The organism is Paraglaciecola arctica BSs20135, from assembly GCF_000314995.1.
Classification (GTDB): domain Bacteria; phylum Pseudomonadota; class Gammaproteobacteria; order Enterobacterales; family Alteromonadaceae; genus Paraglaciecola; species Paraglaciecola arctica.
This window is the reverse complement of sequence record NZ_BAEO01000065.1, coordinates 1-57,671: the sequence shown is the minus strand read 5'-3', so window position 1 is coordinate 57,671 and position 57,671 is coordinate 1. Positions and strand designations below refer to the sequence as shown.

The following is a 57,671-nucleotide window of genomic DNA, read 5'->3' as shown; positions in this document are numbered from 1 at the left end:
GTCAATCTTTTTGGTAAACTTAATCCTATTGGTTATAAAGCGGTAGAAAGTGCAACCGTGTTTTGTAAACTCAGGGGAAACCCCTATGTAGAGTTGGTACATTGGTTCCAACAAATCTTGCAATTACAAGACTCTGACCTACATAAAATTATTAAGCATTTTAATATTGATCCTTCTATTTTAGCCAAAGACATGACCAATACATTAGATTCCTTGCCAAGAGGTGCGAGTTCTATTTCAGATTTATCCAGCCAAATCGAAGACTCTATCGAACGGGCGTGGGTTTATGGCAGTTTGGTCTATGGTGATACCAAAGTCAGAATGGGCTATGTAGTTTTGGGGATGTTGAAAACACGGGAATTAAAAAACTGTTTGCTCAACATGTCAGCAGAGTTTGGAAAAATTAAAATCGAGCAACTAGGTGACGAGTTGTTGGACATAGTCTCTGGTTCGTGCGAAGACAACACCAAAGCTACTGACGGTTCTCATATTGGTGGTGGTGAACCTGGTACCTCTAGTGATGCTATGTCTCCAGCGACTATGGGTAAACAAGAAGCCTTAAATCAATTTACCACTGATTTAACCGAACAAGCGGCTAAAGGGGAGTTAGACCCGATCATTGGCCGTGATGAAGAAATCAGACAACTTATTGATATTTTGATGCGCCGTAGGCAAAACAATCCCATTTTAACTGGGGAAGCCGGAGTCGGAAAAACAGCTGTTGTTGAAGGTTTTGCTCACCGTATCAATAAAGGTGATGTGCCCCCCGCACTTCAAGGCGTTAAGTTACTTTGTTTAGATATAGGTTTATTACAAGCCGGTGCAAGCATGAAAGGCGAGTTTGAAAATCGTCTAAAACAAGTTATAGAAGAAGTTAAATCTTCTACCACACCTATCATCATGTTTATCGATGAAACTCACACTCTTGTAGGAGCAGGTGGTGCAGCAGGAACAGGTGATGCGGCTAACTTATTAAAACCTGCTTTGGCTAGAGGCGAATTACGCACTATAGGGGCTACCACTTGGGCTGAGTACAAAAAACATATTGAAAAAGATCCTGCACTTACCCGCCGTTTCCAAGTAGTAAAAGTCGAAGAGCCAAGCGAAGAAAAAGCCATATTGATGTTACGGAATATCGCTGGCATGTTAGAGAAACATCATAAAGTTGAAATGTTAGACGCTGCTATTGAAGCCGCAGTTAAACTTTCTCATCGATACATTCCTGCGCGGCAGTTACCTGATAAAGCCGTGAGTTTGTTAGATACAGCAGCCGCTCGTGTAGCTGTTAGTCAATTTGCTACGCCAGCGGAATTAGAAGACTGCAAACAGCGTATCGAAAACCTCACTGTGGAACAAAATTTACTGGATAAAGAAGCCGCTATTGGTGTGGTTAATCAAAAGCGTATGGACTCTATAGTAGAATGTTTAATTGCCGAACGTGAAAAAGAACAAGCATTAACCGAAAAATGGCAATCAGAAAAAACCGTAGTAGATGGCGTTCTTGAGGCTAGAAAAACCTTACGTGATTTGATAACCGCGCAAAAATTATCTGAACAACAAGTGGCAGAAGAAGCTCAAAATGATGACGGTACACCGGTTGAAGCCATTGATAACTCAGTGGCTATAGCCGAGGCTAAAGCTGCACTTGAAGCGCAACATCAACAACTTGCCGAACTGCAAGGGGAGACTCCCTTAATACTACCAGCCTGTGATGAACAAGCCGTCGCCTCTGTGGTTGCCGACTGGACAGGTGTGCCAGTAGGTAAAATGGTTAATGACGAAGTCAAAACCGTGCTTAATTTAGCCAATGTCATGAAACAGCGCGTAATTGGTCAAGACCATGGTATGGAGATGATAGCCAAACGTATTCAAACGTCTCGTGCTGGATTAGACAATCCTAATAAACCCATAGGTGTGTTTATGTTATGTGGCCCATCGGGCACAGGTAAAACAGAAACTGCTTTAGCGCTAGCTGAAGCTTTGTATGGCGGTGAACAAAATGTTATCACCATCAATATGAGTGAATTCCAAGAGGCCCACACGGTTTCTACTCTTAAAGGTGCACCTCCAGGTTATGTGGGTTATGGCGAAGGCGGTATATTAACCGAAGCTGTGCGTCGTAAACCTTATTCAGTTGTATTATTAGATGAAGTAGAAAAAGCTCACTCAGATGTACATGAAATTTTCTTCCAAGTTTTCGATAAAGGCGTAATGGAAGATGGTGAAGGTCGCTCGATTGACTTCAAAAACACCTTGATCTTACTCACTTCAAATGTGGGCAGTGATTTGATCATGAACATGTGCAAAGACCCTGAGTTAATGCCAGAGCCAGATGGTATTGCTAAAGCCTTAAGAGAGCCACAATTAGGTGTATTCCCCGCTGCCTTACTCGGGCGCATCGTAACTATCCCTTACTATCCATTATCTGACGATATGATCAAATCAATCACCAAACTACAACTGGATAGAATTAAGCATCGAGTTGAAACAGGTCAGGGTATTGACTTTAATTATGACGATTCAGTGGTTGATTTAGTGGTCAGTCGTTGTACTGAACTGGAAAGTGGTGGACGAATGATCGATTCTATTCTCACCAATACTTTATTGCCGGAGATCAGTAATAAATTTTTAACCCATATGTTGGAAGGCTCCCCAATTAGTAAGGTAGAAGTGACAGCTAAAGATGGTGAGTTTGTTTATGAGTTGAGCCATTAGGCCAGTTAAAGCTCAACTTTAGAGGGCATAACAATGGCTTTTATTAGCTAATGTCCTCCTAAGGTCTGGCTCGCTGTGATTTTGGAATATATACAGGGAGCATGATTTCAGAATGCTCGACCACAGTGTTTGGGCAATAGCCTGTTAACACTTATACATATACGAGGGATGAATGATGGTAACACCGAATGTAAAAGCGGAATATGAGTCGCAATTAGCAGCAAAGGCACTAATAGGTATGCATCGAAGAAAAGCTTTCACGGATTGCTTTTCAGGGACAGATTTACGTAAAAAAGGCTCGTCAATTGCTAAAGATTCTTCCGGTCTAGCAGCAACGGGATTCGAATTTGCCGGTAAAGTTGCAGAAGCTGCGGGTGAGGCTTTGCCTGACGTGGTTGGCGCCATTCCAATTTTTGATGCCATTAATACAGTACTCAAAATTGTTGGCATAGAGCCGGGCGAACGACAAGATTTTGAGATGATGATGGCAGAGGAACTTGCTGTCCTTACGACTAAAGGGCTGTTAGGTATTGCCAGTTTATACACACCTTATATTTCTACTGTTATGGCGGGTAAGGACATGGTTAAGGAATGGGTAAAGGTGGCCACCGAAGGGCATAAAGCTTACACATTGAAACGCACAATAAAGTGCGACATTTTGCCTGGTGATCCACAGGCAGCAGGCAATGCTGTGAAGCAACTCATTGTCAGGAATAGAAACAATTCTGCTCGGCTCGCTACCATCAACACAGTTAAGTTTTCAGTCGATGTTGCCGCTACCGCTGGTGGTTTGGGTGCCGGTGGAGCTGCAGCTGGTCCCATAACTGGTGCCGCTTCAGCTGGGGCCCAGTTGGCTAACTCATTGTTTTTGTTAGGCAGAGATTATCACGAAATGAAACTTGCTAACGCAATGCTAAAAGCTGTAATCCTACCATCTGCTGAAGATTTGTTTGGCGCTTATCCTTTGTTGGGCTGCTATTTGATTGCCGGCGCTGATGATAGTGACCTTTTATATTTCTTTATGGGTGAAATGGGCAAAGCTGGATGGATGGATAAAGTTGAGCAGCAGAAGAAACGTACACTAGGGCCATTACAAAGTGAAGCACGGCAATCAATTGCGGAATCTCGCTTCGAATTGAACGGATTTCACGGTTCAAAAGTTAATATTATTATTCCAAAAAAGAAATCGAAACTGGTGCATATGAAGAGTTGGGCGCAGCGTGTTTTTTGGTAGATTAATAAGGACTACCAAGTGATCCGTAATCCAGTAACTATTGCACCCTTAGTCGAAGAAGATATCGTGGCAGTGCAAGCGTTGACGGTTAAACCATTCCAAGAGATTTTTGCTGGCCCGTCAGTTGATCTACTGGCTGGGCCAGAGGCTGGTTTCAGTGTACATGTGATAAAGAAACAAGGCACAGTTGTTGGTATGTTTCGTGTCGACACACGCTTTCACTTTGGCCTAGCTTTTGCGCTAGCTGACACCCCAGGTATTCGCTCTTTTATCATCGATAAGAATAAACAAGGCCAAGGTTTAGGCACAGAAGCATCTCGCATGATGCCGTCCTATCTGCGGGGCATCATTCCAATGGCACGAGGTGTTTATATGCTGGTGAATGTCAATAATCAAGGTGCCTATAAATCTTGCTTTAGTGGAGGCTGGGCTGATACCGGAGAGAAATATACCCTTGGGCATACTGGACCACAACATATCTTATGGATGCCACTGCGATAATAGAATATAGGGTGATTTGTAGCCTATAGTAAATTTATTAGATTACTTTTTTGGAGTATAAAATGTCAGCTCGACTCGATTTCGAATATGGATTTAGCAGTAATAATGCTCAGCCTATTGAGCCAGAAAACCCCATGAGAGTGTATTTTTTAGGGGGGTTTAGCGGTGCTCATGGGGCGATTGAAAACAACTCAGTCAACAAAATAGTAAAAATCGATATAGATAACTTTGATGATGTAATGACTAAGTTGTGTCCTTTTGTGTATTTACCTTCGGGACAGCTACTTACTTTTAACGAGCTTGAAGACTTTCATCCCGATAGTTTATTTGATGATCGTATTTTCAAAAATTTACGCCGCTTAAAAAAAGAGTTAGGCAATTCAGCTACAGCTGAGAAAGCCGCCCAAGAGATAATCACTAGTTTTCAGATAGGCGGGGAGTTAGAATCACAGCCACAAACAAGTGATGCTCAAAGCTCCGCTAAAACCGCTGATTCAGAAAACAGTGATGATATGTTTGAACGACTTTTAGGTCAAAAACAGTCATCGCCTATCCCAACAACTACCACTCAAACTAAAGGCAATATAGATAACTTTTTGGCTAACATCTTGAGCCCACATATCATTAAAGACACAAAACCTGAACATCAGAGTTTGATGGTGTTTATTGATAGTGCTTTAGAAGAGTTAATGAATTCAATAATACATGCTAAGGAATTTCAGGCCTTAGAGTCGGCTTGGCGATCTGTCAGGGATGTCATCTTTAATGAAGAGTACGATGATGAAAATCAACTCTTTTATATTATCAATACTGATAGTGAAGCACTTAAAAATGCAGTCGCAGGTGATCCCACTTTAGTGACTAAATTGGGTCAACATATAAAAGATAGCGATCTTGAAACTTATGACGTAATCATTGGTAATTATCAGTTTTCAGCTGACAACGAAGATATCACTGGGTTAAATTACCTAGCTAGTGTAGCCGAGTCACTTAAATGTCAGTTTGTCAGTGCAGCAGGTGATGGTCTTATTAATGCAGCTGAAGGATCCCTTTGGCAACAATTTCGTCAGACACCCCAAGCTAACCATGTGGCACTTACCTATCCCCGAATATTGCTGCGTATTCCTTATGGTGAAAAGCATGAAGAGGTCGATGCCTTTGCCTTTGAAGAGTTTCGACATGAACATCAACACCATCAATTGTTGTGGGGTAACTCGGCTTTTGCCTGTGCACGGCTATTAATTCGAAAGTATCATGGCAAAGTATCATTTGATGCCCATATCACTGAACTTCCCGCTTTTGTTTATACTGAAGGTGATGAACAAAAGTTACATGCTTGCGGCGAATATTTATTATCAGAACAACAGCTTATAGATATTCGAAAACAAGGGATAAGTCCCTTTGCCAGCTTTAGGAATAAAAACAGTATTCGTTTATTTGGTGATGAAATTAAGGCGGTAAATGCCTAATAAAAATGAGTCTTCAGTTTTGCCTAATCATCAGTGCCTTAATTGCAAAGAGGCACTAACTTATATTGAGCATGCTCGAAGCCTCTATTGTCAAAAACCTCTTTGTCAGCGTGCCAAGGTACAAGATTATTTAGTTGATAATAAAAAGCGCTTAACCGCCGAACTCATTATCGAACTTGAAGAATATATACAAAGTGCTCCTAATCAAAAATTACCTAAAGGATTAGGTAATGAATTAGATGAAACATCTCCAGTAGTGGCTTTGTTACCAGCAAATACCAAGCAACTAACAAACTTAAGTCAGAAAAGGCAACTCGAATTTCTGCGTCATCTCGGCCTTATATATAAGGATGTTGAAGCAAATAATCCAACTGCTAATAGAGTTTACTTAGAACACCTCAATCCACCTTTACAAGACGATGAAGCCCAACTGTTGGGAAATGCATGTGCTACCTGTATGGGCTCCTGCTGTAAGCATGGACAAACTCATGCTTTTGTCGATTACCCTTCGTTAAAACACTTGTTAGCATCTCAATTAACTGATCTGTCTGAACAAGAACTGCTAGACCTATATAGTGATTATTTTCCTAAGCAAAGTTATCAATACTCTTGCGTGTTTCACGGAGAAAAAGGCTGCGCCTTACCAAGGGAGCTTCGTTCTTTTACCTGTAATAATTTTCTATGTGATGGAGTGCTTAAATATCGCAATGAGGTTAAGTACGCAAATTCGTCACTTACTTTTGCGGCAGCTGTCGATAATGACAAAATTATGTTCACAAGTATTTACAATAATGCGAATTTCACTCGAGTAAAATAAAATTGTTAAGTAATTAACTATTGGATTACGCAAGAATGGTAACTACCCATATTTATTTATTACTATGTACTTTTACTTCGACTATATTCGATTTGATTTTTCCTATTTGCACTAGGACTTTGTAAGTTGCCTCTTCAATTGGCAAGTTTACATAATGAGTTAAGTTTGGATTAAAATAAGCTGAGAGTAATTGCCCTTCGAGATCCTGAGGCCGCAGTTCAGGCTCATCAAATGGCATGGGTTCTTCTGTACCCGCATCTTCATCGATCAGCTCCCCTCGATAAACCTGCTCAGTTTCGACATTCATGGCAAATAGTTGAATAATTGGATCTTTGCTCAGTTCAACCAAGCTTAATTGATAAAACCCACAAATAGGGATGACTGTAAAACTTCCGTCTTGAGCGGGCTCCGCTTCGTTGTACTCAACATCGGTTGGCGCATTAATGGCAATGCCAATAAAGTCAGAATGAGCACTAACATCTGGTGAACAAAGGTTTTGTGTATCTGAGTTCAGTTCAATATCTTTAAAATCTGCATTGTTAATTGCCACGATATGGCTCCTTGGTGTTGAATGTGCCTGACAAGAGGACAGTGCTGCTAAACTAATGAATATACATAGGCAATGAATAATAATGCGCATTTTTGTGAGTTTTTCTGTTAGCAACTTTGGGTTCATAATACTTACAGCGCCGACCAACCGGAATTGATATCTTGTTTTTTAGCGGCCACTGCACAATGTTCACAAAACGCTGAATGGCTATTGGTTGAGCCATACATCACACAATCAGACAGGGCTGCATCTGCTGATGCATCATAGCGAGCTTGACCTGTTGGGATACCATGATGACAGTGAGTACCCACATGGCCTTTACTGGAATCATAAAAAGTGTCTGTTTTGTCCGGAAGATTACCGGTTCCACCTGGCACCATACCAATTTTGTGACCCATCTCATGAATGATGACTTCGTTTTGTTGTGCAGAAGTTTTGTTTTTCCACCAAGCTTTAGTACAAACACATATAAGGTTGCTGCCACCAAAAGATAAACCAGCACGCATTCTGTCAACCCAAGCCACCTTTAGGGATATTTTTCCTGTGCCGCGGGGTAATTTGCTAACATCAATTTCCACCTGAGAGCTAGCGTCAGGATTAGCAGCATTAACCGGTATTGCAGTGCAATACTTTTCATCTATAACAGTTACCGCACCACTGCTAGTATCTTCAAACGTGCAGCTTTCAAACCAACTTTCACCAGTAACGATTTTCTGCCAAAGATACTTGGTTGTTATTGTTGGGTTAGTTTTACCCGGGCCAGCAATATTTATAATGATAGATGAACTCCCTGGACCTACAGCAACATTTACTTTCGATAATTGTCTACCACTGGTCTTTACTGCTAAGTGGCTTGTATAGCCAACAACTAGCGTAAATGGTTCTTTCTTTTTACCGTCTGAACTTTGGTAGGCGGTCTTTACTGCACTTTTATAACTTGCAGAATCATTGGCGCCAATATTTTCCATTTCGGGCATGGTTTCTGCGGATAATGTCTCAACAATAAAGCCCTGTTTTTTGTATTCTTTTTCAACTGTACTGATAGAGCTTGCTGCAGATTTTCCAGCATCACCGGTCATTTTTACTTCTTGTACAAAAAATTTACGCAAGGTCTTGAGTTTTTTAGTTTCAAGACTTGTACCTAGAGTATCTTTTACCTCAAAATGAAAGGTGTTCTTTCCACCGACGCTAAGAAAAGCATCGCTGATAACCAGCTCCCCGGAGCTTTCTGTTTGATAGGTTTTTTCTTCTTCGATAAATTTGAATAGACTGTTTCTGTTTTTTTCATCGTCGCTATAGACAACATTAGCGCCGTCCGGTATCGCTTTAAGGGTGAATTCACTGACGCCGGGTAAATCAAATTTCACATAAATTTTCGGCTTATATCCTAAGCGCCCCAAGCTAGTAACTGACTTATTGTCAACCCACTTATTGTTTCGGTCCAAGTTAACAAATTGCGAACTATTCTTAGGTAAAAATTTATCTTCTGCACCGTCTAACAATTCAACTTGTATGAGTTTTGCTTTTTTAACTACGAAGTTGTGCGCTTTTCCCGATGCACATTCGAAGCTTTTTTTGGCTGTCATTGTTTTGCTTCCTTGAGGATCATCTATTGCTACTTTGCAGAAACGCTATCGTCTTCTAAATTTGGAAAACGTACCTTACATGGACCCGCTTCAAAACCCTCTACCTTAGCAGTTCCATCTATATCTAAGGTTCCTTTGGAAACACTACCGTCTGGTAACTCAATTTCAAATTTTTCCCCTACAACAGCATTGCCATTCTCATCTGCCAGTTTGATAGCAATATGAGTGGTTTCTTTTTCTTTATCTTTTTTGTCTTTGTTTGTATTTTTATCAGAATTTTTGGCATCTTCAGATGAAGAACTAGCCTCTTTGGGCTTAAAAGCGGCAATTTTAGTTTGTCCATATTTGCCTTTTTTTGCATCAATTTGTTTTGCTTTAACTTTTGCCACCTTACCTGGATTGGCGTCATCAGCCACAAATGCCTCTTCCGGTTTGGTTGGTTTTACCGCTTCAATTTTTTTTCCGCTTTTAGCTTTCATACTTAATAAGTGTCAGTTGTAAAATTAGTTCGAAAAACTTAAAAAAAGATAGAATAAATCATACTCTTTTTTAGTACCTAAATTTCTATAAAATTAGTTTAAATCTAGCGATATTGTCATAATAAACAGTCCCTTGAGTGACGTAAATATCTTTTAAAACAAAATAATTATCATTGCAGCTAGTACCTTACTACATTATGCACAACTGCTTTAGGATGAAATACAATCCCATTCCAATAAATGTACAAATAGTGGGCTTGGATAGCCTTGATAGATTTGTTGTTTTTAGCAAACTAGCTAAGAACACTGAGTTATGTTCGATGAATAAGTGTCACGACATTTTATCGAACAACTCCAGAATAAAACCAAATAACAGTGGCAAAAGCGGCATAATTCATTAGAATCATCGCTCGCTTAAATAAGACAGTATTTTTGGTAGGTATGTGTCATCTGAAAATATACCTCAGTGCTGCTTTACAATGTATCTACAGAGATTGACTGAACTCATAGCTCAGTTTAGTAAGCTGTAGTCTTCTACAAAACAGTCTAGATTTAAAGCACCCGTAGCTCAGTTGGATAGAGTATCGGCCTCCGAAGCCGAGGGTCGCGCGTTCGAATCGCGCCGGGTGCACCATTTTTTGTCTCATTGTTTTCTTTACTCCATGGAAATTAATAGTCCTCACAAATATTGACATGTGCTGGCTCTCCTCAAATTACATAGACACAGTGTCACAATATTTCCTTCTGGCTTAAAACATTGCTATTACCTTCGCCATAAATATTAAAGACTCGTTTGTAGAAGCGGCCGTGGATTATCCTTGTATATAATTTGTTGACGCAGTGATTTCGGAATTTGCTAAGTGTATGTATGATGGCTGCAATCATCATGCTATAGGTATAACTTCTGTTATCAATAAAGCGTAATTGCTTTTAAGCTATAGTTTCAATCATTATCAAGTAAGATTTATTAATGAAACAAGTAACACCACATTCCATTCGTCAGCAAATACGTAGAGGCGAATTTCAGCAGAATACATCGGGTTTTGCGCCTGGTTATGTGCAATGTAATCTGGTTATTTTACCTAAAAAATACGCCAATGATTTTTATGAATTTTGTCAGCTGAATTCGCAATCTTGTCCATTAATTGCTAGTAGTGACACGCCAGGGGATTTTAGCCTCAAGATGTTAGGCGAAGACATAGATATTCGTACAGACGTACCATTATATCGTATCTATAAAAATGGCATCCTCGATGGGGAAGTGAATGATATCCAATATATTTGGGAAGAGGATTTTGTCGCCTTTTTGTTAGGTTGTTCTTTTTCATTTGAGGAGGCATTAATAGCGGCGGGAATAGAAATTAGAAACATTTCTGAAGCTAAAAATGTGCCTATGTATAAAACTAACATCGATACCCAAGGCGTTGCACAATTTACCGGTAAAATGGTTGTAAGCATGCGTCCTTTGAAGCCCGAAGATGTCAATAAAGCCATTGAAATATGTAGCCAATATCCAAAAGTGCATGGCGCGCCAGTACATGTTGGTAAGCCATCTGAAATTGGTATCAGTGATATTACTCAGCCAGATTTTGGCGAGGCTGTCACCATTAATGCAGGGGAAGAACCTGTATTTTGGGCTTGTGGTGTCACTCCGCAACTTGCGATAGCTAACGCAAAACCTAATATTTGTATTACTCACAGCCCAGGTTATATGTTGATAACAGATATTTTAAATACCAGTTTAAAAAGTGGTTGAGGTAGAAAAGAATGAAACTCAATAGTGATTTAGGTGAAAGCTTTGGTATTTGGCAGTTAGGCCAAGATGATAAGTTGATGCCGCACATTGATATGGCAAACATTGCCTGCGGCTTTCATGCAGGCGATGCCCACGTTATTAACCAAACTCTGCTACTAGCAAAACAATATAAAACGGAAGTGGGTGCTCATCCAAGTTACCCAGATAAATTAGGATTTGGACGAAGAAGTATGCTTTGTTCAAAACAGGAAATTATCGAACTAATACATTACCAAGTGGCAGCTCTTGATGGAATGGCGAAAAACCAAGGTATCAATATTACTTATGTTAAGCCTCATGGTGCCTTATATAACGATATGATGAGTGACGACACAGTTTGTGATGCCATTTTTGAAGCCATTAGTAGTTACCATAGCCCATTAAAACTAATGCTGTTAGCAACGCCAAAACAACAAAGTTATCGAGAAAAAGCTAAGGCATCTGGTATTGAGCTTATTTTCGAGGCTTTTTCTGATAGACGATATACTGAGAGTGGCTATTTAATGTCGCGAAAAGATCCACAAGCGTTACTCAATAAAAATGAAATCATCCAGCAAGCAAAAAGCCTAATTGATAGTGGTGTTGTTATTTGTGATTCTGGTGCAAAAATCTCAATACAAGCCGATTCTTTGTGTGTACATGGTGATAATGAGCAAGCCATCAATGTGATAAAAGAGCTAAGGCGGTTATGCCACAATTAGTTCATTATCCACGGATTGAAGTTGCTGGTGAAGATGCCTTAATTATCTATCTAGACAAAGTGGCCAATAGCGCAACTATTAAAAAAATCGCCCAATTAAAAAATAACATTGCCAATACCTTGGGCGATTATGTAGTTGAGTTGGTTCCGTCATATGCTTCATTGTTGGTAATATTTGATCCACTTAAGACGGATTATTTCGCAGTCAAAAAAGTGCTGAGAACACTGCTCACCGCAAATACAACCGAGATGGCAAGCTCGCAAAAAATCATCGAACTTCCAGTGTATTATTCACCAGAAAGTGGTCCTGACTTAAAAACACTCGCAACTAGTGCGGGCTTGAGCATTGAAGATGTCATTAAAATTCATCAACAAACCATCTATCAAGTTTTTGCAATTGGTTTTGCCCCCGGCTTTGCTTTTTTAGGAGAAGTTGATGAGCGTATCGCTTGTGCGCGATTAACATCACCTAGAGCAAAAGTTCCCAAAGGTTCAGTGGGTATTGCTGATCGCCAAACGGCTATTTATCCAAATGAATCTCCAGGAGGTTGGAATTTAATTGGTTTATGTCCTCAGACCTTATTTAATCCTAATGTGCCACCCTATTTAACTTATCAAGTGGGAGATAACGTTAAATTTAAAGCAATTACGCAAGCTGAGTTTTTAGAATTAGGTGGGGAATTGTGAACAATACAGACACTAGCCACTTTGAAGTAGTGCATCCTGGCATCTTAACTACATTTCAAGATTTAGGGCGTTTTGGGCAAAGCCATTTAGGATTAACATCTGGTGGTCCAGCCGATAAACAAGCATACCTTTGGGCGAATCGGCTTTTAAATAACTCAGAAAATTGCCCAATATTAGAGGTCAATTTTGGTGGCTTGAAGTTAATTGCTAAAACATCAACCACTATCGCTGTCACAGGAGCAAATGCGCCTTTAACCATTAATGGTCATGCAAAAGAAACTTGGCGGAGTCATCAGGTTAATGCTGATGATCTAATAGAAATTGGTTATGCGTCTGAAGGCTGTAGGATCTATTTAGCTGTATTCGAAGGTTTTTTAGTTGAACCCCAGTTTAACAGTGTGGCGACTGTTATCAGAGAAAAAGTAGGTGGCACAAAGGGGACTGCTGTAGCCGTCGGTGAATTATTGTTTTATAAACAAACTCCGAAGCAAACACTTTACGCTTTAAAAGCCAAAGACATTCCCAGATATACCGATCCATTAACTGTACAAGTGGTGATTGGGTATCAACATGCTTTATTTGAGCGGGGGGAGTTAGCCAAATTCTTTTCAAATGAATATCAGGTAAGTGCTCAATGTGATCGTATGGGTTATCGAATTAATGGCCCAGCGATCCAATCAGGTATCTCGCAATTACTTTCTGAGGGTATTTGTAAAGGGGCAATTCAAATTCCGCCAGATGGTCAGCCGATCATTTTATCGGTGGACCGTCAAACTATTGGTGGCTATCCCAAGTTAGGCTCAGTGTTGTCACTAGACCTGGATTTACTGATGCAATCTAGTCAAGGGGCCAAAATTCATTTTGAGCCAATTTCAATCCATTGTGCCCATACAAGGCTGCATTTAGCTAAAGCAAAATATCAAAAAACAAAACTCATTAAGGTAGACCAGTAAATGCCAAGCAGCATAGCGCTATTAACCCAAAGTAAACAAATTGAATCTTTGCTGGTGCAGCGAAATTTACGGGGCATGAAAACTGTTCAATTGGCACTTAAAGAGGGCTATTACTTAAGAGCTGCACAACAATTAATAGGCGCTAATGGCTGCATTTTAATTGGTACTGGATTTCCTGTTGCAGGAACATTTGAAACTGATGGGCCTGTGGGTGCTATTGCCTTATATAACTGTCTTAAGACACTAGGAAAAAAACCACTAATTGTATGTGGAGAGCCGCTTTATAGTGCACTAAAAAATGACTATGACTGTTATGCCATCCCTCTAAAAGATATCGATAATGCCCCATCCTATACCCAAAAAGCATTAAGTGAATTACAGCCACAGCTGATTATTTCAATCGAGCGACCTGGGCTTAGTGAAAAAAATGGTTATTACAATATGCGCGGTGAAGATATATCAGAAAATTGTGCCACATTTGATTATTTTATGACGTTAGCCAATTGCCCAACTATTGCCATAGGAGATGGTGGTAATGAAATTGGTATGGGCAATGTTTTTGCAGCAATTAGTCAATTGGATATTGTTCCATCAACTACTAAGTGTGATGAATTATTAATTGCTGATGTGTCAAATTGGGCTGCTTATGGCCTGATTGCCTTACTTTCCATTTGGCATAAACAAAATCTATTGGCTGACGTTAAACCAAAAAACATTTTAACTTACCTTTCTAATCTAGGCAGTGTAGACGGTCTCACTCGAAAAAATGAACTCACAGAAGATGGTTTATGTTTTAGTTGTGGTGAAGATATTATTTGCCAACTGGAAAAAATATGTGGGTTGCTAGAGAGTACCTTATGTACATAGACTCCTACTATAATGTGATTTGTGGGATAAAAGCTAAACATTCAATAACAGTTACAGTGTCTGTCACTTGTAATCCTCTTAATTAACCTGAGTTTTAGATAAGCCATATCGTCCAGCACCACACAAGCTGGTTTTAAACCAAGCCGTCTTACCAGCGCAATTAGTCACAGTTGTTTATTAATTTTTGGCATTGAGGTGAATCTTATAGTGGTGATGTCTTGGCTCCAGAAGGAAAAAGGAAGCCAAGTCGCTTGACCTTTTCATCTTAAAAACTCTCATATATGTATATTTTTTATAATTGTAAAACGTGAGGTTTTCTCATTATAAATGATAAATGTAATCAATAGTGAAGCTGTTTTGGCTATGATTTGATAAGTTTCGATAATCAGCATAGTTTATTTATGTGTATGGATATAAATGATTGCCGCTTCTCAATTGTTTGTTTTTGGATTGTTTAATAAATGCGCGCTAGCTGTGTTGAAATATTTTAAGTTAGTATTATCAGTAAGTTAGTGTGTGATTGCTCTCTATTTTAGATACTTTCAACATCTTTGATTCTGGTATGAAGCTCCCTACGGTTTGACTAATCTGTATGTATTCTGTGTTAATCAAATGTTGACTTTTTGTAACAACCTGTCACCTTTGTAAAATATGAGAATTAATCACATTAGGGGTCGGCATGATACAGGTTTTTAAAAAATCAACAGTTGCTTTAGGTCTTATAGTTGCATTTAGTGGCAGCGTATCCGCTCAACAATCAGATACTGGAACTCAAGGTAAAGAGTTGGAACGCATATCCGTTACTGCTCAAAAGCGCACACAAAGTGTGCAAGATGTGCCAATCAGTATTACAGCATTTAGCGGCGATATGCTTTCTGATATGGGATTGACAGAAACAGATCAAATTGGCCAATTTATACCAGGCCTTGAGATAAGCACATCAAGTGGTGAAGGAAGCCAGCTAATTATCTTTATGCGCGGTGCAGGCCTTAACGACTTTAATACCAATAATGCCGGTCCTGTTGGAATATATTCTGATGAAGTATATATAAGCTCCCCTGCGCTTACCGCTTTTCAGTTTTTTGATACTGAACGACTAGAAATACTTAAAGGCCCTCAGGGCACACTTTACGGTAGAAATACCACAGGTGGTGCAATCAAATTTATAACCAATAAACCCACTGAAGATTTTGAGGTATCAGGACGTGTCAGTGTTGGTAGCTTCAATACAACAGGGGTTGACGGTGCCATTTCAGGTTCGTTAACCGATACTGTCAAAGGACGTTTTGCATTTACTAAGAATGATTCTGATGGTTATGCAACTAACCTAATGAATGGCAAGGATGTGAATGGTTCTGATTCGTTAGCTTATCGTGGTTTGTTAGAATTTAGCCTCGATAATCTTAATGTTTTGTTTAATTTTCACGGCGCAAATGTTGATTCTCCCTCGACAAGTTTTTCTCTTTTAGGTGCGACTTTAGATGGTTCTACGCCATGTAATACTGAGATGGTATTAGCTAATCAATGTGTCACTAATCTGGGATACAAAGCACCAGATGATCCGTTTGAAGGTAACTACAATGGAGTGCAAGATATTGATTTAAATTCTGTAGGTAGCTATCTGCAAGTGGATTATGATTTAGGCGACCTTAGGTTCACGTCTATTACCGCATATGACGAACTCGACCGTTTTCTAATGGAAGAGACTGATGGAGCACCACAACAGGTGTTTGAAATAGTATATGGAGTAGAATCGGACACGTTATCCCAAGAATTTCGTGTAACGGGTGGCTCTAAAGAAAATTATTGGTTGTTAGGTGCATTTTATCTTTCTGAAGATTTGCAGCAGGATCAAACTCTTGATCTATTCAGAGAGTTAAGAGCATTTACAGGGGGATTATCCGATCCAACTGGTGAAGTAACTGGTGCCCCCATAATCTTTGGCAGAACCCTTAATCAGCAAGAAATAGAAAGCACTGCTATTTTTGGTCAAGCAACATTTGCGTTGAGTGATGACTTAAATCTTACTGTAGGTGCTCGTTACACTGATGAGTCCAGAAAATTTGATGCCATGACACGACTGGAGGACGAAGCCGTATTTGGTCCGGATCATTATACTTTGTACAATGAAAAGGATTTGAAAGTAGACTCAAGTGCTACATCTTATCGACTGGCTGTTGACTATAAACTCTCAGAAAAAATGCTCGGATACGCTAGCATCTCTAGAGGGTATAAAAGTGGTGGTTTTAACGGCGGGTTCCTATCCCTAGATGCTGCAGAAGCGGCTATACAATTAACGCCATATGACCCGGAATATCTGACTGCCTATGAAATTGGTTTTAAGTCGGATTCGTTTGATAACCGATTAAGATTTAATGCTGCAATCTTTTTCAATGACTTTGATGATTTGCAAGTATTTACCCTATTGCGGACCGAGACTCTACCTATAGTGATTCTGGATAATGCCAGTAATGCTGAAGTACTAGGCCTTGAGTTTGATGCAACAGCTCTGGTTGCAAAAGGCTTAACGTTATCCCTAAGCGGTGCGTTTATGGATAGTGAGTTAATAGACTTCCAAGCCCCCATTGGTGATGATTATAGCGGTAACCAAATAGCCAATACACCTGATACTTCTATTAGTGGAATTGCTAGGTATGAACATTATTTGAACTCTGGGGCGGCTATAATCACCCAAGTATCATTTGCCTACAAAGATGACCTGTTCTTTTCAACCGAAAACAATCCAATTGTCGCTCAAAAGGCATATACAACTGTTAATGCACGATTAGGCTACGAAGATGCTGAGGGTAATTGGGAAGTGGCAGTTTACGTTAATAATTTGACCGATAAAGAATATACAACCAACGTCACAGATACAGTCGATTTAGGCGGTAGTTATGCGAGAACCTTCGCCTTACCACGTCAATATGGGGTTGAGTTTAACTTTAGATTCTAACTATTAATTGAGGATGGTTTTATGATTTTTCTGCAGCAAGTGAAACAACCTCAATTATTACGTTTAAAGAACAATGCTTAAATTCTACTAGTAAAAAAATGGGTTGTAGCGTTTAACGGACACTATTAGTTCGGCTATTCGTTTAGGCATTTCACGAACCTCATATTCCCCAACTAACGATAAATGTTTAGGTTAGTTGGGGGACTGGAAAACCTAATATCTACCTTGTTGTGTTGAAGGAAAATTAAATATGAATAGCTCATTTAGATCATTAATTGTCTTAGCTTTTACATGTATTTCATTGCCAGCAATAGCAATAGATGAATACACCAAAGAGTTATATGACAGTTACTGTCAGGCCTGCCATGTTGCCAAAAATGGTGTGGCGCCTAAATCATTTGATGTAAAAGCTTGGGATCCTAGATTAAAAAATGGCCTCGCATCACTGGTAGAAAATGCCATTACAGGAAAAGGTAACATGCCTGCACAAGGTGGATGCCAAGAGTGCACCTATGAAGATTTCGAAGACTTAGTCAAATATATGTCTTCAGAAAAACCTGCTAAATAAAGGTAAGCTTAAATGAAATTTAATTCTGTAAAAATAAACCGAAGAACCGTCATAAAGTCTATTGGCGCTAGTTTGGGCGTAGCAGCCACTGCGTCACTCTATGGTTGTTCAGATAGTAGCAGTGTTAAACCTGCGGTTGTTACAGCTGAGAAAAAACCACTTGGTATTATAGGCAAAGATGGCAGGCGGGTATTACCTTGGTCAAACTGGTCAGGTAATCTAAAAGCACAACCAAGTATTCGTGCTGTACCCAAAAATGAACAACAACTAGTTGATCTTATTAAAAATTCTAAACAAACGATCCGCTGTGTCGGCGCGGGACATAGTTGGACACCACTAGTGCCCACCGAAGATACGTTAATCTCATTAGCACGTTTTCGTGGTGTTAAAAAAGTAGATAGCTCCACAATGGAAGCCGAAATTGGGGCTGGTACCCTTTTAAGTCAAATAGGTGAACCACTTTGGCAGCAGGGCGTTAGCCTTAGAAATATGCCAGACATTGATACACAAGCTTTAGCTGGTGCGATTGCTACCTCTACTCACGGAACAGGGATTGGTTACGGTTCTTTATCTAGTGACGTTAGCAAAATGACAATAGTTGATGCTAAGGGAGAAGTGCATAATTGCAGTGCGACGCAAAATTCAGAATTGTACAACGCAGCTCGAAATAATCTCGGATGTTTAGGTGTTGTCACCAGTGCGACCTTAAAAGTTGAAAAAGCTTACAAACTTGAAGAAAAATCTTGGGTTATGCCTCTTGAAGAGGCGCTTGAAAATGCACCGGAGTTGGTTACCAAAAATCGTAATCTAGAGTTTTTTGCCTTTCCCTATGCAGATTATGCTGTTGGATTAAGTTTAAATGAAGTGCCGATAACTACGCCTGATGTAGAAGAGGTGCAACAACTTGAAGGTGAAAACCCTCTGATGACTCTTAGATCTCTAGGGGACTACACAGAAAGCTTTAGCTGGCTGCGAAGTTTTATGCTTAATAGGGCCATTTCCGGGATCGAGCCGGCAACTAGAGTCAATAAAAGTTATCGAATTTTTGGAAACATCCGAGACATTAGATTTACTGAAATGGAATACTCAATTCCTGCTGAAAGTGGTCCCAAGTGTTTAAAAGAGATCCTCGATACTATTAAGAAACACAATATTGATGTGATATTTCCAATCGAATATCGTTATGTCAAAGGTGATGATGTTTGGTTGAGCCCTTTCTATAAAAGAGATACTTGCTCTATCAGTTGCCACAATTTTCATGATAGAGACTACAAAAAATACTTTGCTGCCGTTGAGCCTATTTTTTTGAAATATGATGGGCGCCCTCACTGGGGCAAGGTTCATACTCTGACCGCTGCTGAATTTTCGACAAAATATAGCATGCTTAATGAATTTCTTAAGGTTAGAAAAGAATACGATCCAGAAGGCCTCTTCCTTAATGCACATATTAAACAAATATTAGGAGTGAGTTAATTATGAAAAGACGCACTTTCTTAGCAGGAGCAGCCACTGTGGGGGCTGTAACTATGATTGGATTAAAACCTTCCGATGCTGGGGCTTCATATAACGATTATTTCAGGACAGTGAACGAGTCGTTGAAAAACAATGGGCCGTACCGACCCATGATACTAATCGATCTGGATATTATGGATCGTAATATCTCGACCCTAAAAAAGATGACTCGAGACACTGCTGCCTATCGCATTGTGGTCAAATCTTTACCTAGTCCTGATCTGACAAAATACGTAATGGAAAAAGCCGGAACCAATAGATTGATGGTTTTTCATCAGCCTTTTTTGAACTACATTAGCAAAGAAATACCCGACGCCGATGTGCTGTTAGGCAAGCCAATGCCAGTTAAAGCGGCACAACATTATTACAATAATCTAGGGCCTGATAACCAATATAAACATGAAGAAAATCTTCAATGGTTAATTGATTCAAAAGAGCGGGTTGAACAATATTTGCAATTAGCCAAAACATTATCAGTTAAAATGCGCATAAATTTAGAACTCGATGTAGGGCTTCACCGCGGAGGACTCACTTCAACAGCGCAGTTAAAATCAATTATGGCTGTTATTGAGGCCAATCCACAACATTTACAATTCTCTGGATTCATGGGTTACGATGCGCAAGTAGCAAAATTTCCGCCTATCATTAAGTCAATTGATGAAGCTTATAAAGAGTCTCAAGATATATATATTTCTTTTGTCGATTATATTAAGCAGCATCATCCTCAATATGAACTAGACAAATTATGCTTAAACGGCGCCGGCAGTCCTAGTTATGCTCTTGCCGGTGAAAGTGGTATCGCCAACGATTTATCAGCAGGCTCTTGCCTTGTTAAACCCTTGCAATTTGATATTTCAACTCTTGATGATTTTGAGCCTGCATCATTTATTGCCACACCAATATTGAAAAAGTTGCAAGGCACAACGATACCAGGCCTTGAACGTCTACAATGGTGGAACACATTTTGGGATCCCAATAAAGAACAAACTTTGTTTATTTATGGCGGAAAATGGATGGCAGAATATGAATCGCCAACGGGGTTACGCGGCAATTCATTGTTTGGTACCAGCACCAATCAAGAATTTATTAATTGCTCCAATAATGTGAACGTCAACGTAGACGACCATGTTTTTTTACGTCCAGACCAAAGTGAAGCGGTATTCCTTCAATTTGATGACATCATTACAATCAGAAACAAACGTATACAGGATACGTGGCAAACCCTCGCGGGTTAGTCTCTATTTTACATCAGTATTTAATCACTATTACGCTTGTTGGCGATGGGGGAAATTATGGATCTAACTAAGATTGAATTGCTCGTTAGTAAAATGCGTTTGAGCTTTAACCAAGGCTTGAGTCGGCCATTAGATAAACGCAAAGAACAACTTAAACAATTGAAAAAAATGCTAGTCGAGAACGAAAAGCAATTTTATGCCGCGTTATCTAGCGACCTTGGTAAGGGCGAATACGAAGCCTTTACTTCAGAAGTTGGCTTTACCGTTGGTGAGGTCGGCTATACCTTAAAAAGACTTGATGAATGGGCTAGTAGAAAAAATGTTTCAACCCCACTCGTTGCACAACCCGCTTCAAGTTATCGTGTGCCCCAACCCTTAGGTGTAGTGCTGATCATTGGAGCTTGGAATTATCCCATCCAGCTGACACTAGGGCCATTAATTGCGGCAATTGCAGCCGGCAACTCGGTAATACTCAAACCGTCTGAACTTTCACCACGCTGCTCAGCATTATTAGCCGAACTTTTGCCTAAGTATCTGGATAATGATCTTTTTAGTGTTGTTGAAGGTGGGGTAGACGAAACCACAGAGCTTCTCAAACAAAAATTTAATCACATATTTTATACTGGTGGTGAAGCCGTTGGTAAAATTGTGATGCGTGCTGCGGCAGAACATCTTACCCCTGTTGTCCTTGAACTAGGTGGCAAAAGTCCGTGTATTGTTGATAAAAATACGTCCTTAGACACAACAGCAGCGAGGATCGCATGGAGCAAATGGATAAACGTTGGGCAAACCTGTGTTGCACCTGATTATGTCATTGTTGAGCGTGAGTTTGCCGATCCGTTAATTACCGCATTAACGGAAAAGTTAAAGGCTTATTACGGTGACAATATAAAGTCTAACGCTGATTATGGACGTATTGTAAACAAGCGCCACGTAGCCAGACTGGCCAGTTACCTAGATAAGCAAGATGTAGTTTTTGGTGGCGAATACGATGAAGATGAGAGATTTTTCGCTCCAACCATAGTTAAGGATCCCGATCCTGCTAGTGATTTGATGCAACAGGAAATATTTGGACCTATTTTGCCTATCTGTATTGTTGACGATATCAAAGACTCTATTGCATTAGTGAATAGTCGTCCGCTTCCACTTGCGTTATATCTCTACACTAAAAATCGAGATTTTGAAAAAGAGGTGGTCAATTCTACCACTGCTGGAAACATGTGTATCAATGACGGTATTATGTTTATGGCAAATCCTAACCTTCCGTTTGGCGGTGTAGGAAATAGTGGAATGGGTAGTTACCATGGTAAGGCAGGATTTGAAACATTTAGCCACTACAAGAGTGTAATGAGACGTGGCACGTTGCTAGATCCAAGCTTGCGTTATCCTCCCTACAGCAGCAGAAAACTGAATATTATGCGCAAACTATTGTAGTTTTATCGTGTAATATTTTGTCTTAACCTTGTGTGGTTAGCAACCTTCTAATTAGATATTGAAGTAACGGAGGAACTGGTTTCTAAACATGGTGTTATATCGCTGGTGGTGCTTTAGAATGTTCATGCTTTATTTGTCGTGATTACAGATAAAGAGTGAGATAAACTTACCCATTAGGTGATATAGCACTGAGACGGATATGCAGTTACCAGCCATGAAAAAACCAAGTAATGATCGACGCATTCCAAAACAAAAGCGTTCAAAAGAAAAAGTAGAAAAAATACTGGATTGTGCGGCTCAGATGATGGCTGAGAATAGCGCTGATGATATTAGTACTCATTCTGTAGCGGCTCGAGCTGGGATTGCAATTGGATCCGTTTATCAGTTTTTTCCAAATATTGAAATGATAAAGATTGCATTAATAGAGCGTGTGATGAACAAACTCTATCTAACAATCATCGAAATGTTAGAGCAGTCTGGATCAAACAATTTACTCGAATTGACCACAGATATGATAGATGCCAGTTTATCATTTTATGAGCGTCATCAAGATACGGCTAGAACAATTATTCTTAGTCAGCACAGCGAAGCTTTTCTAATTGTTAATGAAAAAATTAATGCTCGAATTATTGAAGCCATTGTTGCCCACATTAGACGTCATGATAAATCCCAATGTGAGGATACAGTCAAACGAAGAGTAAGCGTATCTGTGGCTGTTGGTGATGCTATGGCGGTACTCGTTTGGAGCACAAAAGATCCCTTGGAAAGAGCTGAGTTAGTAAAAGAATGGAAGATTATGGTAGGAAACTACGCTCTTAACATAAATTCGCAAAGTTGAACAAGCACTAAGAAATTCCTGTATATCAATATACATTGCCGCAAACTCGCAAACTCGCAAAGTAAATAACCTGGTTTCGAACTAAAACGCGCCGCGCCATCTAAAGTAACCATGATAAAAACAATTAGTTAGAACCAAATAGTTGTTTGATTTGGTTATTTCGTACCTTCAACCTAAATAAGCCGATAACTTTGCACAAGTTATTGCGCTTTTAAGCACATAGTTTCTCAATTAAAAAATACATGATTTGAAACATTCATATTAATTCACTTAATTTTAACAATCATACTTGTCTTATAGGACTCACTGATTTATTGTAACTTTCATTAGCGAACTTATGATTTGACACTAGCCATTTGAGCAATGAAATTGCTTGCTCGTCATTTTAATTCTATGCAGTGGAGAACAAAAATATGCCGGCCTATAAAGCCCCTTTACGTGATATACGTTTTGTAATGGATGATTTACTTGGTTTTTCTGACCATTACAAACTGTTGAATACCAGTACTGAAATAGATGCTGAGACTCAACTAGCCATAATTGAAGAAGCCGCAAAATTCTCTGAAAATGTCATTTCGCCATTAAACCCAATTGGTGATCAAATCGGCTGTACTTGGAGTGCCGATGGCGTCACAACACCACCTGGATTTAAAGAGGCATACCAACAATATTGCGAAGGCGGCTGGCCTTCCTTAGCCATGCCTGAATCATTTGGGGGCCAAGGGCTTCCTGAGTCGATGAATATTATTGTTAGTGAACTTGTCTGCAGTGCGTGTGTAGCATGGTCGGGCTATCCTGGTTTGCGAGACGGCGCTATAAAAACGTTGCTCAGTCATGGCAGTGAATCGTTGAAAGAAACGTTTTTACCTAACTTGGTTAGTGGTCAGTGGACGGGCACTATGTGTTTAACTGAATCCCACTGTGGTACTGACCTAGGGCAACTTAAAACAAAAGCGGTTCCCAGCTCAGATAACGAATATAAGCTTAGTGGCACAAAAATATTCATCTCATGTGGTGATCACGATATGGCTGAAAATATCGTACATATCGTACTGGCGCGTTTGCCCGACTCGCCCGCTGGCAGTGCTGGTATTTCGCTTTTTGCTGTGCCCAAATTTATTGTTAATACAGACGGCAGCTTAGGCGCAAGAAACGGCGTTAACTGTGGTTCGATAGAGCATAAAATGGGTATTCATGGTTTTGTGACCTGTGTTATGAATTTTGATGGCGCAACGGGTTATCTTATCGGTCAGCCTAATAAAGGTCTTCAGGCCATGTTTACATTTATGAATTCAGCCCGTTTAACCACGGCTTTACAGGGTTTAGTTCATTCTGAAGTGGCCTATCAAGGTGCCGTTCCTTATGCACAAGAAAGATTAGCGATGCGCTCACTCAGCGGGCCGAAGAATCCTGATGGTCCTGCTGATCCCATTATTGTGCACCCAGATGTACGCCGTTTATTGCTTACTATTAAATCCTTTGCTGAGGGGTTTAGAGCCTTTTCGTATTATGTTGCACAGCAATTGGACTTGTCGGAACACGCCAAGTCGGACGAGTCCAAAGCTCAAGCGAAACAACTACTGGCGTTACTGACACCTATTTGTAAGGGCTTTATGACTGAGTTGGGCTGTGAGGCTGCTCACCATGGTGTTCAGGTATTTGGTGGACATGGTTATATAAGAGAATGGGGCATGGAACAAAACCAAAGAGACAGCCGTATTTCAACCTTGTACGAAGGCACCACAGGCATACAAGCCCTTGATCTTATCGGTAGAAAGGTTTTAGGCTCCAAAGGTGCATTATTAACTAATTTTAGCGCTATTATTTTTGAATTTTGCCAATCACTGCAAGATAACCAAAGTATGCAAGAGTTTACGCAACCTCTTAGTGAGTCAACCACCGAATGGTTAACCTTAGCTAAAACCGTGGGGCAATCTGCTGCCAGTGATCCAGAAGAAATAGGCGCGGCGTCTGTCGACTTTTTAATGTTTTCTGGTTACACCATTTTGGCTTACTTTTGGGCCAGGATGGCGAAGGTTTCATTTGAAAAACTTGAAGCTGGTTGTGAAGACAAAGATCTGTATTTGAGTAAAGTGAATACCGCTCGTTTTTATTTCCAGCGTATCTTACCGCGCACTGCGACTTTGAAACTGACTATAGAGTCGGGGGCAGCCAGTTTAATGGAAATGCCTTCCGAACAGTTCTAATAAAGCCCAGTCAGCGAGCTACTCTAGTCGCTGACATCGTTTTTCCACCTTTATATATATTAAGGTAATCATAATGAAAACTGAAAGCACAACTCTGCTTGAATCTGACACTTTACAATCGTTCTTTGATAAAGGCTGTAATCAATTTAAAGATAACCTAGCTTTCAAATGTGGTGCACAAAGCTTGACTTATCTTGAGCTTGAACAAGATTCGCGAAACTTTGCCGCCTATCTGCAAGCCAACACAAATCTTAAGCAAGGCGATAGAATAGCAGTGCAACTGCCTAATTGTATTGCCTATCCAGTTGTGACTTGGGGAGCATTGCGAGCGGGTTTAGTTGTTGTCAACGTTAATCCCTTGTATACAAAAAATGAACTGGCGCATATGTATAAAGATTCTGGCGCTAAAGCATTAGTATTACTGGGCTCTTCATTGGAGTTAGTTTCATCTTTGCTGGATGACACAGACATTTCTGCGCTTTTTTATCTGCCAAATATACAGCCAAATCTTGAAAAACTAAGCATCAAAGCCCTTGATTACCAAGGTGCTCTCGACCTAGGTAGTCAATATAAATTTCAGCCTGTTGTTACCCATGCCAACGATATGGCCTTGCTGCAATATACAGGTGGTACCACTGGCTTGTCTAAAGGTGCTGTGTTGACTCATCACAATCTTATTAGCGCGGCTCAAGGTTTCTGGAACGCTACTAACGTTTTTGAGTCGGGAAACGAGATATTTGTAGCGCCTTTACCGCTATATCATGTGTATGCCTTTGTTGCGCATATAGTAGTAGGCGTTGTTTATGGTGTAACTAGTATTCTTATCAGTGATCCTCGGGATCTCAAAGGATTTTCAAGCGCCTTAGAGAATACCCGTTTCAGCTTGTTTGTTGGTATTAATACCTTGTTTAATGCTTTGTGTCATGACGAACAATTTCAGAAATTAGATTTTTCTGGGTTGAAGTTTACTTTGTCAGGAGGCATGGCACTTGATTTAGGTATCGCAAAACGATGGCACAATTTAACAGCTTGCGAGATCAACGAAGGTTATGGATTAACCGAATCTTCGGCCGGTGTTATCGTCAATAGAGGAGATACTTGTCGACGTTTAGGTTCGGTAGGCAAACCTGTAGCAGGGATAGAGCTAAAAATCATTGGCGATAACGGGCAACAGCTTAATGTAGGGGAAAAAGGTGAGCTGCATTTAAAAGGTAAGCAAATAATGCAAGGTTACTGGCAAAATCCTAATGCAACTAATGAGGTGTTACAGAATGGTTGGTTGGCCACAGGAGATATTGCCACCATTGATGAAGACGGTTTTGTGTATATAGTTGATCGCATAAAAGATCTCGTTATTGTATCAGGATTTAATGTATATCCAGCGGAAATAGAACAAGTAGTTAACCTTATTGATGGTGTGCAAGAGTGTGCGGTCATTGGAGCTAAGTCCGAAGATACGGGTGAAGCGGTGCAACTTTTTGTGGTGTTACAAGATAAAAGCGTCACATTAGAAGTTATTATTGAGCATTGTCGAAACAACCTTGCGGCCTATAAAATTCCGAAAGTTATCAATGTGATTGATGAATTACCTAAATCCCCAGTGGGGAAAGTACTCAAACGTTTACTTATTCCCAGCTAATAATGGATATATAAGCGCCCCCTAACTTAGCTAATGTATATTGGCTAAGTTAGCTGTTATTGACTACTAAAATGCACTTTTTCAGTCTGAGGTTTATGCAAGCATTCAGCACAAATTACATCCACATCAAGGTCACTACCACAGGCACTATGAATTAGTTTGAAGGTTCGCTCCATTGGGGGGAAATAATCCAACACCCATTGTCTTATCGCCATAGTCATGCCGTATAACGACTCGCCTTTATCAGTGAGTTTATATTCATAACGTGGAGGTGATTCTTGGTAAATATTGCGAGTAAATACACCTAAATCAACCATCAGTTTAAGTCTGTCAGCCAAGATATTAGTGGCTATACCCAACTGCTGATGAAAATCATCATAACGACTCAAACCCAAAAAAACACTTGCTACTATTAAGGTGCTCCAACGATCGCCTATTATTTCGATTATGTGACCAAGTCTATAATCAGAATCAGATACGGTATTACCCCGTGAACGGCGCTGAGCACTGATGGTATCAACTACATTTTTAACTGGAATATCTGCAACGTTGTGATCATGCACCCGCTCAACATCTTTATAGGTGACTTCGTTTTGACAATGTCGACAAATACAAATGGGTTTTAAGGTATGTTGCTCATCTACATTGTGTATGAGCACAGACGGCATATTGGAGTCCGAGTGCTTGCCCCAGTGTGTTTCCCATTCCCATACCATCAATGCCCAAGGATATAAGGCCAGTCCTTTGGGCGTGAGCTTATATTCAAAACGAGGAGGGGATTGGGAATAGGGCACTTTGTGTAATATTTCGTGCTCAATCAAAAACTCCAGACGATTTGTCAGAGTACCTCTGGCGATTTTACTGTATTCCCTAAATTCGCTGAACTTATGACGGCCTAAAAAGGCATCACGTAAAATAAGTATGGTCCAACGATCACCAACTATTTTCAGTGCTCTGGCGACAGGGTTTGATGCTATTTGGCTTTCTATGTTCATCAATAAATATTATCCCATCTGTTACCCAAAACATAGTGAGTCTCATAATAAAACTTGATAAACACTTTGTTCACTGATAATTTAACAAAATAATAACTTTCATTGTGAGACTTACATTGTGACCCATTGGTTCAAAGAGCATTTACCCAAATTAAATAAAGCCCTCGATGCTTGCCAACATCGTTATTCTTGGACTGCTTACACTGAAAGCCCGAGCAGTAAAATCCATGGTAATGATGTTCCGAAACAAGGAAAGATGCGTTTCGAAGCCATGTTGAATAAAGATTACCCTATGCAATTACCCGGCGAAAAAGGTAGAACGGGGGCTGAGGTTTCACCTTACACTCGCGAGCCGCTAGGTATCACTTACCCTAAGCTTGATGTCGAAGACTTATATATTGAAATCAACAAAGCCATACCTGCCTGGACTAACGCCGGAGTTGATACGCGAGTGGGTATTTGTATGGAAATATTAGATCGCTGCTCTAAACAACTATTTGAGAATGCACATGCAACTATGCATACCGCTGGTCAAAGTTACATTATGGCGTTTGCGGGCAGTGGCGCTAACGCATTAGATCGCGGATTAGAAGCACTAGTTTACGCTTATAAAGCAATGCAGGACGTTCCACAAACCGCTAAATGGACTCGCAGTTTTGGTGCTGCTGGTGACGCTAATTTGCTCAAAGAGTATCGACTTAAGCCTCGTGGTGTCAGTGTAACGGTTTGTTGTGCAACTTTTCCCCTTTGGAATGGCTATCCCGCATTAACCGCCAGTTTAGCAACCGGAAATCCAGTGGTATTAAAACCACACCCCAGTGCGATTTTGCCAGTGGCATTAATGGTAAGTGTATGTAGAGAAGTATTAAGCGAGGCTGGATTCGATCCTAATCTAGTCACTATGGTCGCCGATACCCGTGAAGAACCTGCCACTATGGCATTACTCAACCATCCAGACACCGCCATTATTGATTTTACAGGTAGTCCGACTTTTGGAAACTGGATAGAAAAGAACTGTCAGGACGCGCTGGTGTATACCGAAACAGCCGGCTGTAACTCGGTTGTAATTGAATCTACTAATGATTTAGCCAAAATGGCGACTGCCATTGCTCAGTCGTTATGTCAGGCTTCAGCTCAAATGTGTACTAGTGTGCAGAATATTCATATTCCCGCTAAAGGGATCACTGTTAATGGGCAATCCGTTAGCTTTGATGATGTGGCACAAGCCATAGTGACTGAGGTTGATACCTTACTTGCCGATCCTAAACATGCGGCATTTTTGTGTGGCACCTTAGTGACGGAAGACATCTACAACACCATCACCCGTTTTACTCAAATAGGGGATGATATTGGCAGTATTTTGAGGCAGTCGAAGCCCTATGAAAATCCTGGTTATCCCAATGCTCGCACAGCAACTCCACTCATCATTGCTGTCACTGAAAACCAACGAGAGTACTACCGGGAAGAATTATTTGGACCAATCTCATTTATCATCAAAAGTGCTAGTGCGAATGAATGCTTAGCCGAAGCAACGACTAATGCCCGTGAGTGCGGAGCAATAACGTCCCATGTGTACTCAACCGATGAAACCTTTTTAGAAAAAGCCCAAGACGCATACAACGATGCTGGTGCGTCGGTGGCTTGTAATTTAATGGGCATGCCAATTAACTTTGCGGCAGCTTACAGTGATTACCATGTAACAGGTATGAATCCTGCGGGCAACGCCTGTTTAACGGACTTGGCCTTTGTCACCAATCGTTTTCGGATCGTACAAAGAAAGAGAATGGTCTAGCCATCAGGCTGGATATTTTCTTTAACTTTCATCATAAAAGGTAAAATTAATGACTGATGTATTTATTGCCGGCATTGGCATGACCTCTTTGGGTAAATTTGTTGATAAAAGTGTTAAACAATTAACTCATGAGGCAGTTTCACTGGCTTTGAACGATGCCGATGCTCAGCAACAAGATATTCAAGCTGCGTGGTTTTCAAATACACGACAAGGACTACTAGAAGGGCAAAATGGCATTAGAGGCCAATGTGCCTTGCGGCCTATGGGTTTTGAAGGTATTCCCATCACCAATGTGGAAAACGCTTGCGCCTCTGGTTCAACTGCTTTATTGCAAGCTGTAGCTCATATACGGGCGCAAATGTGTGATATCGCCTTAGTGGTTGGCGCTGAAAAAATGTTTTTTCCTGAAAAGCGTGATGCTATGTTTCGAGCATTTTTAGGTGGTACCGATATCCATAGACTAGAAGAATTTCAAAATATGGTTTCAGAGCAAGCCATAGAGGAAATTCCCGAAGAGTTTAGATTGCTCGATACCGGGCAAAAAAGCTTTTTTATGGATAGTTATGCTGCTCAAGCACGTTTACATATGCAACGTTTTGGTACCACACAAAAGCAGTTTGCTATTGCCGCGGCTAAAAATCATTGGCATTCCACCATGAATCCTATGGCCCAATATCAAAAAGACTATTCGGTAGATGAAGTGCTTAATGGCCGACTTATCAGTTGGCCCTTTACCTTACCTATGTGTGCGCCCATCTCTGATGGCGGGGCGGCAGCTGTGGTGTGTTCAGCAAAAGGTTTGGCAAAACTTAATGCTAAACGGGCCATTAAAATTCGCGGAATTAGTTTAGCGAGTGGTTCAAACCGAGCGCCTGATGAATTTGAGCGACACATTGGCCGGGTGGCTGCAACTGCAGCTTATGAACAAGCCTCGATTGATCCGAGCGAAATAAACGTGGTCGAAGTACATGATGCTACTGCGTACTCTGAAATCCAGCAAATCGAAAACCTAATGTTGTGCCCGCTAGGCGAAGGCGGTGTATTCACTGAAATGGGACAAACTAAACTAGGCGGCAAAGTACCGGTAAACCCTTCTGGTGGTTTAGTTTCCAAAGGACACCCAGTAGGGGCAACTGGCATCATGCAAATTCATGAACTAATGACGCAACTGCGAGGTGAAGCGGGTCAACGCCAAGTGCCAAATTGCAAGATTGCGGTGGCAGAAAATGGTGGTGGTTTTTATGAAACTGAAGAAGCCGCAACAGTTGTTACAGTGCTAGAGCGTGCCAATTAAACGAGTCGAGAATTGCCTACTAATGCATCATAAACTGTTTAGGAGTAGTACCATTGAATAAAATACTGAGCGGCATACGTGTATTGGATTTTGGCCGATACATTGCTGGACCCTTTTGCGCTACCTTATTGGCCGATTTAGGGGCCGATGTTATACGCATAGAAAAACCCTCTGGTGGGGAAGACCGCTATACGGTACCCGTCACCTCCGATGGTGAAGGGGCTTACCACATGCAAATTGGTCGCAACAAACAGTCCATGACCTTAAATCCAATGACCGAAGAAGGCCAAGATATAGTCAAGCGTTTGGTCAAAACTGCTGATGTAGTGGTGGTTAATGTACCGCCTCAAGCATTAAAAAAAATGGGCTTAGATTACGAGTCATTATGTGCAATTAACCCCAGTATTATTTTAACCTTAAATACCGCGTTTGGTTCATTGGGTCCCTACGCCGAACGAGGGGGGTTTGATACCATTGCCCAAGCCATGTCTGGCAGCATGCATTTAAGCGGAACTGAAGGCCATCCGGCCAAATCTTTTGCACCTTATTGTGATTTTGGGACCGCTTCTCTTAGTGCTTTTGGCACCCTAGCCGCTATCATGCATCGAATGAAAACCGGTGAAGGCCAGATTGTAGAGGGCAGCTTACTGAGTACCGCATTAACCTTTAATAATGCGGCATTGATTGAGGAGTCGATCCTCCACAAAAATCGCCAAGGAAGTGGCACTCGTGGTCAGTTTAATGCTCCTACCGATACCTTTAAAACCCAAGATGGTTGGTTATCTGTTCAAGTGGTTGGCCAAGGTCTTTTCAAACGTTGGTGCAATTTATTGCAAGAAAATCAGTGGCTCGACGATCCTAAGTACGCTAGCGATCAAGGACGAGGGGATCATGGACATATCATTAGCCAACGTATGGAGCAGTGGTGCGCACAACATAACAACATGTCTGCCTTAGCTGAGTTATCAAAAGCTGGCATACCCGCGGGAGAGTTATTAACACCTGCACAAACCTTAAAAAATGAACATGTAGTGGCAAGCAAACTATTTCAATCCGTTGATTATCCAAATAGCCCAGGTGCTGCGCCTATTGTTAACCATCCAATTAATTATTCTAAATCCCAGACTTGTGAATTTAAACGGGCCCCTACCTTGGGAGAACACACCGATAAAATTTTAAATGAAATTGGATTTGACCCAAATCAAATAACAGGCTTTCGAGAAAGAGGTGTCATATAAGTTTTTTAATGAGCGTATTTAAAACTCTTTAATTCTTACCTTAAGTTAGCCTCTTAAATAACTGTGGGTATACCTCAAACTAATAGTGTGTCTGGGCGTGAGTCTAGACCTGCTTTTTGCCTCGCGATTTTTAACCAGCAACCTTGTCACACAAATAAACAACATGATTAACTGTTTTAAATCAGTTGCTTATAAAATAACTGTGTGTTTCAAAAAAACATAACCAAACATTTTCACAACAAAATGTTAACAATAAAGCTTGCATTAAGAGACCCTTGGATATAAGGTTTGCAGCCTTTACGACTTGCGTTATAAGACCTTAAATAAGTAAAGTCTAAACGTATACTTTAGTTCTGAATGTTCAGGAGCAGACGATGCCAAAAAATTATAAAAAAAAGCGTATAGCCATTTATATATCAGCGTTGATGATGGGAAGTAGTTTTAACTTGATAGCGCAAGAAGCGAACGAATCAAACTCAGAACTATCGTTAGAAGTGATAGAGGTAACAGCGCAAAAACGCGCGCAAGGGTTACAGGATGTGCCTATTTCTATCAGTGCTATCTCTGGTGAATTACTAAAAAATAGCAATATGAACTCGCTGACAGATATGGCCACTTCAGTGCCTAACCTCACCATAACCAAGTCGGGAATTACTAATCAAATTGGTATTCGAGGCATATCTTCTGGTGGTAACAAAGGTTTTGAACAATCAGTTGCCATGTATGTTGATGAAGTTTATTACGGCCGTGACCAGCTCATCCAATTACCACTGGTAGATTTAGAGCGAGTAGAGGTATTACGTGGTCCACAACCGATATTATTTGGTAAAAATGCCATTGCAGGTGCAATAAGCTTATCTTCAGCTCGACCTACTGATGAATTTGAAGCATCAATTACGACTCTATATGAATTTGAACAAGAAGAATTTAAAACCGTTGGTGTGATATCTGGGCCACTAACAGAAAACTTGAACGGACGATTTGTAGCGTCCTATCGTGAAATGGACGGTTGGATTGAAAACGTCACTTTAGACCGCATGGAACCGGGTGTAGATCAGCTTTATTTAAGAGGGATGCTCGAGTGGGACTACGATAATTTAAACATATTGTTAAAAGCAGAATCTTCTACTTTTGATACGGCAGGAAGAGCCATTGAAAATCACTCTCCTATTGGTACCTATTCAGCCATATTTGCAGGCGGACTTTATGTTGAAACCGACGAAGATTACAAGTCGCAAAATAACGGTCAAGAGAGCGATAATAAAGTCGAAAATTTGATGCTGAAAGTGGATTATGACATCAATGACTACACTATTACGTCAACCACAGCCTACTTAAAATACACCACTGATGAACTCATAGACGTTGATTATACGGCGCTGGATTTATTTGATGGTTCTGTGCAAGGAGAAAGTTTTAAGCAATGGAGTCAAGAACTTAGAGTTGCATCTCCGACTGATGGTGATTTTGATTATATCGCAGGTATTTATTTACAAGGTAATGAACTCATCACCTACGATAACGTGCTATTTGGCAGTACGTTTGCTGCAAATCCAGCATTTGCGCCTGTTGTTAACGGCAGCTGGGATAGAGATTATTCGCAAGATTCAGATGTGTTTTCAGCCTTCGCACAGTTGAATTGGCGAATTACTGAAAAGTTATCGCTAACCGCTGGAGCAAGGTATAGCAAAGAAGAAAAAGATGCCCACCGAGTACTCAATTTGCCTGGTGAGAATACCAGTGGTATTCCTGCTGACGGATTGTTTCCTGGTTCACCTGCATTTGGTCCTCAAGCTGGTTTTGAAGTCGTTATGGGTGCGATAAAAATTTATGCCCACGAATTAGAAGGTAATCGCAAAGAATCTCAACTTGATCCACTATTGAATCTTCAATATGAAATCGACGAAGACACAATGTTATATGCATCTTATACCCAAGGCAGTAAAGGTGGCGGTTTTGATATACGTTCAAATAGTTACCCTGAAAATCCAGTCAACCCAGGTTCTTTTGAATTCGAAGATGAACAAGCAACCAGTTATGAATTGGGTGGTAAGTTTGGTTTTGGCGTCCTTGAAATAAACGCCGCTGCATTTTTAACTAGCTATGAAGATCTGCAAATTACTCAATTTGATGGAGTTGTAGGTTTCAATGTGCAAAATGCCGCCAAAGCTGAAACCAAAGGAATAGAAATAGACGGACGTTGGTTACTCGCTGAAGCATTGGTTCTAACGGGATCATTAGCCTATTTAGACTTTGAATATAGCGACTTTGATATTGCCCAGTGCGCGCCAGATTTGGTATTGCCTGACCAGGTATTAAGCTCAACTGTACCTGGTTTGTGTAATCTCTCAGGTGAAAGAGCCATTTATACCCCTGAACTTACAGGAAGCCTAAGATTGCAGTATCAACAAGATATTGGTGATTGGGCCTATATGACTTATGGCCTCAATATGGAATATAGCGACGAGTACAATGCTGGTGTCACCCTTGACCCAAACACAGTACAAGATAGCTACACTAGATGGGGGGTACGTGTTGCATTAGCTGATTATGATGATCAATGGCAAGTGGCGCTTATTGCCAATAATATCACCGACGAGAGAGTCATGACTCTGTCAAATTCGTTGCCTTTTTCAACCACTCTCACAGGTGGAACAGGCGTCGCATATTACGGTATTTATGACCGCCCAAGAAGCATCGCACTTGAGCTGACTGTTAACTTCTAATCTAATCTTTAATCTTGTTTACACCGCCTTTTAGGCGGTGATTTGGGCTTATGTAATGCAGGAATCAGACTTATGACCTTACCATTGTTGCTTAAAAAATTAGTCATCCCAGTTATGCAAGCGCCGATGTTTTTAATTTCTGGACCCGATATGGTGGTTAATGCTTGTAAAGCTGGGGTTGTAGGCAGTTTTCCGACCCAAAATGCGCGTACCCCAGAAATACTAGACGAATGGATGGGACAAATCAAAAGCCGTTTGGCGAGTCAAAATATTACAACGCCTTGGGCCGTGAATCTTATCGTGCACCCGTCCTATGCTAGAGGTAAAGCAGACTTTGAGGTGATCCTTAAGCACCAACCACCTATTGTTATTACTGCACTCGGCAGTCCTGCAGCTTTAGTTGAACAAGTTCATAGCTACGGCGGCATAGTATTAGCCGATGTTATAAATCCTAGTTATGCAAAAAAAGCGGCCGCAGCAAAAGTCGATGGTTTAGTGCTAGTGAGTGTCGGAGCTGGTGGACATACTGGTTATCTTTCACCTTTTGTGTTTGTACAAGAAATACGTAAGTGGTGGCAAGGATTACTAGTTTTAGGTGGAGGTATAGGAACCGGTCAAGCCGTATTAGCAGCACAAGCTATGGGGGCAGATATCGCCTATTTAGGGACACGTTTTATTCCTACCAATGAAAGCCTATGTCAGCCTGAGTATAAACAAATGGTGGTGGCATCAAATTCAGAGGATATTGTCATTTCTGATGCAATTACAGGGGTCAAAGCCAATTGGCTACGTCAGTCTCTGGCAAACGGAGGTTATGACCCAGACAATTTGCCTGATAAAGGAAAAATTGATTTTGCTAGTGCATCAGGGGCTGAAAACAAACGTTGGAAAGATATATGGGCCGCCGGTCAAGGTGTTGGTAGCTCAACTGCAGTTCAAGCCATTGCCGAGATTGTTGAAGAGTTAACAAATGAATATCAAGAGTCTTTATCTGCTTTGTTAACCGAGCAAAAGCAAGAACCTGAGCAAGTTAAAAGGGGAACAATAATATGATAATCAGCGACAAAAATAGATTAACTCAATATCACAACACTGGGGAGTGGGGTGAACGTAGGCTCCATGATTTATTTTATGAAACGGCAAATCGTTTCCCTGAACGTATCGCTTTAGTTGATCCAGCGGATAAAACCGACTTAACGGGTGATGCCCCATTGCGGCTAACATACCAAGAGCTTGCTGATAAAATTAACCAGTTAACTGAGGTGTTTTTGATAAATGGCTTGGGTAAAGACGATATTTTATTGGTGCAAATGCCCAATGTAGTGGAATTAATATATATCTATCTTGCCGCCTCGCGCTTAGGCATTATTGTGAGTCCAGTGCCGGTTCAGTATCAGGAAAACGAGCTAACTGCGATTATCGATATTCTAAAGCCTGCAGCCATTGTTGCCACACCTAAATTTAAGCAAACCTCTTTGTTAGAAAGAATGAAAAGCAGCATCAAGCTGTCTTCTATGCACAGTTGTCCGCCGAAAATACTGTTATGGGGGGCTGGGGAGGCTGATTGTGATCTGACTGCAGCAATTGAGCAATCTTCAGCGTCTAGCCGCTACTCAGATTATTGTGCACACAACAAGATTGGTGCTGATGATTTAATGACGATTTGTTGGACATCAGGCACCGAAGGAACACCAAAGGGCGTCCCCCGTAGTCACAATCAATGGTTAGCGGTTGGAAAGGCGACCTATTTAGGTAATCAGATTAAAGACAATGAAACATTACTCAACCCTTTTCCATTGATTAATATGGCCTCAATTGGAGGCATGTTTTTAAGCTGGTTATACAGTGGTGGCAAGTTAGTACTGCATCACCCATTAAACTTGCCGGTTTTTCTACAACAAATTGTGACTGAAAAAGTTAATTACACCCTAGCACCCCCGGCTTTGCTCAATGCCTTGTTAAAAGACGAAAAGCTAAAAAATGCCATTGATTTTTCCGGTATTCGAGCAATTGGTTCAGGATCTGCTCCCCTAGATGTATGGATGGTTGAAGGCTACAAAGATTTGTTTGGGATCGAAATTGTCAACCATTTCGGATCAAATGAAGGGGTGAGTTTACTCTGTGGACCCAATGAAACCACTAGTGCAGAAAAAAGAGCAAGATTATTTCCTCGTGACAGTGAGTTATTGGAAACCCGTATCGTTGACCTAGAATCAGGTGAGCAAATTAGCGAAATGAACAAGCCCGGCGAACTTCAAATCAAAGGTGCAGGTGTATTCGATGGCTATTATAAAGCTCCCGAAAAAACCGCTGAATCCTTTACTTCAGACGGCTTTTTCAAAACAGGTGATTTGTTTCAAATATCGTCAGAAGATCCGCAGTTTTATCGATTTATCGGGCGTTGTAAAGATTTGATCATACGCGGTGGAATGAATATTGCGCCAGCGGAACTAGACAACTTGTTAAGTGCCCATGAGTTTATTTTAGATGTGGCGGTTGCTCCCTATCCCTGTGAAATTATGGGGGAGCGCATTGCTGTATTTGTTACTTTAAAACCCGAAAAACACTTGAGCTTAGCAGACATAATTGACTATTTAAAACAGCAACATGTTGCGTCATTTAAACTCCCAGAAAAGTTGGTTTTGGTTGCTGAGATCCCCCGTAACCCACTGGGTAAAGTATTACGTTTTAAGCTTTCAGAACTATCGTGATCCGGTTTTCGAAAACTATTCGCATCAGACATTAAGTTAAGAAGGAAATCATTATGAAAAATGAAATGATAAAAGATTATGAACAACAGGATACACCGGAGTGGACGGGTGTTGAAGAGCACTTTCACAATGTGAACCCATACTTACATGGCGCGTTAGGGCCAACAAAGTTTGAGCATACCGAAGACGAACTTGTTGTATTGGAGGGCAAGGTGCCCGACGATTTGACCGGTGTTTATATCAGAAATGGCGCCAACTCGCGCTTTGCTAGTAAAGGACCGCACCATTGGTTTGACGGTGATGGCATGTTACACGCTTTGTCTTTCAAAAATGGCAAAGCTAGTTATAGAAATCGTTGGATCCGTACTAAACACTTTAATATGGAAAGCGAAGCGCAAAAAGTACTATGGCCGGGTTATGCGATGCCCAGGCCCGATCCTAACTCCCCTCCTGGAAGTGGTAGTGACTTTTCCATTAAAGATGGCTCAAATACCGATGTTGTTTGGCACAATGGCGCTTTGCTGACGACTTTCTATCAAACAGGCATTCCTTATAGGGTTAATCCGGTTACTTTAGAAACTGAAGGTCAAGAAACCTTTAACAGTAAACTACCAAGACAGATGTCAGCCCATTGCAAGGTTGATGACTCCACCGGTGAATTGATGTTCTTTGATTACAATATGGAAGAACCCTATTTGACCTACGGCGTGGTGGACAAAAACGGTCTGTTAACTGATTACGTCGAGGTGCCATTGCCAGGAGCAAGATTGCCTCACGATATGGCCATAACCGAAAATTACTCGATTCTGATGGATCTACCTTTGCACTGGAATGAAGGTCGTCACGGTTTACATTATTTTAAAGACCGTCCAAGTCGTTTTGCTGTTATCCCACGTCACGGCAAACAACAAGATATTCAATGGTTTGATGCCAGTGCCTGCTATATGTACCACACAGTGAATGCCTATGAAGAAGATGGCAAAATCATTATGGACGGTTGTCGCCAACCTGATCCTATTATGCCTCGCCAACCAGGTGATGGTGTCATAGAACGCATGAAGTCTGCGGGTACTTGGCAAGATGTGAAGCTCTATAGATGGACCTTTGATTTAGCTACTGGTGAAACAACTGAAGAGCAACTTGATGATACCAATGTTGAGTTTCCGATGATCAATGCTGACTGGGTGTTAGGCAAGAAATATAGATACAGCTACTCCACCCTTATGCCAACCGATGCAATGATCAATTTCAGTGGCATATTTAAATTTGATCATGTAACTCGTGAGAAAGATATATATGAATTTCCTGCTGGAAGTTGCGGTTCTGAAACTCCTTTTGCTCCTGCCGACAATGCAAAAAATGAAGATGATGGGTATCTTATTAGTTTCCTCACGGACAATGAGACAGGTAATAGTGAAGCGGTGATTTTTGATGCTCGTAAGATTAGCGCCGGTCCTGTTTGCCGCCTAAAAATACCCGAGCGTGTGCCTGTTGGATTTCATGCATGTTGGGTGAGCAGTGATAAAGCTGTCGGTTTATAAGATGTGTTTGTTTTCAAAGTAAGCGTGGAAATTTATGAATAATCAAGAGATTTACGTTTTGGGCGGCAGCCAGACTGACTATAGCCGTAATTGGGCGAGAGAAAGTATGGGCATTTACGAATTGTTTGAGTCATGTTTGCAACAAGGCCTGAGCCAAACAAATATCCCTGCAAAGGATGTAGATGTCGCTCATGTTGGAAATTTTGTGGCGGATTTATTTACCGGGCAATCGCAACTTAATGGGTTCTTTTCCCATGCTGAACCTGCGTTCGGGGATATACCCACATCGAGACATGAAGCCGCTTGCGCTTCTGGCTCGATGGCTTTGCTCGGTGCTATGCGCGATCTGGAAGCCGGGCATTACCAACTAGCATGTGTAATGGGCATTGAGTTGATGCGCAATGTCGATTCTGCTACCGGAGCGGGTTATTTAGGATCGGCGGCTTGGGTGGGTAAAGAAGCCCAAGATTGTCGTTATGTATGGCCAAGATTATTTGCTGATCTACTAGAACATTATCAGCAACGACATGGCCTAGATACCCAGCATTTAAGTCGTATATCGGAAATTAATTTTGCTAACGCTAAACGAAATCCAAACTCTCAAACCCGTAATTGGCAATTTGGTCCAGACAGCTTTAGTCAGCAGGATGAGTTTAATCCTATTGTTGAAGGGCAGTTGCGTAAACAAGATTGCGGCCAGATAACAGACGGTGCTGCGGTGGTGTTTCTGGCAAATAAAAGCTACGCCGCCGAGTATGCAAAAAAACACAATATTAAGTTATCTGCTATTCCCAGAATAAAAGGTTGGGGTCATCGCAGTGCGCCTTTGTTAATGAAACGCAAGTTGGAACTGAGTCAAACCAACGGCTTAATATTTCCACACGTAAAACGTACTTTTGATGATGCTTTAAAACGCGCCGGCCTAGCAGATGTGCATGCTTTAGATTTACTTGAAGTACACGACTGCTTTTCCATGACCGAATATATGTTAATTGACCATCTTGGATTAACCGCACCTGGCGAATCTTGGAAAGCCATTGAAAATGGCAGTATCGACTTTACCGGTGCCTTGCCTATCAATCCTAGTGGCGGTCTTATTGGGCTAGGCCATCCAGTAGGTGCTACCGGCGTACGCATGATGTTAGATGGGTTTAAACAAGTCACGGGTCAATGCGCGGATTACCAAGTCGAAAATGCCCAAAACGTCGGAATATTTAACTTGGGCGGCAGTGCCACAACTTGCGCTTCTTTTGTTATAGGTACAGACAACCACTAACAAAATAATCATACAAAGTCTCAAATACTCAATATATTTTGCAATTAAACTAGGAAGAATATCAGTATGAATCAAGCATACATCTATGACCTTATTCGCTCGCCAAGAGGCAAAGCTAAGCCTGAAGGAGGTTTACATGATGTTTCTCCTTTTGAATTACTCAGCTCGCTTTATTCGTCGTTAGAAGACAGAACAGGGCTCAAACCAGAGCATATCGGTGATGTTATCTTGGGCTGTGCCACACAAGTAGGTGAACAAGCCGGAAATATTGCAAAATCATCAATCATGTACCACGGTTGGCCAAGTAGTGTTTCTGGATTGACGGTTAATCGATACTGCTCATCCGGTATTGATGCGGTTAACTTCGCCGCCATGAAAGTCATGACAGGTATCGACCAATTGGTTGTGGCTGGTGGCATCGAAATGTTATCTCGCACCCCTATGTTTGCCGATAAACCCAGTCCCTTTATGGATATAAAATTGGCCTCAAAAATGGGCATGTTTATGATGGGCAGTGGCGCAGACTTGGTTGCTTCACAATACAATGTGAGTCGTGAAGACGCCGATAAGGTTGCGTTGTTAAGCCATCAAAGAGCTGCCCACGCTAGAGACAATGATTATTTTAAGTCAATCGTCCCAATCTATAACTCAGTGAAAGACATCACGTTTAAAGATGACGAGCTTATTAGGCAGAGCACTTTAGAAGGGCTTGCACAAATGAAACCTTCTTTTGCCAAAATTGGCGAGCAAGGTGTTGATGCTCTATATTTGCAAAAATTTCCTGAATTAGAGCATATTGAACATGTACATACCCCAGCAAACTCACCCTCAATGGCAGATGGCGCCGCCCTTTGCCTTATTGGTAGTCTAGAAGCTCAAAACCAACTAGGTGTTGCTCCCAGAGCCAAAATCACCGCAATGTGTAATACCAATGCCGATCTTTATACTGTGATTACAGGCGCAGTTGCGGCTGCAAAAGAGCTGTTGCGACGTAATAATATGACTTCTAAGGATGTTGATTTGTTTGAGATCCACGAAGCATTCGCAGCTACTATGGTTATGTGTAAACAAGAACTGGAAATTGATGATGATAAGCTCAATGTTAATGGTGGATGTATCGCCTTAGGGCATCCATTAGGCGCTACTGGCACTATTATGTTATCAACCTTACTTGATGAACTAGAACGACGAAACCTCAGCACAGGAATTGTGGCTGCAAGTGGCGCTGCAGGCACAGGCACAGCATTAATGATCGAACTGGTTTAACTAACCAGAATTCAGGTTAATCAGTATATCTGATGTGAATAGCCGCAGAAACCTTCGAATATAGCTCTCGTCCCGAGAGCTATATTATTTGCTTATGCAAATAGTAAAATGACCCAACCACTTTTTTTAATCTATCTTGTGTTAATTTACAGGATCGATGAGTATCACTCAGGCATTGTTATATAAGGGCGCTAAAGGTAAAATGGGAGACAGAAAAATAGCGGCACTTTAAGTTGAATCTTATGCACAATAAATATCTTATATTTTATGGATCATTTTGAGTTATTAGGGGTCACCAGAACCTCGACTACTACCGAAATTAAAAAAGCCTATCGAAAGCTGGCCAATCAATACCATCCCGATAGAAATGACGCTGCAGAGGCAAAAGAAAAATTTCAATTAATTCAAAAAGCTTACGAAGTTATTGCCGATCCTCAAAAGCGCTCTCTGTATATTAAGAGCACTTACACTATTATTACCGACCCAAGAGAAATCACCGATTCTTTTTGGCACAATGCCTTGTTGTAGGGATCAATTTAATGAAATTTGAAACATCAATACCCGCTTATTTAGCGGATGACTTCTCTATGTATTTAGAAAATATGGAATCATTGAGCGATCCAGAAAATCCTGACTTTTTGACTAATTATCTAAGAGTTTTATCAGCACAATTAGCCTCAAACAGTTCGGTCTTTATTGGTTTAGTTGACCAATTAGCCATGGCTATTACTCGCAGCGTTAGGATTGATTCAAAAAACCTAGCCAAAATAGATATGACTCAGCAACCATTGTGGGCTGACGTCAAACCTTTTGTGGGGGTTCATGCTGATGCCAGAGCCACTATTACCCAGTTAATGAATCATTCAGAAGATGAATTAAAAACGGCTGTGTTACTGATCCATTTTTATAATACTTATGATGCAACCCCTTTGCCCCCTGAAGTTGATGTTGAAATTGACGACAACGAAGACGCAAACAAACCCTATGCAACCTATGGCTATGATGAATAACATTAAAGCATTTTTGAGGAATTCCCTTTGACTAGTAAAGCACTAATTCTCGCTACCGATATTACCGAACAAGCCCAACACAGCGGTAGACAAGCGGGGACCTCATTAGAAAAAATCGCTTCGGAGCAAGGTGATACAGCAATGTTAGCGGTATTTGCTGAAATGGATATTTTAACCGTTGCTAAAATTGTGCGTGAGCATGATGCCACTATACCTTCTATTGCCACTTGGTTAATGGATGCAGAGTCGGTTAAAAAATTATTAAATGTTGAACCTTCCTATTGGCAAAACTTGGACGAAGAATCATTATTTTGCGCCCAAACCGAAGCCCATAGTTTGCTTGCACAAATATTTCTTTCTTATGAAGATGATGAAAAACAACGGGAAATACTTAAGACTATAGTGCAAGACGATTTTGGCTTGTTGTATTTATCTCTGCCTTTTATTGGTCATGATTTTTCTGAACTCGAACATGATGAAGAACAAGTCTCTGGCAGCATCGAAGAATTGCTTATGAAAATAAAAACTCTTGATGAAGAATCCTATAACGAAGTTTTGGCTGTAAGTACCAATGGCACTCTAGACAATATTGAAGCGGCCTTAAAAAACAATGCCAACAAACAAAGAGTGACGGCGGTAGAAATGGATACAGACGATATGTTTGCGCCCCTTTAGGATAATGTCATGAAAATAGCAGAGTTAAGAAACAGGCCCTTTGTCCTTTTGGTGTTAAAAGACGGTCTTGCTGAGGGATACTTTTCTGAGGAATTTGTACATAAAACTAAGCAACAATTGTCAGATATGTCGCTGCGGATCGCCTCTGATAATTTATCTATTATTTATGCTGATCACGTTAAAAAAGCTTGTGAAATAGTCCTAGGGATCATCAACCTTGGGCTATTAAGCCATTGCGAAAATAGCACTGAAAAAGCTAAAGAGATTATCAAAACCGAAGGTATTGTTTATTGTTTTAGAGCGGGTTGGGCAAAATATTCAGGTTTGAAGTTGATTTCGGCCGACTATTTTAAACAAGTTAAACTCAGCACTTATGCGTTAGCCGCCAACGACACCTCGGACATAAGATTACTACATGCCGATTTAGTCAAAAAAGGCCAAGACAGCTTAAGGTTACTAAACTTATACCGAAACATATCGTCTCAATATGCCGCCAACGTGGTCATACCTGAAACCGATGAAGACTACTTAAAATTTGAGCTGCAAAAACTGCTCAACTCAGCAGTGGCGCTAATGTTGATAGACTCTCAGGAAAAGGTTTTTAATAATGAGCGTTACAACCAACTGATTGCTTATTTGAGCAATACCGATGTGAAGTTGGTGCTTGAAAAGTTTGCTCAATGTGTGACAAATTTTGCTGAAAAACAACCTCCCAGCACTAAAACCTATCTTGAAGAATCGTCTTTATTGGATTTTAGTGAATTTAAATCAATCATATCGTCACGAAAAAAAGTAGCAGTTTATATCCCAGAAATATTAGAACTGTCGGTCAATGTCACCAATGAATTACATGATGATTTTGAAGGCGGCTACGATTTTGGTGCGGATGATCAAGATGATATCGCTTATTTAAAACCTGAGTAAGTTTATCGTATTAGACATTAAAAGCGCCTCTCATTAACTGTTGATCTGCGCGACTAATTTTCAGATTAGTCGCCAGTGACTGCCATTTCGATACTGAATGCAATACTTCATCGTAGATCTTCTGAGCATGCTCTGCCGATAACTGAAATAGTTCAGCAACTTCAAAAGCTAGTTGGTAATCTAGGCTGTTGTTGTGTTCTGTTATATTTAAATGTAGCCCACTTTTATCAATTGAAGGATTGATATCGTAAGCAGGAGATAACAACCAACCACTAGCGCCGCGCTGACTCGAAAGAATGAAGCCATGATTCCTTAAATGGTCGTCGGTATTTGATACCGCTATATTGAAAATGATACGACGCCACAACTGCCGTAAATCTTCCTTGGCGTTTACACCATTATCTGTAATGAACTCTGCCAATTCTAAGTAACTAGAGTCGCCATCACCGTCATATTTTTCAAGCTGTGTTAGGGCAGATGAAAAATGTAATCGCCCTTGGGGTATTCTATCAAAACGTTTGGTGATAAAAGTATGGTGTTCGTGCTCAAATCTCTCTAACCGGCACTCAGACATATAAATCCCTGCCTTTTGAGCCAACTGATAAGTCATATATTCCCATGCGGCTATATCTATTTCGTCATTTTTTCCGGGAAATTTAGCGATCCATTCACTTCCATCTTTTTCGGTAACACTGGCCTTTGGACGCGCACCACCAAGAGAACCTCCGGGTACGATCAAAAGTTTGAGCCATTTTAGCGTTTCATCATCTTGTGTATTATCATCTTCGACAATACGTTGAGACGCGTAAGCTAATTCTTTAATTGATGACATTGGTGGGGCTGCCATCCCGTCGTTGTCATCTAAAAAAGGTCCTAGTAGATCTAGGCTAAACCTTAATCCACCCATCCTATATTTGTCATGCACGCCCAATAAATAGTCGCTATCGAGAAGCGTTTTGGGTTTACGATCTTCTTTACGGGCAACAATAGCCTCTCGTCTTTGTAATAATGTTTTTCCCCAACGATCAGGGCATGAGTCCAAAAAGCTTCTGAAATTGTAATTGCTGCCATCTGTCTTATGAAGTGGCCCACTGTAGAGAGATAACTCCGGATCAAATTGAAAAACATTGGGGCCGTGGAGCCAAGTATCATCGTATTCGAATCGATACACTTCTTTGTTTCGATGTGGACTGCAATAAAGCCTACCGATTAACATTGGCGTATCTATACCCACCCAGTTGGCGTGTACATATATGATACGCTTGGTTTCACTCACGATTTTCTCCCTCTTAGCATATCTATGTCTTGGAGTTTACGGCCAAGCTCATCATCCATAGCTACTTTTGCTAAGTCTTCTAACAAGCCAATAGCACTAAGCACAACAACATAGTGTCCAATTGAAACAGAAGGGCTACCTTTGGCAATAGCCTGAATAGTCTTAGGGTTTATGCCAGTTCGCTCGGCAACAATATTAATACTCAGCTTTCGTCTTTTAATTGCTAGCTTTATATTTTCACCTAACTGAGTCAGTATTTTTTGCTGCTTAGGGAAAACTCGAGCTTTTCTAGACTGTTTTTTCTCAGAAGAGAGCACAATAATACCTCATAACGTACACTTTGAACCATAATAAAGGATCGCAACAATAGTAACAAGGCAAAGAATTGAAAATGTAAAGGTGTTATAATGGTTCATTCATGCCTTTATAGTCCGTTATAATGGCTTGTTTGAGTGGTTGGCTGTGTGAAGTCGTTCATATTGCTGTCTGGTAGCAAGATCCATAATTGCCAGTTCAACAAAAAGGTAAGAAGGTTGCTGATAGCTAATCAATAAATGTTTACTATGCGTATTTTGTTAAACTGTTATCAATTTAGATCTGAAAATCCCTATTGGATCAACTACGAGTGCAATTATGGCTATAGCTAATTCTCCGTCCAAGCTCAGCCTACCTCAGCACAATCCTGGTGTTACGACTGTTCTAGAATTTCTAATTCTCAAGTTTCCGGCCATCTCAAGTGAGGTGTGGCAGCAACGTATGGTTGATGGCAAAGTACATTGGCATGATGGGGGGCTAATTAACGCGCAGTCACTTTTTGCGGCGCAGCAACGAGTTTACTATTATCGTGAAGTTGCTAGTGAGCCAGTGATCCCATTTGCGGAGAAAATTGTCTTTCAGGACGAGTTGATTTTAGTGGCATACAAACCGCATTTTTTACCTGTTATGCCTGGAGGTGAATATGTTGAAGAGTGCCTACAAAACCGTTTGCGTAATAAAACCGGTAATCAACAATTACAAGCCGTGCATCGTATTGACAACGGTACCGCAGGTTTAGTGTTGTTTGCAGTTAACCCTAGTTCACGTGCCCAATACCACAATTTATTTGCTGCCCAACAAGTCACTAAAACCTATCAGGCAATTGCCAGTACAGTTAACCAGTCGGTGAAACACAACCAGCAATGGGAAGTGATAAATCGTTTAGAGAAATCAACTCCAAAATTTGTCATGCATATTGTCGAAGGCCTAGCCAACAGCCATTCGCGTATTAGGTGTTTGCAACATTCAGCCGATAAAGCCTTATTTGAGTTAAACCCGATTACAGGCAAAACCCACCAACTTCGGGTGCATATGCAAAGCCTTGGCTGGCCGTTATTAAACGACAATTATTATCCACAGTTACAGTCAAATAAACAAAACGATTACAGCAAACCGCTACAACTATTAGCGCAACAGCTGCAGTTTATTGATCCGATTACACAACAACAAAGGTGTTTTTCTAGTCAGACTGAGCTTAGTTTAGTTTAGGTTAGCAGGGCACACCTTGGATGTGCCCTCATATGAAGTTAGTGGATTTAACTGTGTCTGGGCTTATTGCCCACCATATATTGATTTATATTCTAGGAACTCGCCCAATCCAAACTCGCCCCATTCTCGGCCATTACCAGACATTTTAAATCCGCCAAAAGGCGCATTGGAATCTAACCCTGCACCATTGATATGTACCATGCCAGTTCGAAGTTGGTCTGCAATTTTAACCGCTTCTTGATGATTATCTGACCAAACATATCCAGATAAACCATATTCTGAATCATTAGCAATATCGATAGCATCAGGCAGTTTGTCATATTTCATTAAGCACAACACAGGGCCAAATATTTCTTCTCGGGCTATAGACATTTTATCAGTGACATCACCAAATATTGTTGGTTTAACAAAATAGCCTTGCTGTAATTCTGCAGGTATATCTAAACCACCAGTCAAAAGTGTCGCTCCTGATTGCATGCCACTTTGTATGTATTGTCTGACTTTTTCAAAATGTATACTGCTGGCCACAGGGCCCAAATCAGGAGATGTATCTGGCATACCCAAACTTAAGGCTTGTGCACAATTGGCAATTTCATTACTAAGTTCATCGTATTGATTGGCAGGGATCAATAAACGGGTTAGAGCGTTACAAGATTGACCACTGTTAAGCATGGCTGAATCAACGATTTGTTTTGCGACATTTTTAATATCAATATTGCCGTGCACTATGCCAGCAGACTTACCACCGAGTTCAAGGGCAACTCGTTTAATAGTGGGGGCTGCAGAATTTGAAATAGCGATACCGGCCCGTGTTGAGCCTGTAAACGAAACCATATCAATATCTTTGTGGCTAGTTAAGCTGTCACCAATACTTGCACCTGTGCCATGGATCAAATTGAAGACACCTGCAGGCAGACCTGCTTCGTGGCAAATTTCAGCAAGAATAATGGCATTCAATGGGGCTATTTCTGATGGTTTTAACACCATAGTGCAACCTGCAGCCAAAGCCGGAGCGACTTTGGTCGCAATTTGATTCATTGGCCAATTCCAAGGTGTGATTAGTGCGCAGGGGCCTATGGGCTCTTTACGAATTAAAGTACCTTGGTTTGTTGTTTTAGAAAACGAGTAGGTTTTCATTAACTCTATAATCGCAGAAAAATGTTGCGAGCCAGAAGGTGCTTGTGCCCCTTTTGACAAACCTATAGGTGCACCCATCTCAATGGAAATAGCCGCAGCAATTTCATCATTACGTTTAATCAGTAACCCATTAATATCCTCTAACAGTTGCACTCTTTCTTTGAGTGGTAATGCCGAGTAGCTACCAAATGCATTTTTTGCGGCCATAACTGCTGCATCGACATCCATAGGTGTTGCATTGGGTAGATGACAAATAACGTTTTTTGTTGCCGGGTCGATCACTTCGATGGTTTGTGACCCAAGAGGATCAACCCACTTACCATTAATGTAAAATTGCTGAGTATTCATATTATTTCTCTACTTTAGATTTGTAATGTTTTGCACCTTCTCCTGTGGCTGCACGCTTGCCTCTGTGTTCCCAATCACCGCCCATAGCAGTTGAAATTACTTCTTCTGATTCAGTTGGTTGGGCACCACATCCTTCTCTTATAGGCGCGGGACCAGTAACAATGTGGTTGGTTAGTTTACCCAAACCTTCCACTTCTACTTCACAAATGTCACCTGGATAAACGGGGCGACTATTAGCTGGTGTACCAGAAAGCAGCACATCACCTGGTAGTAGGGTAATTGTTCTGGCGATATCGGCAACTAGGTAATGCATGTCCCATTGCATGTTGTCAGTATTGTCTTCTTGAACCACTTTTCCATTTACATAAGTGCGGATCATTTTGTTTTTGAAATCCCAACCTGTTACTAATCCAGGTCCAATTGGGCATAAAGTATCCGACCCTTTAACGCGAAGCATTGAACCTGCATCTGTATCTCTGAAATCGTGCAAGCCATAGTCATTTGCTACCGTATAACCAGCAATGTATTCGCCCGCATCTTCAGGTGCGATGTCTTTACAATGTTTGCCGATAACAATAGCAATTTCACCTTCGTAATTAAGGTATTTGCAACGATCAGGACGAACAACCGCTGCTTTATGGGTGTTCATTGCTGATAATGGTTTATGAAAATAAGTAGGAGTCGGCGGAAGTTTAGTCATAAACTCATCTACCCTGCTGTGATAGTTGAGGTGCACACAAACAATTTTGGTCGGCTCGACAGGTGGTAAATGAATAGCATCGTCGATGGCAACAGAACGTCCATCTTTTGCTACTAATCTGTCGCCTACTTTTTCAGTCAGAATAGGGTACCCATCTAATAAGATCTTGCGGAATTCTTGTGTCATTTTAATTTCTCATATAAAAGCGTGGAAGCTATCATATGACGTTGAGAAAAAATTCACTTAGCAATTGCGGTCAAAGTAACTTTCTTCTCTGGTAACTCTATCAATTTAGGTTCAAATTAGCGTCATAGTGCCGTGATTTAACATACGACTATAGCTAAATATAACTTTTATTGTTTCTTATACTGGAGGAGTTTTTTTTGTTAAAAGCAGATATTAATAGCATTGCTAGACGACTACATCAGGCCGAAAAAAATGTTGAACGAATCAAACAAACCTCCTTGGAATATCCTGATATCACCATTGAAGATGCCTATGCTATTCAAACTGAATGGTGTCGTATAAAAAGTGAAGAGGGACAAATAGTTAAAGGTCATAAAATTGGTTTAACATCTAGAGCCATGCAGATGCAGGCAGAAATAGATGAGCCAGATTTTGGAACGTTATTTGACCAAATGTTTTTTGAGGATGGTGCTCGGATACCTGCTGAACGTTTTCTCACTCCTATGGTTGAAGTAGAGTTGGCATTTATTCTAAAACAGCCATTAAAAGGCCACTCGGTAACGGTTTTCGATGTTCTTAATGCTACTGATTATATTACCCCTGCATTAGAAATTATCGATTTCAGAAATAATGGTGTGGACGAAGGGCAAAAACAAACTCGTACTGTCATGGACACCATTTCAGATAATGCGGCTAATGCAGGGATCATATTAGGTGGTCGCGCTATCAAACCACATGATATCGATTTACGCTGGGCATCAGCATTGTTGTATAAAAATGGCACCATTGAAGAAACTGGGGTTGCCGCCGGGGTTTTAAACAATCCTGTCAATGGGATTGTCTGGTTATGCAAAAAACTAGCTCAATTTGATATTGGCTTAGAAGCCGGTGAAGTGGTGTTGGCAGGGTCATTTACTCGACCTGTGGCAGTTAAACCTGGCGATACCATTCATGGCGATTACGGGCCATTAGGTTCTATTACTTGTCGGTTTATATAATATGAAAAAATTAACGAATTCATTTAAAACAAGGTTATTGGCAGGAGATACTCAATACGGATATTGGCTTGCCATGGCTAACGCTTATACTGCTGAAATTGCCGCCACTTGTGGTTTTGATTGGCTACTTATTGATGGTGAGCACGGTCCAAATGATGTGCGTTCCATACTTGCGCAATTACAGGCAGTGGCACCTTATCCAGTTAGCCCAATAGTACGAGCAGTTGAAGGCACTACTGCCAACATCAAACAATTGTTGGATATAGGTGCACACAATCTGCTCATTCCAATGATTGAGTCAGCAGAACAGGCAAGTAATATGGTCGCCGCAACTCGTTACCCACCTAAAGGTAATCGTGGCGTAGGCGCAGCACTTGCGCGCTCTTCACGGTGGTTAGCCGTAGAAAATTACGGAGCTGATATTGAGGAAAATATTTGTCTGATTTTGCAAATTGAATCGCAAAAAGGCATTGATAATCTCGATGAAATCCTAGAAGTAAGTGGTTACGATGCAATCTTTATTGGCCCTTCAGACCTTGCTGCATCAATGGGCTATCCGGGTCAAACAGATCATGAAAAAGTACAACAAGCTATTTCAATCGCTGTTGATAAAATTAAGGCCGCGGGCAAGGCAATCGGTACGTTAAGTACTGAGCCTAGCATGATCAAAACCTATGCTAATTTAGGTGCGACGTTTATTGCGATTGGGGTTGATACACTTAGCTATGCAGAATCAGCGCGAAACCTAGCTAAACAATATATTAAATAAGCTACCAAACAAATAGTAACGTTCTAACCTATTGTTTTTATTCTAGTTACTTTAGAAGATGCGACACGTCTTAACCCGAGTTCAGGTTAAATAAAATTAATAGAGTGGTAGTGAAACTACGCTCAGAATTGATTAACACCCTATTCCTACAATCGATATTTAATTACCACTGGTAATATTAATCAAAAAACCTCCTCACCCTATTAGCATATAGTGAGGAGGTTTAATGGGAATAATCCAAGCTAACACTAACATTCAGTGGCTACTTAACAGACCCTTCAAGTATTTGTAATGTCTTCAAATCAGAGTGGAACTCAAGCGCGTAGTGCCCGCCTTCACGGCCTAACCCACTAAGACCAATGCCCCCGAAAGGTGCAGTTAAGTCTCTTACTAGGAAAGTATTAACCCAAATTGTACCGCCTCGTATCAATCTGCCAACACGTTCTGCACGTTCTTTATTTCCGGTATAAAGAATTCCAGAAAGTCCAAAAACCGTTGAGTTTGCTAACTCTACGCCTTGTTCCTCTGTGTCAAAGGTTTGGAAAGTAAGCACTGGACCAAATATTTCACTCTGTACTACTTCAGATTGATTACTTTTGGGAGCAATTAAAGTAGGTTCAAACCAGAGTTTACCTTCTATAAAGCGTTTACCGCCCCGTAAAATGGTATCGCCGTTTTCTCTAGCGCGATTAACAAAACCTTCTACTCTATCAACGTGTACTGGGTGGATCATGGCAGACATAGTGGTTTTACTGTCGCGACTGTCGCCCATAACATGCTGATCTGCATATTTGTTGAATAAGGCCAAAAACTCATCTTTGATACTCTGCTCAACAATGATCCGTGTACCTGCCATACATACCTGGCCAGAATCATCGAATTGACCGGCAGCTTTTTTGGCTGCGGCATCGATATCAGCATCAGCAAATACCAACAAACAAGATTTGCCACCTAGCTCAGCTGTAAAAGGCACTATATTTTCTGCTGCCGCTTTACCAATTATTCTTGCGGTTGGCACAGATCCAGTGAATGAAATACGTTTAACCCTTGGGTCATTAACCAAAGCATTACCCACTTCACTACCTAAGCCTTGCACAATATTAAAAACACCTTTTGGAAACTCCGCTTTTTCAATTAAATCTGCCAAAACAGACGCTGAAAGAGGTGACCATTCCGCTGGTTTTAATATAACAGTATTACCTGCTGCTAGTGCTGGCGCACACTTCCAAGTAGACAACATAAAAGGTGCATTCCAGGGTGTGATAATTACCGCAGGACCCGCTGGCGTGCGGATCACTCGGTTCAAGGTGCCCTTGGAACTCCAGACTCTTTCCTCATGCTCAACCGCGAGGTCGGCATAATTTCTAAAATTAGCGGCGCCTCGTGGTACAAGTCGTAGGTTAAGGCTTTCAAATAACATAGCCATGTCACTACATTCAACATTAGCTATTTGTTCTTTATGTTCTTCAATCAGATCGGCGAGCCGGTGTAAATAAACGGCCCGTTCTTTTGCTGATAAGCCACTCCATTGTGAAAAAGCCGTAGTAGCTGATTCAATGGCCAATTGAGCGGTCTCTTCGTTGCCCCTTGCCACATTTCCTAGAACAGTATCCCAATCCATTGGGGACCGTGTTTCGAATGTCTCGGCAGAAGCTACTCGGGTGCCATGAATGAAGTGATCACCAGACACCATAACCCCATTTACATTAAAGCGATTAGTCATAATGTTCCCTTATTTAACAAACTTAACGGGCAGTTTTTTGATCCCAAGAATAAAGTTTGAACGCAGATAACTATGTAGACCTACTTGTTCTATTTTACTGACACGGTTTGCCAATTCTTCAAGCACAACTCGCACTTCGAGTTTTGCCAAAAACATACCTAAACACACATGTGGGCCACCCTGACCAAATGACAAGAAACGATTAGGTTTTCTCAGTAAATCAATTTCATAGGGATTGCCAAATATCTCCTCGTCTCGATTAGCGGATAAGAACCACAGCACCACCTTATCGCCTTTTTTCACCTGTTTACCTTTGTACTCAAAGTCATCGGTAGCGGTTCTTCTGAAATGAGTAGTAGGTGAAGCCCAGCGGATTAATTCATCTGTGGCACTTAGGAAAAAATCTTTGTTACCTATATTGTCTTTTAACTGTTGCATTAGTGTTGGGTGGTTTGCCAAAGCATGCATACACGCGGTGAGGCTGTATCGAGTGGTATCGTTTCCGGCTGCCACTAATAAGCAGAAAAAGTTTTTGAATTCATCATCAGATATGACGTTACCATCTTTGTCTGGTTCTAAGATCAAGTTAACAATACCTACGGCTTCTCCATTTCGTTTGCGCTCTATCAGTTTATCGGCGTAATCGAATAATTCGATGGCGGCAGGAGAACGAAATGGCAACATTCGGTATTCTTCAGTGTCGACTTTATCAACCACAAAATCTGTATAGTCTGGATCACTGTTGGATATTAAAGAATCCCCTTTTTTTACCAACCATTCTAAATCTTCGTCTGGCACCCCAAGGATCCCACCTAACATACGCATAGGTAGTTGCGCAGCCACTTCTTCTACTGCATCAAACTCGCCTAGCTTTAAGCCTTTTTCGACTAGCTCTACCGTAATATTTCTAATTTGCTCTTCATATTGTGCAATTTGTGCATGGCCAAAAGCTTTGTGCATGATCAGTCGAGTTTTAGTATGTTCAGGAGGATCGGTTTCCTGAAAGGTTTTTCTGGCTTCGTATTCTTCTTCTGTTTGATCTTCAATGCGAATACCTTTGCTGGATGTCAGCAGAGCAAAGTCCTTGTTCAACTTTTGAATATCTTTATGTTTAGTGACTGACCAGAAGCCTCTGCCATCGACTTCATCGCACCAGGTAAGTGAGTCTTGGGCACGCATTCGTGCAAATGTCTCAAAAGGTGCACCTTCATTAAACGCATCAAGTGAAGACAGGTCTATTTGGTCATCTTTTGATAATGAAAATGGATATTGCCAATTTGTTTGTGACATGTGCTGTTCTCCGTAATTTTGCTAATTAAATATAGAATGAGTAATAAGAGATCACTTCATCGGCTGACTTTTCTGACAGTTCTTCTGCCTCTGCACGTTTGATGGCACAGTAGTTCGCTATTAACTCTTCACCAATGGCGGACGTTAGTGTTTTGTTTGCTTCTAGTAAGTCAATTGAATCTGCTAAGTTGTCTGCAACGTGGCGCTCAGAGCTGACTTGTTCAAAACCGTCATATTTTTCTTCATCAGGTAACGAATAGTTATTTTCGTAACCTAAAAGAGCGGCTTGTAACACAGCGGCAACTGCAAAATAAGGGCTAGCAGCACCGTCGCCAACTCTATGTTCGATTCTGGCACCGGCACCCATTTCGCTAGATACCCTAACGGCGACAGCGCGATGGTCGTGGCCCCAATTAGCCCAATATCCGCACATGCTAGCTGGCTTTAATCTCTCGTATGAGTTTACGGTTGGCGCAATAATGCTGCCCAAGGCTTCGTGATGTTCTAACAAGCCTGCAATACAGCCTTTGGTTAAATCCGACAATGCCCCTTTTGCGACACCACCTGCTAAGGCATTGTTGCCCTGAGTATCTTTAAAGCTGATGTTGATATGTAAACCTGAGCCACTAAGTTCAGCAAAAGGTTTTGGTAGGAAAGAAAGCAAGTAGCCTTTTTTGTAAAGTATTTCTCTGGCTAAGTTTTTGAACAAGAAAAAGTCATCACAGGCTTTTAATGCATCAGCATATTTTAATGTCAGTTCAAATTGAGGGGCATCAAACTCTGCATTTAAGGATTCAACTGGGATATTGCATTTCTTAGCCGCCTCCCAAATTTCATCCATGAGCCCTTCAGGATCATTAAAAATCCCCGTTCCATAAACGTATGCGCCCGGAGATTCATAAGGAATTAACTGGTCACCCTGTTTGGTAACCACATAAGCTTCGCCTTCCAAACCTATCATTGGCGACAAGCCATGTTTTTCCCACGCTGCAATAGCACGCTTTAACGCGCTTCTTCCGCAAAGCCCATAGGGTTGTTCATGTTCATACACATCGGCAAGAGCAATGACTGAATTGTCTTCCCAACTAGGTCGATAATTTGCAGGGTCAAACTTCATGCAAACATCTGGAAGGCCTTCTTCTAAACCTCCACCAGGTGCATTCACAAGTTGTTTAGAGTAAGTCACTGCATATACGCCTTTGCATAACATTGCCTCACCATTAGAAGCAAAACTTTCAGGAATATACTTTCCTCTTGCGAGATTTAATTGATCACAAAATAACACTCTAATCTTTTGGTCTTTTATTTCGTTGCCTTTATTCATCCAAGAACAGCCATGGTTATATGTTTGATACCAAGTTATGTGTTTCTGATAAAAATGTCTTAGCAATAGAGGACAACCTATCGCTTTGCCGTTTTCTTCTTCGGGTTTAGGCCTAAGATAGAATTGTAATAAATTTAACGAGGATGATAATCATGGGTGAAATTGTAGGTGCTGGGCTAATATCACACGTTCCGACAGTAATGCTGTCAAAAGAAATTAGGGATGAGCTTAATGATGGAAAAGAGATTTCTCTGATCCCTGGATTTCATAAAATCAGAAAAGAAGTCTTAGACGTAGTCAAACCTGATGTGGTTATTGTCTTCGATACTCATTGGGGCACGCTAGTAGAGTTTGTGGTGACGTCTCACGCTCGGCGAACAGGTAAATATACTTCTGATGAACTACCGAGAGGTATGTCTCAATTGCCTTATGACTTAAAGGGCGACCCAGAGCTAGCAGTGAGTATGGTAGATAAGATCAATGAAGAAGGCATTAGATGTAGCGCAATCGACGACCCCTATTTACCCATCCATTACCCAACTATTAACCTTGCTCACTACATGGAAAAAGGCGAGGCGTGGATTTCAGTGTCTTGCGCCATGACTGCCGGTGTAGAAGAAAACCTCGCAGTAGGACGAGGCATAGCTAAAGCTATCGCAGAGTCAGGTAAAAAAGTGGTATTGATGGCAAGTGGCTCAATGAGTCATACCTTTTACCCCTTCAAAGAATTACATTTACATGAGTCTAGCGATCCTAAACATATATTTAGCGATGCGGCTCGCGAAGCAGACTATGAGCGTTTAGCCTGGTTTAAAAAAGGCGACCATGCGTCAGTTATTAATAATATGGATGACTATTATCAATATAAACCTGAAGGTCGATTCGCTCATTACCTGATGATGGCCGGCGCACTTGGCGGAGAAAAATGTACTGCCAAAGGCGAACAATATAGCGATTACGAAAACTCAGTAGGTACTAGTCAGGTGCATGTTTGGTTTGATAAACCTGAGAATGGATGGACAGGTTAGGACAACTGCTTATAGATGAAAAACGCGCTATTGAGTGCGTTTTTCATTTTAATGAAGGCGGAAACAGTAGTGACGTAGCTACTTAAGATCAAAATATGCCTAATTGAAGCTTACAAATTACTTAAACACCAAAGCGAGTAGTAAAAGAATCTAAGGCAGTTTTTTTGCTATTTTAAAAATGGGTGTCTTTATAGATGTTCAATGAAGGTTATTGATAGGAAACTCGGCATATTAAGTCGTTAATCCCTTCCTATTAGCCTGATATTGTTTCCAAATAGTCCGTTCAAGTAAATTCCCAGATAAATCGATAAGTCATTGAAATAGCTGGCATGCTCAATTATTGTCTTAGCATTATAAAATTACTGGCTGGGAATGATAAATTCTACAGCCTCGTTAAGTTCTAGCTAAACATCAAAATTGGGTCTAAAGTAAGTGCTTAATTTAACACTTAATTGGTGAGCGCAATGAGACAAGTTTTAGCTGACTGTTCAGCAAGTATTTCTGAGCTTAAAAAAAATCCTACTGCTTTATTAAATGAAGCTGATGGCGCAGCCATCGCAATATTAAACCATAATAAGCCTGCAGCATATTTAGTACCCGCAGAAACTTATGAGTGGCTAATGGATGTTGTTGATGATTACGAATTAGGTAAAGTTGTAGAAGAACGTCGTGGTGATTTATCAAAAGCGGTCGAAATAAATTTAGATGACTTATAAATTAAAGTTTCTTCCCGCAGCTAAGAATGAATGGGATAAATTAGCCGAACCTCTTAAAAAACAATTTAAGAATAAGCTTGCGGAGAGACTTGAAAACCCACATGTACCATCAGCTAAATTGAAAGGGTATGAATCAGTTTACAAGATTAAATTACGTACGGCTGGATATAGATTAGCTTACGAAGTGTTAGATAATGAGATCGTGATTTATGTATTAGCGGTTGGAAAACGTGATAAAAATACTATTTATAAAAAATTGGCTTCACGCATGGAGTAGCAGCGGTATAACAAGTTTATTAAACATCATTACTGCCAAAAAACGGCCTTCACTAAACCTGCTAAACCTGCGGTAAACCTGCGGTAAACCTGCGGGGTCAGGTTCGTTGAAAAATAAAAGTCACTTAGGTTTGGATGAGTTAAACGCTTTAGATCTCCTATCACCTCCTTGTGGTAATGGCTTGA

48 protein-coding genes and 1 tRNA gene (1 of these 49 running past the window's edge) are annotated in these 57,671 nt (G+C 40.9%); 38 read left to right on the top strand and 11 right to left on the bottom strand.

The genetic code is table 11. The features are described 5' to 3' along the window. From tssH to GARC_RS27495, 5 genes are all read left to right on the top strand, one after another. On the top strand, positions 1–2,715 hold the 3' portion of the coding sequence (gene tssH, locus GARC_RS22750; protein WP_007624962.1) for a type VI secretion system ATPase TssH. 18 nt of this gene lie to the left of the window's left edge; only the last 2,715 of its 2,733 coding nucleotides appear in the window; the start codon falls outside the window, past its left edge; its stop codon occupies positions 2,713–2,715. Positions 2,716–2,887: 172 nt separating this feature from the next. Further along, the gene (locus tag GARC_RS22745) at positions 2,888–3,949 is read left to right on the top strand and encodes a hypothetical protein (protein ID WP_153811012.1); all 1,062 of its coding nucleotides are present in this window, start codon (positions 2,888–2,890) and stop codon (positions 3,947–3,949) included. Between the two features lie 18 nt (positions 3,950–3,967). Then, the gene (locus tag GARC_RS22740) at positions 3,968–4,450 is read left to right on the top strand and encodes a GNAT family N-acetyltransferase (protein WP_007624959.1); all 483 of its coding nucleotides are present in this window, start codon (positions 3,968–3,970) and stop codon (positions 4,448–4,450) included. 62 nt (positions 4,451–4,512) lie between these two features. Beyond that, positions 4,513–5,919 (top strand): type VI secretion system contractile sheath domain-containing protein, encoded by a 1,407-nt coding sequence (locus GARC_RS22735; RefSeq protein ID WP_007624958.1) that lies wholly within the window; start codon positions 4,513–4,515, stop codon positions 5,917–5,919. Beyond that, positions 5,912–6,736 (top strand): hypothetical protein, encoded by an 825-nt coding sequence (locus tag GARC_RS27495; RefSeq protein ID WP_007624957.1) that lies wholly within the window; start codon positions 5,912–5,914, stop codon positions 6,734–6,736. The genes GARC_RS22735 and GARC_RS27495 overlap by 8 nt, the downstream gene beginning before the upstream one ends. Before the next feature lie 52 nt (positions 6,737–6,788). Here GARC_RS27495 and GARC_RS22725 read toward each other — a convergent pair whose 3' ends face one another. From GARC_RS22725 to GARC_RS26105, 3 genes are all read right to left on the bottom strand, one after another. Further along, positions 6,789–7,286 (bottom strand): hypothetical protein, encoded by a 498-nt coding sequence (locus tag GARC_RS22725; RefSeq protein ID WP_007624955.1) that lies wholly within the window; start codon positions 7,284–7,286, stop codon positions 6,789–6,791. A 131-nt stretch (positions 7,287–7,417) separates the two neighbouring features. Beyond that, positions 7,418–8,872 (bottom strand): hypothetical protein, encoded by a 1,455-nt coding sequence (locus GARC_RS22720; protein ID WP_007624953.1) that lies wholly within the window; start codon positions 8,870–8,872, stop codon positions 7,418–7,420. A gap of 29 nt (positions 8,873–8,901) precedes the next feature. Further along, a complete protein-coding gene (locus GARC_RS26105) occupies positions 8,902–9,351 on the bottom strand; it encodes a hypothetical protein (protein ID WP_007624952.1) in 450 nt (149 codons plus the stop codon). A 557-nt stretch (positions 9,352–9,908) separates the two neighbouring features. Between GARC_RS26105 and GARC_RS22710 the strand changes: the two genes are divergently transcribed. The 14 genes from GARC_RS22710 to GARC_RS22645 all read left to right on the top strand — a co-directional run bounded on the left by GARC_RS22710 (position 9,909) and on the right by GARC_RS22645 (position 26,742). Next, positions 9,909–9,985, top strand: a tRNA-Arg gene (locus GARC_RS22710). A 336-nt stretch (positions 9,986–10,321) separates the two neighbouring features. Next, positions 10,322–11,107 (top strand): putative hydro-lyase, encoded by a 786-nt coding sequence (locus GARC_RS22705; protein WP_007624951.1) that lies wholly within the window; start codon positions 10,322–10,324, stop codon positions 11,105–11,107. 11 nt (positions 11,108–11,118) lie between these two features. Beyond that, positions 11,119–11,847 (top strand): 5-oxoprolinase subunit PxpA, encoded by a 729-nt coding sequence (locus tag GARC_RS22700; RefSeq protein ID WP_007624950.1) that lies wholly within the window; start codon positions 11,119–11,121, stop codon positions 11,845–11,847. Continuing rightward, the gene (pxpB, locus tag GARC_RS22695; RefSeq protein WP_007624949.1) at positions 11,835–12,533 is read left to right on the top strand and encodes a 5-oxoprolinase subunit PxpB; all 699 of its coding nucleotides are present in this window, start codon (positions 11,835–11,837) and stop codon (positions 12,531–12,533) included. Before GARC_RS22700 ends, pxpB begins: the two co-directional genes overlap by 13 nt. After that, positions 12,530–13,486, top strand: coding sequence for a 5-oxoprolinase subunit C family protein (locus GARC_RS22690; protein WP_007624948.1), 957 nt, complete (start codon positions 12,530–12,532; stop codon positions 13,484–13,486). The genes pxpB and GARC_RS22690 overlap by 4 nt, the downstream gene beginning before the upstream one ends. Then, positions 13,487–14,353, top strand: coding sequence for a DUF4392 domain-containing protein (locus tag GARC_RS22685; protein ID WP_007624947.1), 867 nt, complete (start codon positions 13,487–13,489; stop codon positions 14,351–14,353). Positions 14,354–15,032: 679 nt separating this feature from the next. Further along, positions 15,033–17,309: a TonB-dependent receptor gene (locus GARC_RS22680; protein WP_007624946.1), complete on the top strand. Its 2,277-nt coding sequence runs from the start codon at positions 15,033–15,035 to the stop codon at positions 17,307–17,309. Positions 17,310–17,559: 250 nt separating this feature from the next. Further along, positions 17,560–17,877, top strand: a complete 318-nt coding sequence (locus GARC_RS22675; protein WP_007624944.1) for a c-type cytochrome — start codon at positions 17,560–17,562, stop codon at positions 17,875–17,877. A 12-nt stretch (positions 17,878–17,889) separates the two neighbouring features. Continuing rightward, on the top strand, positions 17,890–19,350 hold the full coding sequence (locus GARC_RS22670) for a D-arabinono-1,4-lactone oxidase (protein WP_007624942.1): 1,461 nt from the start codon (positions 17,890–17,892) through the stop codon (positions 19,348–19,350). Between the two features lie 2 nt (positions 19,351–19,352). Then, a complete protein-coding gene (locus tag GARC_RS22665; RefSeq protein ID WP_007624940.1) occupies positions 19,353–20,624 on the top strand; it encodes an alanine racemase in 1,272 nt (423 codons plus the stop codon). Positions 20,625–20,681: 57 nt separating this feature from the next. Further along, entirely contained in the window at positions 20,682–22,058 is a 1,377-nt protein-coding gene (locus tag GARC_RS22660) for an aldehyde dehydrogenase family protein (RefSeq protein ID WP_007624938.1), read from the top strand. 199 nt (positions 22,059–22,257) lie between these two features. Next, a complete protein-coding gene (locus GARC_RS26100; RefSeq protein WP_007624937.1) occupies positions 22,258–22,896 on the top strand; it encodes a TetR/AcrR family transcriptional regulator in 639 nt (212 codons plus the stop codon). Between the two features lie 413 nt (positions 22,897–23,309). After that, entirely contained in the window at positions 23,310–25,103 is a 1,794-nt protein-coding gene (locus GARC_RS22650) for an acyl-CoA dehydrogenase C-terminal domain-containing protein (protein ID WP_007624922.1), read from the top strand. A 73-nt stretch (positions 25,104–25,176) separates the two neighbouring features. Beyond that, complete coding sequence (locus tag GARC_RS22645; protein ID WP_007624920.1) at positions 25,177–26,742, top strand: AMP-binding protein; 1,566 nt, start codon at positions 25,177–25,179, stop codon at positions 26,740–26,742. A gap of 56 nt (positions 26,743–26,798) precedes the next feature. On the opposite strand, the gene GARC_RS22640 is transcribed toward GARC_RS22645, so the two are convergent. Next, entirely contained in the window at positions 26,799–27,737 is a 939-nt protein-coding gene (locus GARC_RS22640) for a winged helix-turn-helix transcriptional regulator (protein ID WP_007624919.1), read from the bottom strand. A 118-nt stretch (positions 27,738–27,855) separates the two neighbouring features. Here GARC_RS22640 and paaN point away from each other — a divergent pair, with 118 nt between their 5' ends. From paaN to GARC_RS22575, 13 genes are all read left to right on the top strand, one after another. Next, complete coding sequence (gene paaN / locus GARC_RS22635; RefSeq protein WP_007624918.1) at positions 27,856–29,529, top strand: phenylacetic acid degradation protein PaaN; 1,674 nt, start codon at positions 27,856–27,858, stop codon at positions 29,527–29,529. 49 nt (positions 29,530–29,578) lie between these two features. After that, positions 29,579–30,823, top strand: coding sequence for a thiolase family protein (locus GARC_RS22630; RefSeq protein WP_007624917.1), 1,245 nt, complete (start codon positions 29,579–29,581; stop codon positions 30,821–30,823). Between the two features lie 53 nt (positions 30,824–30,876). Next, entirely contained in the window at positions 30,877–32,061 is a 1,185-nt protein-coding gene (locus GARC_RS22625) for a CaiB/BaiF CoA transferase family protein (protein ID WP_007624915.1), read from the top strand. A 374-nt stretch (positions 32,062–32,435) separates the two neighbouring features. Beyond that, on the top strand, positions 32,436–34,787 hold the full coding sequence (locus GARC_RS22620; RefSeq protein WP_007624913.1) for a TonB-dependent receptor: 2,352 nt from the start codon (positions 32,436–32,438) through the stop codon (positions 34,785–34,787). Between the two features lie 72 nt (positions 34,788–34,859). Further along, positions 34,860–35,840 carry an NAD(P)H-dependent flavin oxidoreductase gene (locus GARC_RS22615; RefSeq protein WP_007624910.1) on the top strand — a complete coding sequence of 327 codons (981 nt, stop codon included), beginning with the start codon at positions 34,860–34,862 and terminating at the stop codon, positions 35,838–35,840. After that, positions 35,837–37,498, top strand: coding sequence for a class I adenylate-forming enzyme family protein (locus tag GARC_RS22610; RefSeq protein WP_007624908.1), 1,662 nt, complete (start codon positions 35,837–35,839; stop codon positions 37,496–37,498). Before GARC_RS22615 ends, GARC_RS22610 begins: the two co-directional genes overlap by 4 nt. Before the next feature lie 53 nt (positions 37,499–37,551). After that, positions 37,552–39,039, top strand: a complete 1,488-nt coding sequence (locus GARC_RS22605; RefSeq protein ID WP_007624907.1) for a carotenoid oxygenase family protein — start codon at positions 37,552–37,554, stop codon at positions 39,037–39,039. Positions 39,040–39,073: 34 nt separating this feature from the next. After that, complete coding sequence (locus GARC_RS22600; RefSeq protein WP_007624903.1) at positions 39,074–40,315, top strand: acetyl-CoA acetyltransferase; 1,242 nt, start codon at positions 39,074–39,076, stop codon at positions 40,313–40,315. A 66-nt stretch (positions 40,316–40,381) separates the two neighbouring features. Then, positions 40,382–41,581, top strand: coding sequence for an acetyl-CoA C-acyltransferase (locus GARC_RS22595; RefSeq protein WP_007624901.1), 1,200 nt, complete (start codon positions 40,382–40,384; stop codon positions 41,579–41,581). A gap of 267 nt (positions 41,582–41,848) precedes the next feature. Continuing rightward, entirely contained in the window at positions 41,849–42,109 is a 261-nt protein-coding gene (locus tag GARC_RS22590) for a DnaJ domain-containing protein (RefSeq protein WP_007624899.1), read from the top strand. Between the two features lie 11 nt (positions 42,110–42,120). Next, positions 42,121–42,591 carry a hypothetical protein gene (locus GARC_RS22585; protein ID WP_007624897.1) on the top strand — a complete coding sequence of 157 codons (471 nt, stop codon included), beginning with the start codon at positions 42,121–42,123 and terminating at the stop codon, positions 42,589–42,591. Positions 42,592–42,618: 27 nt separating this feature from the next. Continuing rightward, positions 42,619–43,266, top strand: coding sequence for a hypothetical protein (locus GARC_RS22580; RefSeq protein ID WP_007624895.1), 648 nt, complete (start codon positions 42,619–42,621; stop codon positions 43,264–43,266). 9 nt (positions 43,267–43,275) lie between these two features. After that, positions 43,276–44,190 (top strand): hypothetical protein, encoded by a 915-nt coding sequence (locus GARC_RS22575; RefSeq protein WP_007624893.1) that lies wholly within the window; start codon positions 43,276–43,278, stop codon positions 44,188–44,190. A 10-nt stretch (positions 44,191–44,200) separates the two neighbouring features. On the opposite strand, the gene GARC_RS22570 is transcribed toward GARC_RS22575, so the two are convergent. Both GARC_RS22570 and GARC_RS22565 read right to left on the bottom strand, forming a co-directional pair. Next, positions 44,201–45,406, bottom strand: a complete 1,206-nt coding sequence (locus GARC_RS22570) for a type II toxin-antitoxin system HipA family toxin (protein ID WP_052151564.1) — start codon at positions 45,404–45,406, stop codon at positions 44,201–44,203. 56 nt (positions 45,407–45,462) lie between these two features. Continuing rightward, complete coding sequence (locus tag GARC_RS22565) at positions 45,463–45,783, bottom strand: helix-turn-helix domain-containing protein (protein WP_007624891.1); 321 nt, start codon at positions 45,781–45,783, stop codon at positions 45,463–45,465. Positions 45,784–46,099: 316 nt separating this feature from the next. On the opposite strand from GARC_RS22565, the gene GARC_RS22560 reads away from it, so the two are divergent. Further along, a complete protein-coding gene (locus tag GARC_RS22560; protein ID WP_039990353.1) occupies positions 46,100–46,990 on the top strand; it encodes a pseudouridine synthase in 891 nt (296 codons plus the stop codon). A gap of 63 nt (positions 46,991–47,053) precedes the next feature. Here the strand turns inward: GARC_RS22560 and GARC_RS22555 are convergent, their stop codons facing one another. Together GARC_RS22555 and GARC_RS22550 are read right to left on the bottom strand one after the other, a co-directional pair. Beyond that, positions 47,054–48,475 carry an aldehyde dehydrogenase family protein gene (locus GARC_RS22555; protein WP_007624889.1) on the bottom strand — a complete coding sequence of 474 codons (1,422 nt, stop codon included), beginning with the start codon at positions 48,473–48,475 and terminating at the stop codon, positions 47,054–47,056. Between the two features lies 1 nt (position 48,476). After that, complete coding sequence (locus GARC_RS22550; RefSeq protein ID WP_007624887.1) at positions 48,477–49,361, bottom strand: fumarylacetoacetate hydrolase family protein; 885 nt, start codon at positions 49,359–49,361, stop codon at positions 48,477–48,479. Between the two features lie 197 nt (positions 49,362–49,558). Between GARC_RS22550 and hpaH the strand changes: the two genes are divergently transcribed. Further along, positions 49,559–50,359: a 2-oxo-hept-4-ene-1,7-dioate hydratase gene (hpaH, locus tag GARC_RS22545; RefSeq protein ID WP_007624885.1), complete on the top strand. Its 801-nt coding sequence runs from the start codon at positions 49,559–49,561 to the stop codon at positions 50,357–50,359. Between the two features lies 1 nt (position 50,360). Then, a complete protein-coding gene (locus tag GARC_RS22540; RefSeq protein ID WP_007624883.1) occupies positions 50,361–51,128 on the top strand; it encodes an aldolase/citrate lyase family protein in 768 nt (255 codons plus the stop codon). Positions 51,129–51,390: 262 nt separating this feature from the next. Here GARC_RS22540 and GARC_RS22535 read toward each other — a convergent pair whose 3' ends face one another. From GARC_RS22535 to GARC_RS22525, 3 genes are read right to left on the bottom strand one after another with little or no spacing between them, the layout of a single operon-like run. Continuing rightward, positions 51,391–52,851 (bottom strand): aldehyde dehydrogenase, encoded by a 1,461-nt coding sequence (locus tag GARC_RS22535; RefSeq protein WP_007624881.1) that lies wholly within the window; start codon positions 52,849–52,851, stop codon positions 51,391–51,393. 9 nt (positions 52,852–52,860) lie between these two features. Continuing rightward, positions 52,861–54,141, bottom strand: coding sequence for a cytochrome P450 (locus GARC_RS22530; RefSeq protein WP_007624879.1), 1,281 nt, complete (start codon positions 54,139–54,141; stop codon positions 52,861–52,863). Between the two features lie 25 nt (positions 54,142–54,166). Further along, positions 54,167–55,465 (bottom strand): type I glutamate--ammonia ligase, encoded by a 1,299-nt coding sequence (locus GARC_RS22525; protein ID WP_007624877.1) that lies wholly within the window; start codon positions 55,463–55,465, stop codon positions 54,167–54,169. 152 nt (positions 55,466–55,617) lie between these two features. On the opposite strand from GARC_RS22525, the gene GARC_RS22520 reads away from it, so the two are divergent. From GARC_RS22520 to GARC_RS22510, 3 genes are all read left to right on the top strand, one after another. Continuing rightward, positions 55,618–56,493, top strand: coding sequence for a DODA-type extradiol aromatic ring-opening family dioxygenase (locus GARC_RS22520; RefSeq protein WP_007624875.1), 876 nt, complete (start codon positions 55,618–55,620; stop codon positions 56,491–56,493). 464 nt (positions 56,494–56,957) lie between these two features. Further along, positions 56,958–57,209 carry a type II toxin-antitoxin system Phd/YefM family antitoxin gene (locus GARC_RS22515; protein WP_007624873.1) on the top strand — a complete coding sequence of 84 codons (252 nt, stop codon included), beginning with the start codon at positions 56,958–56,960 and terminating at the stop codon, positions 57,207–57,209. Continuing rightward, positions 57,199–57,486 (top strand): type II toxin-antitoxin system RelE family toxin, encoded by a 288-nt coding sequence (locus GARC_RS22510; RefSeq protein ID WP_007624872.1) that lies wholly within the window; start codon positions 57,199–57,201, stop codon positions 57,484–57,486. Before GARC_RS22515 ends, GARC_RS22510 begins: the two co-directional genes overlap by 11 nt. The last annotated feature ends 185 nt before the right edge of the window (positions 57,487–57,671 follow it).

Excerpts from the sequence above, each read along its gene's own strand:
- GARC_RS22640 (WP_007624919.1), bottom strand. The coding sequence starts at position 27,737 with ATGAACATAGAAAGCCAAATAGCATCAAACCCTGTCGCCAGAGCACTG.
- GARC_RS22520 (WP_007624875.1), top strand. The coding sequence starts at position 55,618 with ATGGGTGAAATTGTAGGTGCTGGGCTAATATCACACGTTCCGACAGTA.
- GARC_RS22615 (WP_007624910.1), top strand. The coding sequence starts at position 34,860 with ATGACCTTACCATTGTTGCTTAAAAAATTAGTCATCCCAGTTATGCAA.
- GARC_RS22645 (WP_007624920.1), top strand. The coding sequence starts at position 25,177 with ATGAAAACTGAAAGCACAACTCTGCTTGAATCTGACACTTTACAATCG.
- GARC_RS22585 (WP_007624897.1), top strand. The coding sequence starts at position 42,121 with ATGAAATTTGAAACATCAATACCCGCTTATTTAGCGGATGACTTCTCT.
- GARC_RS22670 (WP_007624942.1), top strand. The coding sequence starts at position 17,890 with ATGAAATTTAATTCTGTAAAAATAAACCGAAGAACCGTCATAAAGTCT.
- GARC_RS22555 (WP_007624889.1), bottom strand. The coding sequence starts at position 48,475 with ATGAATACTCAGCAATTTTACATTAATGGTAAGTGGGTTGATCCTCTT.
- GARC_RS22675 (WP_007624944.1), top strand. The coding sequence starts at position 17,560 with ATGAATAGCTCATTTAGATCATTAATTGTCTTAGCTTTTACATGTATT.
- GARC_RS22685 (WP_007624947.1), top strand. The coding sequence starts at position 13,487 with ATGCCAAGCAGCATAGCGCTATTAACCCAAAGTAAACAAATTGAATCT.
- GARC_RS26105 (WP_007624952.1), bottom strand. The coding sequence starts at position 9,351 with ATGAAAGCTAAAAGCGGAAAAAAAATTGAAGCGGTAAAACCAACCAAA.
- GARC_RS22575 (WP_007624893.1), top strand. The coding sequence starts at position 43,276 with ATGAAAATAGCAGAGTTAAGAAACAGGCCCTTTGTCCTTTTGGTGTTA.
- GARC_RS22700 (WP_007624950.1), top strand. The coding sequence starts at position 11,119 with ATGAAACTCAATAGTGATTTAGGTGAAAGCTTTGGTATTTGGCAGTTA.
- GARC_RS26100 (WP_007624937.1), top strand. The coding sequence starts at position 22,258 with ATGCAGTTACCAGCCATGAAAAAACCAAGTAATGATCGACGCATTCCA.
- pxpB (WP_007624949.1), top strand. The coding sequence starts at position 11,835 with ATGCCACAATTAGTTCATTATCCACGGATTGAAGTTGCTGGTGAAGAT.
- GARC_RS22550 (WP_007624887.1), bottom strand. The coding sequence starts at position 49,361 with ATGACACAAGAATTCCGCAAGATCTTATTAGATGGGTACCCTATTCTG.
- GARC_RS22660 (WP_007624938.1), top strand. The coding sequence starts at position 20,682 with ATGGATCTAACTAAGATTGAATTGCTCGTTAGTAAAATGCGTTTGAGC.
- GARC_RS22665 (WP_007624940.1), top strand. The coding sequence starts at position 19,353 with ATGAAAAGACGCACTTTCTTAGCAGGAGCAGCCACTGTGGGGGCTGTA.
- GARC_RS27495 (WP_007624957.1), top strand. The coding sequence starts at position 5,912 with ATGCCTAATAAAAATGAGTCTTCAGTTTTGCCTAATCATCAGTGCCTT.
- GARC_RS22600 (WP_007624903.1), top strand. The coding sequence starts at position 39,074 with ATGAATAATCAAGAGATTTACGTTTTGGGCGGCAGCCAGACTGACTAT.
- GARC_RS22650 (WP_007624922.1), top strand. The coding sequence starts at position 23,310 with ATGCCGGCCTATAAAGCCCCTTTACGTGATATACGTTTTGTAATGGAT.
- GARC_RS22610 (WP_007624908.1), top strand. The coding sequence starts at position 35,837 with ATGATAATCAGCGACAAAAATAGATTAACTCAATATCACAACACTGGG.
- GARC_RS22605 (WP_007624907.1), top strand. The coding sequence starts at position 37,552 with ATGAAAAATGAAATGATAAAAGATTATGAACAACAGGATACACCGGAG.
- GARC_RS22620 (WP_007624913.1), top strand. The coding sequence starts at position 32,436 with ATGCCAAAAAATTATAAAAAAAAGCGTATAGCCATTTATATATCAGCG.
- GARC_RS22535 (WP_007624881.1), bottom strand. The coding sequence starts at position 52,851 with ATGACTAATCGCTTTAATGTAAATGGGGTTATGGTGTCTGGTGATCAC.
- GARC_RS22745 (WP_153811012.1), top strand. The coding sequence starts at position 2,888 with ATGATGGTAACACCGAATGTAAAAGCGGAATATGAGTCGCAATTAGCA.
- GARC_RS22560 (WP_039990353.1), top strand. The coding sequence starts at position 46,100 with ATGGCTATAGCTAATTCTCCGTCCAAGCTCAGCCTACCTCAGCACAAT.
- GARC_RS22735 (WP_007624958.1), top strand. The coding sequence starts at position 4,513 with ATGTCAGCTCGACTCGATTTCGAATATGGATTTAGCAGTAATAATGCT.
- GARC_RS22530 (WP_007624879.1), bottom strand. The coding sequence starts at position 54,141 with ATGTCACAAACAAATTGGCAATATCCATTTTCATTATCAAAAGATGAC.
- GARC_RS22540 (WP_007624883.1), top strand. The coding sequence starts at position 50,361 with ATGAAAAAATTAACGAATTCATTTAAAACAAGGTTATTGGCAGGAGAT.
- GARC_RS22515 (WP_007624873.1), top strand. The coding sequence starts at position 56,958 with ATGAGACAAGTTTTAGCTGACTGTTCAGCAAGTATTTCTGAGCTTAAA.
- GARC_RS22630 (WP_007624917.1), top strand. The coding sequence starts at position 29,579 with ATGACTGATGTATTTATTGCCGGCATTGGCATGACCTCTTTGGGTAAA.
- GARC_RS22680 (WP_007624946.1), top strand. The coding sequence starts at position 15,033 with ATGATACAGGTTTTTAAAAAATCAACAGTTGCTTTAGGTCTTATAGTT.
- GARC_RS22705 (WP_007624951.1), top strand. The coding sequence starts at position 10,322 with ATGAAACAAGTAACACCACATTCCATTCGTCAGCAAATACGTAGAGGC.
- GARC_RS22595 (WP_007624901.1), top strand. The coding sequence starts at position 40,382 with ATGAATCAAGCATACATCTATGACCTTATTCGCTCGCCAAGAGGCAAA.
- GARC_RS22720 (WP_007624953.1), bottom strand. The coding sequence starts at position 8,872 with ATGACAGCCAAAAAAAGCTTCGAATGTGCATCGGGAAAAGCGCACAAC.
- GARC_RS22590 (WP_007624899.1), top strand. The coding sequence starts at position 41,849 with ATGGATCATTTTGAGTTATTAGGGGTCACCAGAACCTCGACTACTACC.
- GARC_RS22525 (WP_007624877.1), bottom strand. The coding sequence starts at position 55,465 with ATGAATAAAGGCAACGAAATAAAAGACCAAAAGATTAGAGTGTTATTT.
- GARC_RS22570 (WP_052151564.1), bottom strand. The coding sequence starts at position 45,406 with ATGTTAATCGGTAGGCTTTATTGCAGTCCACATCGAAACAAAGAAGTG.
- GARC_RS22510 (WP_007624872.1), top strand. The coding sequence starts at position 57,199 with ATGACTTATAAATTAAAGTTTCTTCCCGCAGCTAAGAATGAATGGGAT.